At 63.5% G+C, this 42,012-nt stretch carries 28 protein-coding genes; 16 read left to right on the top strand and 12 right to left on the bottom strand.

What is annotated here, in order from left to right; all coding sequences use genetic code 11:
- The coding region (locus tag JSV08_02895; GenBank protein ID UCF81376.1) for a PKD domain-containing protein at window positions 1-4,382 on the bottom strand (4,382 nt) is incomplete at its 3' end.
- 248 nt (window positions 4,383-4,630) lie between these two features.
- On the opposite strand from JSV08_02895, the gene ilvC reads away from it, so the two are divergent.
- The 6 genes from ilvC to JSV08_02865 all read left to right on the top strand — a co-directional run bounded on the left by ilvC (window position 4,631) and on the right by JSV08_02865 (window position 11,663).
- Window positions 4,631-5,632 (top strand): ketol-acid reductoisomerase, encoded by a 1,002-nt coding sequence (gene ilvC / locus JSV08_02890; protein ID UCF81375.1) that lies wholly within the window; start codon window positions 4,631-4,633, stop codon window positions 5,630-5,632.
- 60 nt (window positions 5,633-5,692) lie between these two features.
- A complete protein-coding gene (gene ilvB, locus JSV08_02885) occupies window positions 5,693-7,381 on the top strand; it encodes a biosynthetic-type acetolactate synthase large subunit (GenBank protein ID UCF81374.1) in 1,689 nt (562 codons plus the stop codon).
- 9 nt (window positions 7,382-7,390) lie between these two features.
- Complete coding sequence (gene ilvN / locus JSV08_02880; protein ID UCF81373.1) at window positions 7,391-7,897, top strand: acetolactate synthase small subunit; 507 nt, start codon at window positions 7,391-7,393, stop codon at window positions 7,895-7,897.
- Window positions 7,898-7,931: 34 nt separating this feature from the next.
- Window positions 7,932-9,620, top strand: coding sequence for a dihydroxy-acid dehydratase (ilvD, locus tag JSV08_02875; GenBank protein UCF81372.1), 1,689 nt, complete (start codon window positions 7,932-7,934; stop codon window positions 9,618-9,620).
- 96 nt (window positions 9,621-9,716) lie between these two features.
- Entirely contained in the window at window positions 9,717-10,892 is a 1,176-nt protein-coding gene (locus JSV08_02870) for an alanine--glyoxylate aminotransferase family protein (protein ID UCF81371.1), read from the top strand.
- A 153-nt stretch (window positions 10,893-11,045) separates the two neighbouring features.
- Window positions 11,046-11,663 carry a 1-acyl-sn-glycerol-3-phosphate acyltransferase gene (locus JSV08_02865; protein ID UCF81370.1) on the top strand — a complete coding sequence of 206 codons (618 nt, stop codon included), beginning with the start codon at window positions 11,046-11,048 and terminating at the stop codon, window positions 11,661-11,663.
- Window positions 11,664-11,682: 19 nt separating this feature from the next.
- Here JSV08_02865 and uvrA read toward each other — a convergent pair whose 3' ends face one another.
- The 4 genes from uvrA to hrcA all read right to left on the bottom strand — a co-directional run bounded on the left by uvrA (window position 11,683) and on the right by hrcA (window position 18,895).
- A complete protein-coding gene (uvrA, locus tag JSV08_02860; GenBank protein ID UCF81369.1) occupies window positions 11,683-14,616 on the bottom strand; it encodes an excinuclease ABC subunit UvrA in 2,934 nt (977 codons plus the stop codon).
- Window positions 14,613-15,815 carry an anhydro-N-acetylmuramic acid kinase gene (locus JSV08_02855; protein UCF81368.1) on the bottom strand — a complete coding sequence of 401 codons (1,203 nt, stop codon included), beginning with the start codon at window positions 15,813-15,815 and terminating at the stop codon, window positions 14,613-14,615. Before JSV08_02855 ends, uvrA begins: the two co-directional genes overlap by 4 nt.
- Window positions 15,816-15,860: 45 nt before the next feature.
- Window positions 15,861-17,669, bottom strand: a complete 1,809-nt coding sequence (dnaK, locus tag JSV08_02850) for a molecular chaperone DnaK (GenBank protein UCF81367.1) — start codon at window positions 17,667-17,669, stop codon at window positions 15,861-15,863.
- Window positions 17,670-17,818: 149 nt separating this feature from the next.
- Entirely contained in the window at window positions 17,819-18,895 is a 1,077-nt protein-coding gene (gene hrcA / locus JSV08_02845; GenBank protein ID UCF81366.1) for a heat-inducible transcription repressor HrcA, read from the bottom strand.
- 184 nt (window positions 18,896-19,079) lie between these two features.
- Here hrcA and JSV08_02840 point away from each other — a divergent pair, with 184 nt between their 5' ends.
- The 3 genes from JSV08_02840 (at window position 19,080) to JSV08_02830 (ending at window position 26,121) form a co-directional block, all read left to right on the top strand.
- On the top strand, window positions 19,080-22,124 hold the full coding sequence (locus tag JSV08_02840; protein ID UCF81365.1) for a CRTAC1 family protein: 3,045 nt from the start codon (window positions 19,080-19,082) through the stop codon (window positions 22,122-22,124).
- Window positions 22,125-22,377: 253 nt separating this feature from the next.
- Window positions 22,378-25,416 (top strand): CRTAC1 family protein, encoded by a 3,039-nt coding sequence (locus JSV08_02835; GenBank protein UCF81364.1) that lies wholly within the window; start codon window positions 22,378-22,380, stop codon window positions 25,414-25,416.
- Window positions 25,417-25,446: 30 nt separating this feature from the next.
- Entirely contained in the window at window positions 25,447-26,121 is a 675-nt protein-coding gene (locus JSV08_02830; protein ID UCF81363.1) for a uracil-DNA glycosylase, read from the top strand.
- 81 nt (window positions 26,122-26,202) lie between these two features.
- Here the strand turns inward: JSV08_02830 and JSV08_02825 are convergent, their stop codons facing one another.
- The 7 genes from JSV08_02825 to JSV08_02795 form a co-directional block, all read right to left on the bottom strand.
- Complete coding sequence (locus JSV08_02825) at window positions 26,203-27,201, bottom strand: hypothetical protein (protein UCF81362.1); 999 nt, start codon at window positions 27,199-27,201, stop codon at window positions 26,203-26,205.
- A 52-nt stretch (window positions 27,202-27,253) separates the two neighbouring features.
- Window positions 27,254-27,745: a hypothetical protein gene (locus JSV08_02820; protein ID UCF81361.1), complete on the bottom strand. Its 492-nt coding sequence runs from the start codon at window positions 27,743-27,745 to the stop codon at window positions 27,254-27,256.
- 772 nt (window positions 27,746-28,517) lie between these two features.
- Window positions 28,518-29,792 carry a hypothetical protein gene (locus tag JSV08_02815; GenBank protein UCF81360.1) on the bottom strand — a complete coding sequence of 425 codons (1,275 nt, stop codon included), beginning with the start codon at window positions 29,790-29,792 and terminating at the stop codon, window positions 28,518-28,520.
- A gap of 72 nt (window positions 29,793-29,864) precedes the next feature.
- Window positions 29,865-30,389 (bottom strand): cyclic nucleotide-binding domain-containing protein, encoded by a 525-nt coding sequence (locus JSV08_02810; protein ID UCF81359.1) that lies wholly within the window; start codon window positions 30,387-30,389, stop codon window positions 29,865-29,867.
- Window positions 30,390-30,504: 115 nt separating this feature from the next.
- Complete coding sequence (locus tag JSV08_02805) at window positions 30,505-31,332, bottom strand: transporter (GenBank protein UCF81358.1); 828 nt, start codon at window positions 31,330-31,332, stop codon at window positions 30,505-30,507.
- A 13-nt stretch (window positions 31,333-31,345) separates the two neighbouring features.
- Complete coding sequence (locus JSV08_02800; protein UCF81357.1) at window positions 31,346-32,686, bottom strand: glucose-6-phosphate isomerase; 1,341 nt, start codon at window positions 32,684-32,686, stop codon at window positions 31,346-31,348.
- A gap of 4 nt (window positions 32,687-32,690) precedes the next feature.
- The gene (locus JSV08_02795) at window positions 32,691-32,984 is read right to left on the bottom strand and encodes a DUF507 family protein (GenBank protein ID UCF81356.1); all 294 of its coding nucleotides are present in this window, start codon (window positions 32,982-32,984) and stop codon (window positions 32,691-32,693) included.
- Between the two features lie 143 nt (window positions 32,985-33,127).
- Between JSV08_02795 and JSV08_02790 the strand changes: the two genes are divergently transcribed.
- From JSV08_02790 to JSV08_02760, 7 genes are all read left to right on the top strand, one after another.
- Window positions 33,128-34,693, top strand: a complete 1,566-nt coding sequence (locus tag JSV08_02790; protein UCF81825.1) for a peptide ABC transporter substrate-binding protein — start codon at window positions 33,128-33,130, stop codon at window positions 34,691-34,693.
- A 97-nt stretch (window positions 34,694-34,790) separates the two neighbouring features.
- A complete protein-coding gene (locus JSV08_02785) occupies window positions 34,791-35,708 on the top strand; it encodes an ABC transporter permease subunit (GenBank protein ID UCF81355.1) in 918 nt (305 codons plus the stop codon).
- 37 nt (window positions 35,709-35,745) lie between these two features.
- Window positions 35,746-37,497 (top strand): ABC transporter ATP-binding protein, encoded by a 1,752-nt coding sequence (locus JSV08_02780; protein ID UCF81354.1) that lies wholly within the window; start codon window positions 35,746-35,748, stop codon window positions 37,495-37,497.
- A 1-nt stretch (window position 37,498) separates the two neighbouring features.
- Window positions 37,499-39,304, top strand: a complete 1,806-nt coding sequence (locus JSV08_02775; protein UCF81353.1) for an ABC transporter ATP-binding protein — start codon at window positions 37,499-37,501, stop codon at window positions 39,302-39,304.
- A gap of 39 nt (window positions 39,305-39,343) precedes the next feature.
- Window positions 39,344-39,796 (top strand): phosphatidylglycerophosphatase A, encoded by a 453-nt coding sequence (locus JSV08_02770; protein ID UCF81352.1) that lies wholly within the window; start codon window positions 39,344-39,346, stop codon window positions 39,794-39,796.
- Window positions 39,797-40,436: 640 nt separating this feature from the next.
- The gene (locus JSV08_02765; protein UCF81351.1) at window positions 40,437-41,402 is read left to right on the top strand and encodes a bifunctional riboflavin kinase/FAD synthetase; all 966 of its coding nucleotides are present in this window, start codon (window positions 40,437-40,439) and stop codon (window positions 41,400-41,402) included.
- An 82-nt stretch (window positions 41,403-41,484) separates the two neighbouring features.
- The gene (locus JSV08_02760; GenBank protein ID UCF81350.1) at window positions 41,485-41,997 is read left to right on the top strand and encodes a hypothetical protein; all 513 of its coding nucleotides are present in this window, start codon (window positions 41,485-41,487) and stop codon (window positions 41,995-41,997) included.
- The last annotated feature ends 15 nt before the right edge of the window (window positions 41,998-42,012 follow it).

Below are 42,012 nucleotides of genomic sequence, written 5' to 3'. Positions count from 1 at the left end.
GTTACCGGCCCTCCGACACTCACCTGCACCTGGAACGACGCGGCGTTGGAGAAGGGACTCCCAACCCCGTCTTCGTACGCAAGGTCGAGCGTGAAGTCTATCACCGTCCCGCACGGCACGCTCAGATCCACCACGAACTGGAACGGCGTGAGCGACGTGCCCGTAAGCCCCACGGCGATGTCCGGGAACGCGGCCGTGTTCGTGGTAATCGTGATGCCGGGTGTAATCGTCGAGAGGGTTCCGCTCACGTTAAAGGCGTCCGCGCCGCCCGTGTTCTGCGCCGTGACGTCGAGGTCGATCGTCTCGCCCGGGTCCACCGCCCCGTTCGCGTTCCCGCAGTCGGTGAGCGAGTGGCCGCTATAAACCAATGAGGGGACAACGCATACGTTCACCTCGACCGGGTTGCTCGCCACTCCCACCGGTCCAAACGTGCAGCCCGTCGCCGAGTCGGTCACCGTCAGCGTCACCGTGTACGAGCCAGCCCCAGCGTACGTGTGCGTCGGATTCTGCAACGTCGACGTGTCCCCGTCCCCGAAGTTCCACAGGAACGTGTCGCCGCCCACGTTGTTCGCCGTAAACGTCTGCACCGCGCCCTCACACGCCGGATCCACATCCACCGTCGGCACCGCCGTCGGGTTCTCGTTCACTGTAATCATGAAGATCGTCGGGAAGGACACGCACCCGTTTGCATCCGTCGCCGTCACCGTACAGGTCGTGACGCCCACCGGCGGGCACAGTGTAATGCTCTGCGTCGTCTCTCCCGTGCACCACAGTATGTCGTACGGAGGCGTCCCGCCGGACGGAATCACCGTGAACGTCACGCAGCCGCCCTCGCAGGTCTCCGTCGGCCCAAAAATCGCGACCACGGGATTCTCGTTCACCGTCACCGCGATCGAATTCGTCGTGACCGTGTTGCCGCAGCCCGGATCGTTGTCCGTCACGTCGCAGCTGTACGTTCCGGGCGCACTCACCGTGATCGTCGCCGTCGCATCTCCCGTGCTCCACAGGTACGTGAACGGTCCGATTCCGTCGTCCGGCGTGGCCACCAGGTCCACCGAGCCACCCGTACAGAACGTCGTCGGCCCGAGCGCCGTCGCCGTCGCGCTCGTGATGCAGCACGGCACACAAAGCTGCAACGGGCCGTAGGTATCCGAACCCTGGCAGCTGTTCGCGTCCGTCACCGTCACGTCGTACGACGACACCCCGTCGCCGACCACCACGATCGTCCGCGAGGTCTCGCCAGTGCTCCAAAGATAGGTGTACGGCGGCGTTCCGCCCGACGGGTTCGCATCAAGCACCACATTGAGTGAGCAATCGCAGGCCGATTCGGAAATCGTCGCCGTCGGGCACGGGCACGAGCACGCGCTCACGTCGCACTCCGTAACGTCCGGAGCCGTTACACTCAGCGTCCCCGCCGTCAGGGTCGCGCTGCCTCCCCCGCCGCAGCCCTTTCCCGCTTCCGTCAGCTGAAGCTGATACGTGCCCGCCCCCGTGTAGAGCCCGGTCACGTCGTAGGGATTGGCGTCCGCCGCGCCCAGGGGCTTCACCACCGTCGCCGTCCCCAACGGGTCCACTAGCGCCACCTCGACGCAGTTCACCAAGTCGGTTCCCCCGGAAAGCACGTAGGAAAGTGTGGCGGACTTAGCAGCGCCGGGAATCGTGAACGCAGGCGTAAAGTCCGAGCTTATTGTTCCGTTCTTCTCCGTCAGCGGGTCCGTCGCCTGCGCCCCGGGCTCCGTCGGACCGGGAGCGAGCGCTCCCACCTGCACCGCGAACGCGGGAATCTCGCCGGGATACGCCCCCTCGTCCGAGACAATGCCGGTTACGTCGAACGTGATGTCGTTGATGCAGACAGCCCCAGTGTCCACGACGAACGAATAGGTGAATTGCGCCGTGCCACCCGCGGGGATGTTTCCATAATCGCCCGGATTGTTGCAAACGGCAGCGGCCACCGCCGAGCCCGGGTTTACCGTTAAATCCGCCTTGACGTTGTTGACGGTGCATGCCGCGGAATTAATGAGCTGCACCGTCGCCTGCCACTCCTCGCCCGGCTCCACGATAAGGTCGCCGTCGCCGCAGACCTGCGCGAGCGTCGTGGTCGGATCGAAGCCCGTATCGTAGGCTATGGGTGGTGCCGCCGGGCTGCACACCGGAGCAACGGGCGCCTCCACCGCCACGTTGTCCACGGCCCACCACCAGGAGTCGTAGTAGTTCGTCACCTGGTGGAATTCAAACTGGCAGTCCGCGGCGCCCGCGCACTGCGCCGTGGCGTCGAGCGCAATGGGTCCGGTGATGCAATTGTCGCACATCCACGGATCCCAACTACACCAAAGCCAACAATCAGCAAAATCCCTCAGCGTGACCCAGGCACCGCCCGTGAGCGAGCTCCTCACGTTCAAGTCCGAAGTCGTGGGCATCGAATAGTTGTAGTAGTCGTGGTCGAATCGGAGCGTCACCGCCGCCGCCGCCGAGGTGTCAATCACCGGCGAGATGAGCTCCTCGTTGTGAACCGTCGACCAGCCCGGGCAGGTGGTGTCGCAAATGTAGTAGTTCGTCGGGAAGAGCCCCCACTCGCAGGTCGACGGGCAGCCCGGGCCGGCGTGCGTCCAGCCGACCTTGTTGCCGTTGTTGATGACCGTCCAGTCTCCATTTACGGGAACACACGGCGGGCAGACCGACGTCGGCGGGTCCGCGCAGTCCTCGAAGTCCGTAAGGAGGAGTGTAAGCGGCGGCTGGGGCTGGCCCACCGGCACCTGGAACGACTCGGCGCTGGTGAGGGGATTTCCCAAATTGTCTTGGTAGGTAAGATCGAGCGCGAAGTCAATCAGCGTCCCGCAGGGCACGCCCGGGTCCACGACGAACCGGTACGGCGTGAGCGACGCTCCGGTCAAGCCCTCGGGGATGTCGGGGAACGCGGCGTTGTTCACGAACACCGTAACCCCCGGCGTTATGGTGGAAAGCACTCCGCTTACGTTGAAAGCGTCCGCGTTGCCGGTGTTCTCAGCCGTGACGCTGAGGGTGATCGTCTCGCCCGGGTCCGCGAAGCCGTCGACGTTCCCGCAATCGGTGAAGCTGTGGGCAGTGTATTCTAAATCAGGGATACTCGCCAAGATTTCGTGATATCCCATGTCCACCGTTCCGGCGTCCTCCACCCGGTCCGTGCGCGTCGTCGTGTCCGTCATGCCGACGGCGGCCACCGTGTCGCTTCCCGCATCCAGGCACGGCGAATCGGAGCCCTGCCCCGCAGCCGTCTGCGACAGGTAATAGTCCCCGCCGGGGCCGGTGGCAAAGAGGGGGTTGAGCCGAATGTTGCCCGGCCCCGAGAAATCGCCCAACAAACTTCCCGAGTCGCAGTAGACGGGCTGTAAAAGCCCGGCGGGCTCGCAATAATTGAAACCGACGTTGCCCCACATAATGTTGTCGCGGAACACAAGGGATGCGGAAACGTTTTCGAGGTACACGCCGCCGGATCGGTAGCCCGGTATCATCCAGACTTGATAGAAAGGAGGAACAAGGTTGTCGTTCGAGGCGATCGTGTTGTTCGCTACCAAGCCCGTAACATTCGATAGGCACATCCCCGCGCCCTCGCCACCCGGCGGATTAGGGCCCCACTCGGGGGAACAAGGAGCCGGATCGTACAGGGTTATGGTGTTGTCAACAATAAGATTGTTGACAATTTCTACGGATGAGTTGTATGCGTAAAGTCCCCCGCCATATCCCCAAGACGGCCACCCTACAATCTGAATACACACTCCAAAGCACATACCCCCGCAGGCCTCTGTCCTCCCGATGATGGCTTGATCCGTGTTGTTTCGGATGATGCAATTTCTTACGGTGATGTTCGTCGAATCCGCAATCACATTGTGGCGGCCGTTCTCAAGAATGAATCCGTCGAGGGAGACGTTGGCCGAATACCAAGCCTCAAAGGGTGAGCCGCTCGGAGGCGACACGGCCGTTGGATGAGCTGCGAGGTCCCTCGCCCCGCCCCCTGCTGGAAAGCCACCAATCAGGGAGACATCGTCAGGGCCGAACCAGAAATTCATCGTTTCTTGATAAGTCCCTTCCGCCACGTAGATTGTGTCGGCCCCCGGCGTTCCGTCGGCCGCGGTCAAGGCGTTCCCAACGGTAGCCTTCGCCGTCCCCCACGAAAGCCCGTCGTTGACATCGTTGCCGAACGCGGCGTCCACGTAGAGGTCTGCCGGGAAGGCGAGGCCGCTTGCCCAGATCCATGCAAGCATGCCGACTAGGAATAACGCCCACGAACGAGCCATCCCCTCGCGCTCCTTCATCCCGTCATCTCCCCGGCGGCACCCCGGGTGCACCTCCCCCTCCCGCTCCCGGAGCACCCATACCGCCTTACGAAAACCCTCCAGATAAGGCATCGTATTGTCTCACTTACATATTATATGCCGTTTTACCAAAATTTCAAGTAATTTAGCCGGAATTTTCCCTCGCCCCCGCCTGTCGCTAGACCCGGAGCGGTCGGCATACCCCGCCGGGGCGGCGGCGCCTTTTCCCCTCGGCTCCATCGGTATATAGGAAAAATTTGCTTTTTTCTAGAGAACGGAGTAACGTATGTAAATTATACAGAGCACAGGAAAATGAACGAACAAGGAAAGGAAAGAAGGCCATGAAGATTTACTACGACAAGGACGCGAGCCTCGCACCGCTCAAGAAGAAAAAGATCGCCGTCCTCGGATACGGGAGCCAGGGTCACGCCCATGCCCTGAATTTGCGGGACAGCGGACTCAATGTCGTGGTTGCGGAGCCGGCGCCCAGGGCCAAGAAGGCGGCCCAGAAAGAAGGCTTCAAGGTTCTGTCCACGCCGGAAGCGGCCAAACAGGCGGATTTGATCTCCATTCTTCTGCCCGACCACATTCAGGAGGAGGTCTACAAGAAGGAGATTCTGCCCAACCTGAAGAAAGGAAACGTTCTGTTGTTCGCCCACGGCTTTACCATCCACTTCGGGCAGATCAAGCCCCCGAAGGACGTGGACGTCATCATGGTCGCCCCGAAGGCGCCGGGGCACATCGAGCGGCGGCTCTTCACGGAGGGAAAAGGCATTCCCTGCCTCCTGGCCGTCGAGCGGAATTATTCCGGGAAGGCCAAACAGCTCGCCCTCGCGTACGCGAAGGGCATCGGCGGCACGCGCGCCGGTGTGATCGAGACCACCTTCCGCGACGAGACCGAGACCGACCTCTTCGGCGAGCAGTCGGTCCTGTGCGGCGGCTTGAGCGAGCTCATCCGGGCCGGGTTCGACACCCTCGTTGAGGCGGGCTACAAGCCGGAGCTCGCGTACTTCGAGTGCCTGCACGAGGTCAAGCTGATTACGGACCTCATCAACGAGGGCGGGATCACGTGGATGCGCTATTCCATCAGCGACACCGCCGAGTACGGCGACCTGACCCGCGGGCGGAGGATCATCACCGGCGAGACGCGGCGCGAGATGAAAAAGATTCTTTCCGAGATCCAGAGCGGCGACTTCGCCAAGGAATGGATTATGGAGAACCGGGTGAGCCGCCCCAAGTTCAACGCCCTGGCCAAGCGCGACCGGCAGCACCCGATCGAGAAGGTGGGCTTGAAGCTGCGCAGGATGATGCCGTGGCTCGAGGCCAAGGAACTCAAGGACTAACGAAGCGTTAGGGATAAAACACCACCTCCTTAGGGGAAGACTTTCTCGGAGAAGCGTGATATGGAACTGAGCGGCGCGCAAATCATGGCGAAGTGCCTGGAGCTCGAGGGGACAAAGCACATCTTCGGCTTTCCCGGCGGGGCCATCATGCCCTTTTACGACGCGCTGATGGATTCGAAGATCAGGCACTACCTCGTCCGGCACGAACAGGGCGCCGCCCACGCGGCCGACGGCTACGCCCGCACGTCGGATAAAGCGGGGGTCTGCGTGGCCACGTCCGGCCCCGGCGCGACCAACCTCGTCACGGGACTGGCCACGGCGCTCATGGACTGCTCGCCGGTGGTCGCCATCACCGGGCAGGTGGCCTGTCCGGTCATCGGAACGGACGCGTTTCAGGAGATCGACGTCTTCGGCATCACGCTTCCCGCGACGAAGCACGGCTATCTCGTCAAGGATGTACGCGACCTCGCGCGGGCGTTCAAGGAAGCGTTCCACATCGCCCTGTCGGGCCGCCCCGGGCCCGTGGTGATCGACGTGCCGAAGGACGTTCAAAACCAAAAGACCGAGTTCGTGTATCCCGACGAGGTGAATCTGCCGGGGTACCATCCCGAGGAAGCCGAGGAGGTGGACGAAGAGGCCGTCGCTCGGGCATGCGAGCTGGTTGAGCGGGCCGAGCGGCCCGTCCTCATCTGCGGCGGAGGCGTGGTGTATTCCAACGCGACACCGGAGCTCACCGCGTTTGTCGAGAAAATCGACTGCCCCGTCGCGGCCACGCTCCACGGCCTCTCGGCGCTCCCCACGGCCCACCCCCTTGCGCTGGGGATGCTCGGCATGCACGGAAGCGGCTACGCGAACAACGCCGTGCTGAAGGCGGACCTGATCATCAATTTCGGAAGCCGCTTCGACGACCGCATCACGGGCAATCTGAAGACCTTCGCCGAAAACGCGAAGGTCATCCACGTCGACATCGACCCGTCCGAGATCGACAAGAACGTCAGGGCGGACGTGGGCATCGTGGGCGACGCGAAAATCCTGCTCGAGAGGTTCCGCGAGTCGGTGACGGAAAAGAAGCGTCCGGAGTGGCTCGCGCGGATCGAGCGCTGGCGGAAGCAGTATCCCAAGAAGGTGCTGGACGAGAAGGACGGCGTCAATCCCATGACCATCCTCGAGTGCATCTCCGAGCGCGGAACCGACGACGTAATCGTCACGACCGACGTCGGCCAGCACCAGATGTGGTCGGCCCAACTCCTCCGCCAGGGCCGCCCCCGCTATTTCGTGACATCGGGAGGCCTCGGCACGATGGGATTCGGGCTGCCGGCCGCCGTGGGGGCGCAAGTCGCCAATCCCGACAAGCTCGTCATAGCCATCACCGGAGACGGAAGCATCCAGATGAACATCCAGGAGCTCGCGACCGTTTCCACCAATAAGATTCCGGTAAAGATTGTCTTGATGGAGAACAAATACCTCGGCATGGTGCGGCAGTGGCAGGAGCATTTCTTCGACAAGCGCTATTCCTGCACCCACCTGGAGGGGAATCCGGATTTCGTGAAGCTGGCCTCGGCCTACGGGATCGCCGGAGCGCGCGTGGAGCGCAACGCCGACGTCCCCGCGGCCATCAAGAAATGCCTGGAGCACGACGGCCCATACCTGCTTCACATGGTGATTCCCGAGGAAACCAACGTCTATCCCCTTGTCCCGAGCGGCGCCCCCTTTACCGAGGCCATCGGCCTGGAAGACGCCGTCCGCTAAGGAAACACCGTGAAAGAACCCTTCCCCAAAGAGGAGGAACGCGAGTACACCATTTCGATGCTGGTGATGAACCGGTTCGGACTCGTGTCGCGCGTCTCGGGCCTCATCTCCCGCCGCGGCTACAACATCAACTCCTTCATCGCCGAGGCCACCATGAACCCGGACATCTACCGCATGGTCATCAAGGTGAACGCGACGGAAACCGGCGTCGCCCAGCTGACGAAGCAGATTGCGAAATTGATCGACGTCATCCGTGTCTCGAATTCCCTCGGCGCGCGCTACCTCGAGCGGGAGCTGATCCTGGTCAAGCTCAAGGTGCCCGAGGGGGAGTGCGACGCCTTCGTCCGGGCCGCCAACCTTCCCCCCCGGGCCAGCGTGGTCGAGACGAAGGGTGACAGGACGCTCGTCGCGTTCCACGGAACCCCCGACGAGGTGCAGGCGCTCGTCAAGACGCTCGAGCCCTTCGGGGTGGAAGATATCGTAAAGAGCGGCGTCACCGCCATCCGGTGGGAGTGAAAAAGCCCGGCGCGGACATAAGGAAAGCGTCAAGATGAGCAAGGCGAATCTAAAAATACGATCCCGTTTGATTACGGACGGAGACAGCCGGGCGCCCAACCGCGGCATGCTCAGGGCCGTGGGGTTCCGGGACGAGGATTTTGAAAAACCCATCGTCGGCGTGGCTTCCACGTGGAGCGACATCACGCCGTGCAACATGCACATCGACCAACTGGCCGTGGAGGCCAGGAAGGGCATAAGGGAGGGCGGCGGCGCCGGGCTCACGTTCGGAACCATCACCGTAAGCGACGGCATCTCGATGGGCACGGAGGGGATGAAGTTCTCGCTGGCGTCGCGCGAGGTGATCGCGGATTCCATCGAGACCGTAAGCCAGGCCGAGCGCTTCGACGGCCTCGTGGCCATCGGCGGCTGCGACAAGAACATGCCGGGATGCCTCATGGCCATCGCGCGGTTGGGCATCCCCTCGGTATTCGTCTACGGCGGCACGATAAAGCCCGGCAACTACAAGGGAAACGACGTCGACATCGTGAGCATCTTCGAGGCAGTCGGGAGGCACAACGTCGGGAACATCTCGGAGGAGGACTTCAAGGGAATCGAATGCAGCGCATGTCCCGGGGCCGGCAGCTGCGGCGGCATGTACACGGCGAACACCATGGCCAGCGCCATCGAGGCCCTGGGGATGGGCCTTCCGGGCGGCGCGTCCGTGCCGGCGGAGGAGGAGGAGAAGAAGGGGGAATGTTTCCGCGCCGGGGAAGCCGTGATCCGCATGCTGGAGAGGAAAATCTTTCCCAATGACATCATGACGAAGGAGGCCTTCGAGAACGCCATAGCGGTCGTGATGGCCCTGGGCGGCTCCACGAACGCTATCCTGCATCTCATCGCGATGGCGGACGCGGTTTCCGTGGACCTGGGGCTCGAGGATTTCGAAAGAATTGCCGGGAAAGTGCCCCACCTGGCCGACCTCAAGCCCTCGGGGAAACACGTGATGTACGACCTGTACAAGGTGGGAGGGGTTCCGGGCGTCATGAAAATGCTCCTCGAGGCGGGGCTCCTGCATGGCGGGTGCATGACGGTCACGGGGAAAACGCTCGCGGAGAACATGAAGGGCGCGGAAGGCCTACAGCCGGACCAGAAGGTCATACGAAGCCTTAAGGACCCGCTGCGCCCCACGGGCCCGATCGTCATCCTGAGGGGAAACCTGGCTACGAAAGGGGCCGTGGCCAAGGTGTCCGGCCTGAAGGTCACGTCCATAACGGGCCCCGCCAAGGTTTTCGATTCCGAGGAGGATGCACTGAAGGCGATCCTCGGGGACAAGATAAAGAAAGGCGACGTCATGGTCATCCGCTACGAGGGCCCCAAGGGGGGCCCCGGCATGCGGGAGATGCTCGCGCCGACCTCCGCGCTCATCGGCAAGGGCCTCGGAAAGGACGTGGGGCTCATCACGGACGGGCGGTTCTCCGGGGGCACCCACGGCATGGTCGTGGGGCATGTTTCTCCCGAGGCCCAGACGGGAGGCGTCCTGGCCGTTGTTCGCGACGGCGACAGCATCACGATCGACGCGGACAAGCAACTGCTTCAGCTGAACATAAGCCCGGAAGAGACGGACAAGCGATTGAAGAGCTGGAAGGCGCCGCCTCTGAAGTACACGCGGGGGGTCCTTTACAAGTACGCGAAGCTGGTGAGCTCGGCCGACCGGGGCGCGGTGACCGACAGTTTTTCATGATAGAACGTTGATTTTTTGACACCCCCTATCTATAATGGCGCTTTCGTGCAAAACAAGGAAGGTTGAGAACCATGTCTGATTTTGTGGAGGACGAGAATGAGTGTTGGAGAGTTTAAACCGCCGTCGCGCATCCTGATGGGCGCGGGCCCGAGCAACGTGCCGAATCGCGTGCTCCGGGCCATGGCGGCTCCCACGATCGGGCACCTCGATCCCGAATACCTCCGCATCATGAGCGAGACGAGCGCGCTCCTGCGCGAGGTGTTCCGCACACGGAACGAGCTCACGCTCGTCGTCTCGGGCGCGGGAAGCGCGGGGATGGAAGCGTGCGTGTGCAGCCTTATCGAGCCCGGCGACGAGATGATCGTATGCGTGAACGGCAAGTTCGGCGCCCGGATGCAGGACATAGCCGAGCGCAACGGCGCCGTGGTCCACGCAATCGAAGCCGAGTGGGGCGAGATTTTCGATCCCGAGGTCGTCGCCAAGACCTTGAAGAAATACCCGAAGACGAAAGTTTTCGGCATCGTCCATGCCGAAACCTCCACGGGCACGCATCAGCCGGTCGAGGAAATTTCGAAACTCGTGCACGAGGCCGGCGCCCTGTTCCTCCTCGACACCGTGACGTCTCTCGGCGGCGTGGAGGTGGCCGTGGACGACTGGAAGGTCGACGCCTGCTTCAGCGGCTCGCAGAAGTGCCTCTCGTGCCCGCCGGGCCTGGCTCCCGTGACGCTCTCGCCGGCCGCGGTGGCCGCCATGGAAGCGCGCAAGACCAAGGCCCGGAACTGGTATCTCGACATCTCCATGGTGCGCGAGTACTGGGGCGAGGAGCGCGTCTATCATCACACCGCGCCCATCAACATGACGTACGCGCTGCGCGAGGCGCTGCGCATCGTTCTGGAGGAAGGGCTCGAGGCGCGGATCAAGCGGCACGAGCTGAATCACCGCGCCCTGCGCGCGGGGCTCGAGGCGATGGGGCTCCGCTACGTGACGAAGCACGCGGTTCCGGTGCTCAACCCGGTGTACGTTCCCGACGGCGCGGACGACGCGAGGGTGCGCCGCCGGCTCCTCGAGGAGTTCGGCATCGAGGTCAGCGCGGGGCTCGGCCCGTTCAAGGGGAAGGTCTGGCGGATCGGCATCATGGGGCACACGAGCCGCCGGCGTAGCGTGATGCTCTTTCTCGCGGCGCTCAAGGCGATCCTTATAGACGAGGGCGTCAAGCTTGCGGACGGCGAGGTGCTCGCGTCGGCATCTTCCGTATACGCGACCCGACCGTAACGCCTTTCCTTCCGCGGGAAGCGCCCCGGTACCGGGGATTCGCCGCGTTATCGGGATCAGCGACCCGCGCTTTCCGCACTTTCCGCACTTCCCGAACCTCCTTTTTCCGTCAGGTTTCGATAGGAAAGCTCCTATGGTGCGGTAAAATAAGCTATGCGGACCAACCTTACCTATCGCCTGGTGCGCTCCTTTGGGAGATTTCTCTTTCGAATCGCCTTTCGCCTTACGGCGGAGGGCGCCGGGCACGTTCCGGAGGAAGGCGGCCTCATCGTGGCGGCGAACCACGCCTCCTACCTCGACCCGCTCGTCTTGGGCGCCGTGTTTCCGCGCCCCGTCCGCTTCCTGATGATGCGTTCCTTTTACGAGCCGTGGTACCTGCGGTGGTTCTGCGCGCCGATGGGGGCGATCCCCATCGACACGGAGGGCGGGACACAGCTGGGGTCCATCAAGCGGGCGCTGCGGGCGCTCGAGGGGGGCGAGGTCGTCGGAATTTTTCCCGAGGGCGCGCGCAGCCGCGACGGCAGCCTCCAGCCATTCGAGCGGGGCGTCGCCGTTCTGGCGGCCAGGGCGGGCGTGCCCGTGGTGCCCGCGTTCATCGACGGCGCCCACCGCGCGATGCCCCGCGGAAGCGCCCTCATCCGCCCGAGGAAAATCCGCGTCGTCCTCGGTGAGCCCCTCGCGCCGGAGACAGGCAAGGATGGCTCCGCCGAAGCGGGGCTGCACCTGCGCGTCGAGCGGGCCGTCGCCGCCCTGGCGCGGAAAGCCGCGTAGGGCGGACGGCCCTTGATTCCTACCGGCCTTTCCGTTTCCGCTCTCGCCTTCGCGACGGGACGCCGCGCAGAGGCTTTGTCCTCGCAGGAGCGCTTCGGCGTAGCGAGGTCGGCGGAAGCACCCTCTTGAGGATTTTTCCCGTGTGCGAGGCCTTCGTGCGGGCCACCTCCTCTGGCGTCCCACTGGCCACGACGCGCCCCCCGTCGGCGCCGCCCTCGGGGCCGAGGTCCACGACGTGGTCGGCGCACTTCACCACGTCGGGATGGTGCTCGATCATGACGACGGTGTGGCCGTGGTCGCGCAGGCGGAAAATTATCTCAAGAAGATTCCGCACGTCCTCGAAGTGAAGCCCCACGGTGGGCTCGTCGAAGAGGTAGAGCGTCTTGGCCTTGGGTGCTAGGCGCGTCGGAAGGCTCTTCATCTCGCGCGCGAGGCGCAGGCGCTGCGCCTCGCCTCCCGAGAGCGTCACGGCCGGCTGCCCCAGGCGCAGGTAGCCGAGGCCCACCTCGTCCAGCGTGGCGAGGAGGGCGCGCACGCGCGGAATTTTTTCGAAGAACCGGAGCGCCTCGCGCACCGTCATGCGCAGGACGTCGGCGATGCTCGCACCCTTGAAGCGGACGTCGAGGGTTTCCTTGTTGAAACCCTCGCCCCGGCACGTCTCGCAGGGCACGAGCTGGTCGGGCATGAAGGCCATGGCGACGCGCCTTGCGCCCATGCCCTGGCAGCTCTCGCAGCGGCCGCCCTTGACGTTGAACGAGAAACGCCCCTTCGTGTAGCCGCGCATGCGGGCCGCGGGGACGGCCGCGAATAATTCCCGGATGGGCGAGAGGACGCCGCTGTAGGTCGCCGGGTTTGAGCGCGGCGTCCGCCCCAGGGGCGCCTGGTCCACGGCCAGGGCGCGGCGGAATTTCTGAAGCCCCGTGATGCGGCGGTGCGCGCCGGGCTTCTCGCGCGCGCGGTGGAGCGCCGCCGCCGCGGCGCGGTGCAGGACGTCCAGCACGAGCGTGCTCTTGCCCGAGCCCGAGACGCCCGTCACCACCGTGAAGCAGCCGACGGGAAAGCGCGCCGTGATGTTTTTTAAATTATTCGCCGAGGCCCTGTGTACCGTCAGCCAGGCGTTCCTCGAGGGGCGCTTCCGCTCGGCGGGAACGGGAATCTTCCTCCTACCGCTCAGGTACCGGCCCGTCAGCGAATCGCCCTCGGCGACCTCCCCGGGCGTACCCTCGGCGGTCACGGCGCCCCCCTCGGCGCCCGCCCCGGGCCCCAGGTCGATGACGTGGTCGGCGCTCCGGATGGTGTCCTCGTCGTGCTCGACGACCACGACGGTGTTGCCGAGGCCGCACATCTCTCTCAGCGTGGCGAGGAGGCGCTCGTTGTCGCGCGGGTGGAGGCCGATGGTCGGCTCGTCGAGGACGTACATGACGCCGCGCAGCCGGCAGCCCACCTGGGTGGCGAGCCGCACGCGCTGCGCCTCTCCTCCCGAGAGCGTCATCGTGGGGCGCGAGAGCGAAAGGTACGAAAGCCCCACGGCGCGGAGGAATTCCATCCGCTCGCAGATTTCCTTGAGCACGGGCGCCGCGATAAGGGCGCGGTTTCCTTCGAGCGAGAAATTTCGCAGCCGGCGCAGGCCTTCTCCTACGTCCATCTCCGCAAGCTCGACGATGCCGAGGCCGCCCACGCGCACGGCGCGCGCTTCGGGGCGAAGGCGGGCGCCGCCGCAGGCCTCGCAGGGAGCGCTACGCATGTAGGGGCCGATCCAGCGCATCCGCGTCTCCTCGCTCCAGTCCTCGTCGAAGAACCACGACTCGGCTTCCCGAAGAGCCCCCTCGTGGCCGTTCGTGCCCTCGAGAAGCGCTTTCCAGGCGCGCTTCGGGAGCTTCTCTATGGGCGTGTCCACGTCGGCGCCGAAGGGCCGCAGCACGGCGTTCAGCTTGCGCAGCGTGCGCGGCGCGGGCCTCTGACCGTACCACGCGAGGCCGCCCTTGCGGATCGAAAGCCTCCCGTCGCGCACCATGCGGTCGGGGTCGGCCTCGTAGCGCACGCCGAGGCCCTCGCACTTTGGGCACTGGCCGCGCGGGGAGTTGAACGAGAAGAGGCGCGGGCTCATCTCGGGCAGGTTGACGCCGCAGCGGGGGCACGCCATCTCGCGCGAGAAGATTTTGTCCTCGCCAGAGTCGAGAAGGTGCACGACGACGGCCTCGGAGGCCTGGGGGCTCTGGCGGGCGAGATTGAGGGCGAGGCGGAGCGAGTCGCGGAGGCGGCCCTCGATGCCGCCCTTCGCGACGAGGCTGTCGACGACGACCTCGATGTCGTGGATGCGCGAGCGCTTCAGCCGGATGCCGCCTCCCAGCTCGGTCATCGCGCCGTCGATGCGCGCGCGGACGAAGCCCATCTCGTACATCTGCGCGAGCTCCTTGCCGTAGATGCCCTTGCGTCCCTGCACGATGGGCGCCATGACGTGGAAGCGCGCCCCCGCGGGGAGCGTCGCGATCTGCTGGACCATTTCGTCCACGCTCTGCGACGAGACGGCGCGCCCGCACGAAGGGCAGTGGGGCGTGCCCGCGCGGGCGTAGAGGACGCGCAGGTGGTCGTAGATCTCCGTGACCGTCCCCACGGTGGAGCGCGGATTGACGACGGTGGTGCGCTGCTCGATGGCGATGGCGGGCGAGAGGCCGCGCAGCGTGTCGTAGGCGGGTTTTTTGAGCTGCTCCATGAACTGGCGGGCGTAGGTCGAGAGCGAGACGACGTAGCGGCGGTGCCCCTCGGCGTAGAGCGTATCGAAGGCGAGCGAGGATTTTCCAGAGCCCGAGACGCCCGTGACGACCACGAGGCGGTTCTTGGGGACGGCGACGCGGATTCTTTTCAGGTTGTGCTCGGCGGCGCCCTCGACGACGAGGCTCTCGGAAGACGGGGCGACCGGCGCGGGAGCCCTCCGCGGCTTTGGCGTGCTCACTGCTCCTCCTTGGTTTCGAAAAAGCCGCGCCCCGGCACGATGCTTCCCAGGACGACCGCCCGGCGGGCGCCGGTGGCCGAGGGGACGTTTCCGGCGCGGCCGGCCATGGTTTCGTTTCCGAGAAGGGCGAACGCGACCGCCTCCTTGGCGTCGGCGGGTACGCCCAACTCCTCGCTCGTCCGTACTGTCAAGTCGAGCCGCTCGCGCAGCAGGGCCATGAGGTGCGTGTTTCGGAGGCCGCCGCCCGAGACGACAAGCTCGCGGAAGCGCTCCTTGGGAAACACGAAATCCTCGAGGGCGCGGGCGATGCTCTCGACTGTAAAATGCGCCGCCGTCGCGAGCATGTCCTCGAACGGCGCGTCGGGCTCCCGCGTGAACATCCAGGAGACGAGCGACTCGCCGAATTCCTCGCGCCCCGTGCTCTTCGGGGGGGGCTGCGCAAGATAAGGGTTCTTCATAAGCTCCGCGAGTAGTTTCTTGTGGACCCGCCCGGAGGCGGCGCGGCGCCCCTCGTGGTCGTACATCTCCCGGCCGCCGCTCACGCGCTCGGCCAGAACGTCGAGCAGGGAGTTGCCGGGGCCGGTATCGAAGCCGAGGACCGCCCCGGGGGAGGCGCCCGCGGGAAGCACCGTGACGTTCGCGATGCCGCCCAGGTTGAGGCAGATGCGCCCGACGGATTCGCTTCGGAACATCAGAAAATCCGCGAAGGGCACCAGGGGCGCGCCCGTGCCGCCCGCGGCCATGTCGCGTGCGCGAAAGTCGCACACGACCGTCGCGCCCGTGCGCTCCGCCATCACCGCCGCCGAGCCGAGCTGAAGCGTCGCCGCGATGTCGTAGCCCATGGCCTGCTCCGGCGTCGGGCGGTGGCAGACGGTCTGTCCGTGGGAGGCGATGAGCGAGATGGATTCCATCGGGACGCCCGCTTTCCGGGCCGCCGCCTTGGCGGCGTCGGAAAACACCTCCCCGAGGAGGACATGCATTTTGGCCACTTCCTCGAGGCACACCGTCTCGCGCGAGACGACGCGGCTCAGCCGCTCGCGCAGCTTGCCGCTGAAGGGAAGGCCCTCGAAGGCCAGAAGGCGCCACTCGGTTTCCACTCCCGCCCCCCGCACCTCCACGAGCGCCGCGTCCACGCCGTCGTACGACGTGCCGGAGATGAGACCCACAATGTGCTTCGGCTCAGGAAGGTTCCAGTGCATGCGCCAAGAAGACCTCCGAGCGCTCGCGGGGACGGGGAGTGTTCCTCACCCCTTCATCAGCGTGGCGCTGGAAATGAGCCGCGAGGCTTCCTCGATCTCGTCGAAGAGGGCGTTGCAGTCGTTGGCCGAGCCGCTGCGCACGGCCTCGTCGGCGCGCTTGAACAACTCCTCCATCTCGCCGCGCTGCTCGCTCCCCAGGAGGTCCTTAAATTCTTCGTAGGAGCGCTTCTGCTGGTAATAAAGCGACTGGAGTCGGCCTCGAACCTGGACGAGCTCGAGGAGCTTTTGCTCCTCCTCGCGGCTTTCCTCGGCGCGCTTGAGTATGCGCTCGATCTCGCCCTCCGAGAGTCCGCTCGAGGGTTGGATGAGGATGTTTTGGGCCTTCCCCGTGGCCTTGTCCACGGCCGAGACGTTCACGATGCCGTTGGAGTCGATCGCGAACGTCACCTCGATTTCCGGCAGGCCCCGCGGCGCGGGCGGGATGTCGCGCAGGTCGAATTTGCCGAGCGAGCGGTTGGCCGAGGCCATCTTGCTCTCGCCCTGAAGCACGTGAATCTCGACCGACGTCTGGTTGTCCAGCACCGTGGTGAAGATTTTCGAGGTTTTCGTGGGCACGGTGGAGTTGCGCTCGATCATGGGCACGCAGACGCCGCCCTGGGTCTCGATGTTGAGCGAGAGTGGCGTGACGTCGAGGAGGATGATGTCCTTGACCTCGCCCTGGAGAATGCCCGCCTGGAGCGAGGCGCCGAAGGCGACCACCTCGTCCGGCGAGAGCGACGCGTTCGGCGCCCGGTTGAAAAGATTGGAGACCTTTTCATGGATCTTCGGCATGCGCGTCTGCCCGCCCACGAGGAGCACCTCGTCAATCTCCTCGGGCCGCAGCTTCGCTTCCTTCAGGGCGTCGAGGCACGGTGTCTCGGTGCGCTCGATGAGGTCCTTCGTCATCTCCTCGAGCTGCGCCCGCGTGAGTTGTTTCTGGAAGTGAAGCACGTTGCCGTCCGCCGCGGTGTGGAGGAAGGGAAGCTGGATGTCCACCTCCGTGGCGGACGAAAGGTCGCACTTCGCCTTCTCGGCCTCCTCGGTGAGCCGCTGGAGCGCCATCGGGTCCTCGCACAGGTCCACGCCGTGCTCGCTTTTAAACCCTTCGATCATCCACTCGACAATGCGCTGGTCGAAATCGTAGCCTCCGAGGAAGGTATCGCCGCTCGTCGAGAGCACCTCGAACACCCCCTCGCCCACGTGGAGCACCGTGACGTCGAACGTGCCGCCCCCGAGGTCGTATACGATGATTTTTCTGCCCTCCTTCATCTCGACGCCGTAGGCGAGGGCGGCGGCCGTGGGCTCGTTCACGAGGCGCTTCACCTCGAGGCCGGCGATGCGGCTCGCATCCTTCGTGGCCTGGCGCTGGGCGTCGTCGAAGTACGCGGGCACCGTCACGATGGCCTCGCGCACCGCCTCCCCGAGGTGATCATCGGCGTACTCCCGGAGCTTGCTCAAAATCATGGCCGAAATCTCGGGCGGGCTGTAGCGTTCCTCCCGAAGGACGACGCGGATGTCGCCGTTTTGGGCGGCTGCGATCTGGTAGGGCAGGTACGGCTTGACCTTCTGCACCTCCGGGTCGTCGAATTTCCGTCCCATCAGGCGCTTCACGGCAAAGACCGTGTTTTCGACATTAAGACGCATCTGGCGCTTCGCAAGCGTGCCGATGACGCGCTCGTTTTTGTCCGTGATGCCCACGACGCTCGGCATGACGCGCCGCCCCTCCTTCGAGGCGATCATGCGCGGCCTATCGCCGTCGAGGTAAGCGACGCACGAATTGGTCGTTCCCAAGTCAATGCCGATGATTTTTGCCATCGTTCAAAACCAATGAAAAACCTTATTAAACTCCTTTCCCGACCAAGGGAGGGATCCCGCACTTCAGTCGAGACACAATTTTCCCGCCTTTCCCGTGGTCTCCTCGCTTCAGCGCGAGGAACCCGCGGAAGGTTTTTTTGCCATAGACTCTACGCCATCGCTTTGCTCACCAGGTGGGCGACGCCGCTCACCGTCCCCAGGACCTTGGAGTATTCCATGCGCGTCGGCCCCACGATCCCGAGCGCGCCGCGCTCCCCCTGCGGCGAACAGTAGGGCACCAGCACGAGCGAGCAGCACCGGAAGGGCTCGTCGGGATTTTCGGTTCCGATAAAGACCGCCTTGCCCGGCCGGGCTATGCATGCGCCCAGGAGCTCGACGATTCGCTTCTTCTCCTCAAACGTGGCCAGAAGCGCGCGCATTTCCTCGACCTCGATTTCTCCGCCGTCGAGAAGGTTCTCCGTGCCCTCCACGTAGAGGTCGGAGCTTTCGGTTTCGTCCTCGAGGCACCTCTGCCCGAGCGCCAGGGCGCGCCGGCGAAGCGTGTCGTACCGCGCGCGGTCTTCGGCCATTTTTTCGAGGAGGCGCCCGCGCATCTGCCGCAGCGTCAGGCCGGCAAACTCCTCCTTCAGAAACCTTCCCGCGCGCTGGAGGTCCTCGGCGGAATAGGGTTCCGGCACGTCGAATGCCTTGTGGTGCACGAGGCCGCTTCCCGCAACGAAAACGGCCAGAACTCTTCGGGGGGAGATTGCAAGAAATTCCATGTGCTTGAGCGGCGCGTCGGCGACGTTCGGCGCGAGCACCATGCCCACCTGGTGCGTCAGATCCGCCAGGAGGCGCGACGCCCGCGCGAGAAGCGTTTCCCGGTTCTGTGAGTGGTGGAGCCAGTCCTCGCGGCCTTCCACGGAGATCGGCTCGACCCCGCCCCGGGCAAGGATCCGGTTCACGTAGAAGCGGTAGCCCTTGTCCGTGGGAACGCGCCCCGCCGATGTATGGGGCTTCGAAAGATAGCCTTCCTGTTCGAGGTCGCTCAGGACGTTGCGCACCGTGGCCGCACTGAGACCGTAGCGGCCGCGGCGCGCCAGACGGCGCGAGCCCACCGGGAGGCCGCTCTGGATGTAGGCTTCGACCGCGTCCCCCAGGATGCGCTCACCGCGTTCCTCGAACGTCTCACTTGAACGAATCCCGGCCGAAACCTGCTTCGCGGGACTCTGCGGGTCAATTACCATATGCTTACACTCCGTTTACCCCGAATGTCAAAATATAAAGGATTTTTGAACGCTCGTCAAGCTCCTCCCTTCCCGAGAAACGGGTTGTTCCGGAGAATTGGAAATGTAACGGGCACCCAAGAATTTTCAAAACCATCCGCGGGCGCGCGGGCGCGTTTGACACGCTGCCCATTTAAGCGGTAGTATGGCTCCGATGGCACCCAAGCGCAGGCTTTCCGCGACGCTGTGCGTCTTGTTGCTTCTTTCGGCCACGGCATGGTTCGGCTGGAGCTGCTCTAGGGAGCGGTCGCTGTCTCCCGTGCCGACCAGCCTGGAGGCCATGACAGACCTTATTTTCGACCAGATTGACTACCTTGAGAGCCGAAAGGACGTCGTCTGCTGGTCCAGCTTCTGCAAGCTTGATAACTTCATGGCCCGGAAACCGCACTCCCCGACTGCCGTGCTCGTGAAAATTCATGCCATGCAGATCCTGGCCGACCAGATCTGGGAAAAAGCTTCCCTTGAAGCCCAGGGGACGCACGTGACCCCGGAAGACCTCGCCCGCGTCGTCCAAAAGGGCGATTTTCACGACCTGCCACCCTTTCCCATCCAAGGAATGGAGGGAAAATTCGAAGAAATCGGGTTCAGCGATTTTTCGGACTACCGCACCACGAGCGAGCACTGGCGAATTCTTCTCTCCGTAATTGCGGACGCCGTCTGCGGGATGGACCTTTACGAGGAGCGTCCGGTGCTGCTGAAGCCGCTTGCCGAAGAGGCCGCCGTGGAGATCTCAGGCGTCGTCTCGTCCCTGGCGCTCGAGCTGCTGCAGGAGTCCTCGCGCATGGCCCGAGAGGACAGGAGCACTCACGTGGAGGGCTGGCACGTCCGCGAAGCGTTCAAGCGCACGGCGAAACAGCACGGTTTAGCGGTTCCCTCAACCCTGAAGCCCACGATTCGAGAGGGCGGGGCCGCGGAGACCAAACAGCTTGGAGAGCGGGAGACCGAATTTCTCCGTACCTTGACGCAGAAGATGATTCACCAGAAAATCAAATCCCTCCGGCGGTTCAACGCCGGGGCGGTCGAGGAGAACGTCACGCGATTCATCAACGCCCTTTCGATCGTTCCCGTGGACGAGCGGGGCGTCGACTACCTGGTCGAGCAGCTTCGAAAATTCTACATCGACCTTGCGGCCGACTGTCCGGGGGGGTTGATTGACGAAAAGGATTACGAGCGAATCCACCGCGGGCTTCCCTACCGCCTTCTCCTAAACGGCGACGTGCTGCTGACCTTTGGGCCCTACGGCTGGACGGAGGGCCAGCGGGGACCGAATCCATACCTCAAGGTGGACCTCAGCGAGTTCAAAACCATTACCCTAATTGAGCGTGATATGGACGCGATGCGCGACAACGCCCTTCACTGGCAGATCCTCGACGAGGTCTGGCAGCAGGGAAAGGGAAAGCCCATGACGCCCTTTGCGGCCGAGTTCATTTCCGAGGCCGTGTCCATCCTGGCCACCTACTACCTGGTGGGAGCGAGGGAGCTGGCCAGAGCCGCGGACAAATCCGTGGTCACGGACGGGGACCTTGCGGATCTCACGAAGATGAAAGACCACTTCGTGCCCCCGGAAGTCATGGAGCCGTCTTGGGGCGAGGACCGCAAGCGTGAAAAAGAGGCCCTTCTCCGAATCTATTCTCCTCCCCTCTTCACGGACGTCACGAAGGCTTCGGGAATTGATTTTCGTCACGAGTCCCACTCAAAGACCGAGGACACGCAATTGACGGGAGACGGCAAGCCCAAGTATTCGGGCGGCGGCCTCGCGGTGGGTGACGTGGACGGCGACGGCCGGATGGACGTTTACCTCGTAAGCGGCCGGGACAACAAGCTCTACAAAAATAACGGCGATGGAACGTTCCGCGACATTACGAAGAAAGCAGGCGTCGCCGATTCGTCGGAAGGCCGCGCGGCCTTGTTTGCCGACATCGACAACGACGGGGATTTGGACCTTTTTCTGGCGAATGTCTTCGGAGCGTCGCGGCTTTGGAAAAATGATGGGGATGGGCATTTTACGGATGTGGCCGAAGGATCGGGGATTAAGCCGCCTTCGGTGCCGGGGTCAGCGTTCTTTTTTGATTACGACAAGGACGGCGACCTGGACTTGTACGTGGCCGGCTACGGGCCGTGGGATCGGGGCACCATGCCGACGCTCGGCGCCCGCAACGGCTACCCGAACAAACTCTTTGAAAACAGAGGGAATTGGAAGTTCGCCGACGTGACGGAGAAGGCAGGCGTCGGGGACGTGGGCTGGGGTCACGCGGCGGCGGCGTTCGATTTCGACCGGGACGGCGACGAGGATATTTACGTTGCCAACGATTTCGGCGCGAACGTCCTGATCAAGAACCTGGGAGACGGAACGTTTCGCGACATTTCCCACGAGGCCCTTCCGTTCGACCGGGGCCACGGGATGAACGTAAGTTTCGTGGACGTGAACGCGGACGGGTTCATGGACATGTACGTCTCAAACATTGACCTCTATTCCTCGAAAGTCAAATACCGCTTTCCACGAAGCGAAACGTTTTCGAACGTCACGGACGCGATTCTTCAGGGGATTCGCTACACGGAGGACAATCGCCTGTATGTGAATGTAAAGGGGGAGTTCTTCGTGGACAAGATCAACTGGTGGTTCGAGCCCGGAGAGGAAGGCTGGTGCTGGCATGCCGGGTTCTTCGACTACGAGAACGACGGCGACTTCGATATGTACGTGGCCAACGGGTGGAGAAAAAGCATACACATGTACCGGAACAAATTCTTCCTGCTCCACAACGGCTACTACTATCACATGAGTGCGGGTTCGCCCGAATCCTTCGCGGGGACGAGCCGCAGCTTCGCGAGCTTCGACATGGACAACGACGGGGACCTCGACCTGGTCGTCAACAATTATCATGACAAGGCGATGGTCCTGCGAAACGAGCAGAAGGGCGGCAACCGCTGGCTGAAGCTCCGGCTCCGGGGCACGGCGGACAATCGAAACGGCGTGGGGGCGGAGGTCGTTGTGAAGGCCGGGGACCTGGTAATAAAAAAGCACGTCACGTGCGGGCTCGGGTTTTTGTCGCAGGAGCCGGAAATTCTGCACTTCGGCCTCGGGCGGAACGGCGAGGCGGACGAGGTCCGGGTGACGTGGCCCAACGGCACGAGCCAGGTCGTGAAGGGCGCCGCGTCCAACACCCTTGTGACCATCGCCCAGGGGACGTAGCGCGGGGCCCGCCGATTCGCTTCCCGGAGCTCCGCGGGTCAAGCTGGCTTACCATGCCTGCGCTCCGTTTACCCCGAATGTAAAATATAAAAGATTTTTTGGGCGCTCGTCGAGTTCCCGCCTTACCTGAAGAGCCGGTTGTTCCGGAGAATTGGAAACATATCGGGCGTCGAAATTAATTCTCAGCCCATCTCGCCGAGACCATTCGCGGGCGCGCGGGCGCATTTGACGCTCCCCCCTTATAAGCGGTAGCATGGCTCCGATGGCACCCAAGCGCAGGCTTTCCGCGAAGCTGGTCGTCTTGCTGCTTCTTTCGGCCACGGCATGGTTCGGCTGGAGCTGCTCAAAGGGGTCGCAGTCTCCCGTGCCGGCCAGCCTGGAGGCGATGGCGGACCTCGTCTTCACCCAGATTGACCGCCTCGAGAGCGAAAGGGACGTCGTCTGCTGGTCCAGCTTCTGCAAGCTCGACAACTTCATGGCCCAGAGGGTGCACACCCCGACCGCGGTGCTCGTAAAAATTCATGCCATGCAGGTTCTTGCCGACCGGGTTTGGGAAAAAGCCTCCCTCGGGGCCGATGGGGCGCACGTGACCCCCGAGGACCTCGCCGGCGTCGTCCGGGGCGATTTCGACCGGCCGACCGCCGACCAAATCGAGGAGGCGCAGGTGCGGCTCGAGGAATTGGGGTTCAAGGATTTTTCGGACTACCGCTCGACGAGCGAGCACTGGCGGATTATCCTCTCCGTCATTCAGGACGCGGTGTGCGGGATGGACCTCTACGAGGAGCGCCCCGTGCTGCTGAAGCCGCTCGGCGAGGAGGCCGCCGTGGAGCTCTCGGGCATCGTCTCGTCCCTCGCGCTCGAGCTGCTGCGGGAGTCCTCGCGCATAGCCCGGGAGGAGAGGAATCCCAGCGTGGAAGGCTGGCACGTCCGCGAGGCGCTCAAGCGCGTGGCGGAGCGGCACGGCCTGGAGGCCCCGCCGACCCCGGAGCCCACGCTCTGGGAGGGCGGCTTTGCGGAGACCAGACAGCTTGGAGAGCGGGAGGTCGAATTTCTCCGTGACCTGACGGAGAAGATGATTCACCAGAAGATCAAATCTCTCAAGCGGTTCAACACCGCGGCGATCGAGGAGAACATCGAGCGATTCATCAACGCACTCAAGATTGTTCCCGTGGACGACCGGGGCGTCGAGTATCTGGTAGAGGAGCTTCGAAAATTCTACATCGACCTTGCGGACGACGTCCGGGGGCCCCTGATCGACGAGAAGGACTACGAGCGAATCCAGCGCAAGCTTCCCTACCGCCTGCTCCTGAACGGCGACGTGGAGTTTACGTTCGGCCCCTACGGCCGGATCGACAGCACGCCGTATGCGGACCCGCACATAGACGTGGACCTCAGCGAGCTCAAAACGATTATCCTTATCGAGCGCGACATGGACGCCCTGCGCGACAACTCCCTTCACTGGCAGGTCCTCGCCGAGGTCTGGCAGCAGGGACAGGGGAAGCCCATGACGCCGTTTGCGGGCGAGTTCATCTCCGAGGCCGTGTCCATCCTGGCCGTCTACTACCTGGTGGGAGCGAGGGAGCTGGCCAAGGCCGGAGGAAAAACCCTGATCACGGACAAGGACCTCGCGGAGCTCACGAGGATGAGAGACTTAATCCTGGTCCCGGAAATCAGGCAGCCGCCGTGGGGCGAGAAGCGCAAGCTCGAAAAAGAGGCCCTTCTCCGGACCTATCCTCCTCCCCTCTTCACCGACGTCACGCGGGGTTCGGGAATTGATTTTCATCACAGGTCCAACACGAAGACCGAGAACACGCAGTTGTCGGGGGAGGGCAAGCCCAAGTTCGCCGGCGGCGGCCTCGCCGTGGGCGACGTGGACGGCGACGGCCGGATGGACGTTTACCTCGTGAGCGGCCGGGACAACAAGCTCTACAAGGGCCTCGGGGACGGAAAATTCCGGGACGTCACCGCGGAGGCGGGCGTCGCCGACTCGTCCGAGGGCCGCTCGGCCCTGTTCGCCGACGTGGACAACGACGGGGACCTGGACCTTTTCCTGGCTAACGCCCTCGGGGCGTCGCGGCTCTGGGAGAACGACGGGGAGGGAAAATTCACCGACGTCGAGGCGTCGGGGGTCGAGGCGGCCCCTCCCATGCCCGGGATGTCGTTCTTTTTCGATTACGACAGGGACGGCGACCTGGACCTGTTCGTGAGCGGCTACGGGCCGTGGGAGAAGAAGATCAATCCCACGCTCGGGGGCCGGAACGGATACGCGAACATGCTTTTCGAGAACAGGGGCGGCCTGAAGTTCGCCGACGTCTCGGAGAGGGCCGGCGTGGCGGACACGGGCTGGGCCCAGGCGGCGGCGGCGTTCGATTTCGACCGGGACGGCGACGAGGACTTCTACATCTCGAACGATTTCGGCGCGAACGCCCTGTACGAGAACCTGGGGGACGGGACTTTTCGAAACATCACGTCGGACGCCCTCACGTACGACCGGGGCCACAGCATGAACGTGAGCTTCGTGGACGCGAACGCGGACGGTTTTCCTGACATGTACGTCTCGAACATCGACCTCTACACCACCAGAATCAAGTACCGCTTTCCGCGGGGCGAGACCTTTTCCAACATCTCGGACGCCATCCTCCAGGGGATCCGCTACATGGAGGACTGCCGTTTCTTCATCAACAAGGGAGGAAAATTCTTCGTGGACAAGGCCAACTGGTGGTTCGAGCCGGGCGAGGACGGCTGGTGCTGGCACGGCGGGTTCTTCGACTACGAGAACGACGGCGACCCCGACATGTACCTGTGCAACGGGTGGAGGCCGGACGCGCACGTGAACCGCAACAAGCTCTTCCTGAACCAGAACGGCTATTACTATCACATGGACGCGGGCTCGCCCGAGTCCTTCATGGGGACGAGCCGCAGCTTCGCGAGCTTCGACATGGACGACGACGGCGACCTCGACATGGTCGTCAACAACTTCCACGACAGGGCGACGGTCCTCCGGAACGAGCAGAAGGGCGGCAACCGCTGGCTGAGGCTCCGGCTCCGGGGCACCGAGGACAACCGGAACGGCGTGGGCGCGGAGGTCGTCGTGCGGGCCGGGGACCTGGTAATCAGGAAGTACGTCACGTGCGGCCTGGGGTTCTTCTCGCAGGAGCCGGAGATTCTCTATTTCGGCCTCGGGCGGAACACGAGGGCGGACGAGGTCCGGGTGACGTGGCCCAACGGGACGAGCCAGGTCGTGAAGGGCGCCGCGTCCAACACCCTTCTGACCATCACGCAGGAGACGTAGCGGGGCCCGCCGGCTCTCCCCGCGGCACCCATGGACGAGCTCCGGGACTGGCTGCGGTTCTACCAGGATTTGGGGATCGGGGAAATCCGCCTGGGCGCGGGCGCGGCACGTGCGGCGGGGGCTCCGTCCCGTCCCAAGGGCGAGGTGCTGGCCGAGTGGGCGAGCTGCGTCGCGACGTGCACGAAGTGCCGCCTCCACGCCGAGGGACGCGCGCAGACGGTCTTCGCGGACGGCGGGCCCGGGGCGGAGCTGATGTTCGTGGGCGAGGGCCCGGGCGCCGAGGAGGACCGCCGGGGAATCCCCTTCGTGGGCCGGGCCGGGCAGCTGCTTACGAAAATAATCGAGGACGGGATGAAGATGCGCCGCGCCGACGTCTACATCGCAAACATCGTCAAGTGCCGCCCCCCGGGGAACCGCACCCCGCGCCCCGACGAGATCGACGCCTGCATGCCGTACCTCCACAAGCAGATAGAGATCGTGGACCCCAAGGTCGTCGTGGCCCTGGGCGCCCCCGCCGCGAACGCGCTCCTCGGGGCGTCGCTCCCCATCACCCGCATCCGCGGCCGCTTCCGCGACTTCCGCGGCCGCCTCCTGATGCCCACCTTCCACCCCGCCTACATCCTGCGCAACCCGGCCAAGAAGCGCGAGCTCTGGCAGGACGTCAAGAAGGTCATGGCGAAGCTCCGGGAAAGGGCGGGCAGATAAGAGCTTGCCCGCCAGCTTGTTAGGGCGGGACATCGATTTCAGGGGTGCTTTGGGGGGGGGTATTGAGTCAAGGAGCGGAGACTATCGGGGCATGCACTTGTCCACTGCCTTGAGAAGTTGACACCCTGAATCAATAGCCTTTTTCACGTGCCTGGAAACGATCCTAGAATTTAAAGGGAGCGCTTTCCCAACCTTTAATCTTCGTTTAGTGCGTCTAAGATAATTTTCATCTATTATTCCTGCGTTGTGCACAATCACGTGTCGAGAAGCTTCTAGATGAGATAGGCCCTTAACATCGAATATTCGTTCGAACATCTTTTTGTTATCGAAAGCGTAAACATAAGCCTTCTTGATGCCGGTTACTCCGGTAAAATCAAATTTCCCGCTCAATAAAGTGCCCATACAATTTCTAACATCAAATCCGTGTTTCGCGAGCAAATCTGTGGAAATCGTCTTGCTTGTAATGTCACCAGAAGGACTACTTTCCTTTAGAATCTTCATTGCGCGTTTAGCTAGAATATCACAATTAGAATTTAAGGCCGCAATCCAAATATCCTTAGAAAGAGCTTCAAAGATTGTCCACGATGTTACCGTTATAGCGCGCAATAGATTTATGACCGCTTGCCGCATGTCCGACATATTCAAAATATGTTCTATCTTGAACTCTACTTCTTTCTTAATCGCTTCTTTTCCCGCCGCACTTTCACTGTATTTCCTAAGTTGTCGATCCGCTTCTTGGTGGATTCGTCTGTGCTCTGATTTTGTGAGGGGCTTCCCTTTTCCTAAATTCTTTTTAATCTTAAGAATCGCCCCAGGTATAAAAGCCGTATGCCTTGTTTCGAACACTCCCGTGTATAACAAGACAACTGGGAGACCACACAGCATAATTAAGTCTTCTACGTTCCTTGCAAATACCTGAGCGTACGGCTTGATTGTTTTTGTCCGTATCTTCTGAGCACATTTCTCAACTGTATCGTGATAATTCTCGACTTCGAGAATATTTCGTTGAAATATCAACTCTGTTTTCTTTTTGTGGCGTCTTCGCGGTTTCTTTGTCATTGGCGATACCCCACCAGCCATTTCCCGATCCTCTTGTCAATCGCTTCCAACGCTTCCATCGTTTTGCGGTGCCTTACCGCGACAAAACCATTGCCGGCATACTCCTCTGCACGGCAACCACTTCCAGCGTGTCCTTTTTGAGGTAAATGTGGAAGCCACAACCTGACCCAATGCATGCTTCACCCTCTAGCTTTGGGTTCCGGTGATAGAGCACCTCATACACATCGGTATTGAATTTCAATTCTTCGACGACGAGAATCCCGTAGTTCACAAACTGAATGTAGTTCTCCCAGAACACTTCTTCCCCCAGTTCCGTGCGGCAGAACTTTTCGCAAGCCGCATGAATCTTCTCAATCTCCGCCTGTGGAAGTTTAACCTCCTCCCACGCAACATCAAGCTTGCCGCACCAATCCCCCCGTGTCGACATTGTTTCTTTGTCGACGGGAATGTGTGCGTAAGAAGTATAAATTGCCGGTTCTGAGATTTTGGCACCAGGAAGGAGTTCATCCACCGCGCTCTCAAGGTAGAACACATGATAGGCCTCAGAGTCTTCTTCAATGAGCACCCTGGAAAAAAATGTCTTCCAGGGATCTTGTTGGCCGCTTATAAGCCGCTTATAACAAGGGCGCGTTATCCGGATGAGTTGCTGCTCCGTCTGGGAGTAAGGGTGGAGGTCGATTCGAGCACGCGGGGCGCATTGCAGGCACAGAACAGCCAAGAATAGAAATATTAAGCTAATTTCTATTGTTTTTCTCATACAAAGGCATGCTACCACACCCTGTTTTGTGATTCCTGCAATGTAGCGCACCACCAAAGCACGAAACGGCCCCCGACCCGTCGGGGTTAATTTTTTCGTAGTGGTTTGGGCGGCGTAGCCGCCAGGGATCAGGGGCCAGACGTTCCACCACGCGTCATCCCGACTGAAACGGAGGGATCGGTTTTCTTGCGGCGTGACAAGACGATTCCTCGACAAAGCCTCGGAATGACACGAGGGAGGCGGGCCGGCAACCCAGACTAAGAGTCTGGGCAAGCTCCGGCAAAAGCGGCAAAAGCGGCAACTCCGGCAAAATCCTTGACAAATCGCGGAAACGGCATACATGGAGAGGATGGAGGAGTATGTCGTATGGAGTATGCAAGGATTCGGTCATCGGTCATTGGTCATTGGTCATGGGGAGGATGCACCCCCCTCCCCCCCTATATTACGAAACGAACCTACGAAGTGCGCGAAAATAAAGGATTTTTCAATTTCGGCCTAGGAACGAACCTACCATCGGTCATCGGTCATTGGTCATCGGTCATTGGTCATCGGTCATTGGTCATCGGTCATTGGTTCCTCCCTACCGGGAGGAATCCTCAACGCGCCGCACGGCCTCTTCGAAAAGCTCGTTGACGTCCGCCCTCGAAGCCCCCGTGCCCACCGCCGTCACCTTCCCCTCCCTCAGCGGCCCCACGTTGAAGGGAACGAGGACGCCGTGCTTCCGCCGGCCGTCGTAGAGGAGGTCTTTCCAGATTCTCCGGAGGTAAGAGAACCCGGCGCTGCCCTTGGGCAGGTGCAGGTTCCGCGAGCGGGCGGCGGCGACGGGCCCGTGGCGTTTTTCCAGGATGTGGACGATGTCCCACGGATACATCGCGCCCGTGACGCGGGGGTTGCACTCGGTGGCGAACATTCCCTCCCCGGTCTCGATGAAGTCGAAGCCGAAGGGGCCGATGAAATTCTCGTGGAGAAAATGCCGCGCGATCTTGAGCGAGTGGGCCTTGACGAGCGGGACGTCGAACGCGACGGGGAACTCGTTGCCGCAGTGGACGACGCCCCGGTCGAGGAGCTGGTTCGACGTCCGCAGGTGGTAAATCTTCCTCTCCCGGGTGATGAACCACGTCGAGGAGGGCGAGGAGAGAACCTTCTTACAGAAAGGCTCCACCACGTACTTTTCCCCCTTGTCGCTCTCCCGCAGCACCTTCCTTATAAGCTCCTCGTCTACCTTGGGGAAGAGGTACATGGCCGAGGCGGAGGAGCTGTGCTCCCCGCGGATGCACGCGACGCCCGTCTCGTCGAGCATGTCGGCGACGCGGGCCGCCAGCGCCTCCGCCCCCTCGTCCGCGCGGAACACCGTGCTCCGCAGCACGGGCACACCCAGCGTGCGGCACATGTCCTTGAAGTGGACCTTGCTGTTGAGCTTCCAGGCGAGCCGCGTGTCCGAGTACATGGGAATCTCGAGGTACTCGCTCGCCTTGCGCTCCGGCTCGCCCGCGAAGTAGGGGGAGAACACCGCGGGCCCGCTCCGTGTGCGAAGAAATTTTTCGATCTCCGCCTTCGCCCCCGCGCGCACTATGCGGTCCGAGACGGGCTCCCTGAGCGGCCCCGGAAGTACGCAGACGTTTCTCGTGCCGAGCCCCGCCGACTCGAGCCAGTCCAGGTAGGCGTCGTCCGCCTCCTCCCTCAGGCACACCACGTCGCCCTCGCTCGCCACGGGAATGACCCGGTCGTAAAGGCAGGCGTCGGGGATGGAGTCCAGGATGCGCTCGATGCCCGGGATGGTCATCACGTCGTGCGCGAAGACCTTCCTCTCCCCGAGAAGCTCTACGCAAGAGCCCTCAAGAAAGTTTTCGTCCATCGGGCGGCCTCCCTAGTTATGAGGCGCGGAAGCGGGGCGCGCCCGGCCCCGCATGAGACCGACAGTGCGCCGCTAGAAACTCCACTCCTTCATGAGGCGCTCGCGCAGCGCGGCGAGCTCCGGCGTCGAGCGCGCGGCCTCGCGCTGGAGGAGTGTCGAGAGGGCGTCGTTCATCTCGCACACGCGCCCGCACAGCACCTTCGCCATGTGGCGCACCACGCGGTGGGCGTGGACGTTGCCCGCCTCGAGCAGGTCGTCGAAATCGGTCTTGAGGATGCGCAGGAGCTGCGTGTCCTCGACACACTTCGCCGAGGCCGAGCGCGGCGCCTCCGAGAGAAGCGCCATCTCGCCCAGGATCTCGTTCCCGCCCAGGGACGCGACCTCGCGCTCCACGCCCGTCGAGTCGCGCTTCGTGATCGAGACCTTGCCTTCCACGACCTGGTAAAAGGAATCGCCCACCTCGCTCTCCTGGAAAATACTCTCGCCGCGCTTGAAGTGCACGGGGGTCGCAATGGAGGAAAGCGCCGCGAGCTCCCCTTCGCTCAGGGCGTTAAAAATCTTGTTGTTCGCCAGTGTTACCGTAAAGTCTTCGCTCATACGATTCTCCTTGCGTCAGGTCAACAATATAAAAGGCCGTTAGCCTCCATTCTACCCTTTCCGCGCCTCCATGTATAGCACCGTTCTCAACGGCCATCAACATCGGCGCGCGCGGCTATTTCGCTTTCCGGTGAAAGGCCCGCCCCGCCCCGACGAGGGCGCCCCAGTCCGGCGAGCGCGACGTGAGGCCCGCGAGCCCCGCCGCGAAGAAATGAAACCTGCTGCGGTAGGGGAACCACTTGAAGCCCAGCCGCGCCACGCTTCGCGGCGGCGCATGCCCCTTGCCGCTCGTGCCTGCAACCTCCATGAGCAGGGCGGTGTTTTTCGACATGATCCTGGTCAGGGAGGCTCCGTAGGTGAGCACGTCGTTTTGCCGGCGCGCCTCCGTGGGATCGCCCAGGATGGCCACGCCGAGGTTGGCGTCCAGCCCGGTTTTCTTGCCCAGCCTTTTGGAGACGACGACGCTGCCGAACACGTCCGTCTCGTCGGTGCCCAGGCCGCTTTCGTCCGAGGCGTTCGGGAGCTTTACGCCCCAGCGCAGCGCCACGGCCGGCCGCTTCTTTTTTTCCTTCAGGGCGAGCCACTTCGTCCAGAGCGTGAAATCCCCGACCTCGTGCTCGTCCTCGACCTTCTCATCGTCCTCGTCGGCGAAGCCCCAGACCTGCGCGGCGCCCTCGACCTGGAACTCGACGTTGTCCGCCGCGCCGTAGCGGAGGCTCACCACGGGCGCGCGCAGGAGGGAGCCTTCTGGAGAGACGAACGGCACGGCGTGCGTGTCGAGGTATTCGGCGTAGGCTTCCAGCACGGCCGCGCCGCGCGGAATCGTCGGCGCCCGCTCGGTCGTAAGGGGAAGCGGCGTCTCGTCGGCCGCCCGGCTTTCCTGAGCGGCCGCGGGAAGGGCGGCGGCGAGGCACAACAAGAGCGCTCCAAGGAAGCGGGCCATGGGCGCGCCCGCCCTACCGCGCATACCCCTTGCGTCCCATCAGGGCGTAGGTGCGGTGCTTTCCGGCCTCGACGCCCGGCTGGTCGAAGGGGTTCACGTTCCAGAGCGCGGCGGCGGCTACGGTCTGGAACTCGAAGAAATAGAAAAGCGCCCCGAGCGTCCGCTCCGTGAGGGCGGGGATCGAGAGCGTGAAGTTGGGGCAGCCCGCGCGCGCGAGCGCGAACGCCGTCGCCCGGGCCTCGGCGTCGAGAAGCTCCTCGAGTGATTTTCCGGAAAGGTAGCCGAAGGAGGAAAAATTTTCGAAGGCGCGCGCGAGGCGGCCCCGGTCGGAGAATTTCTCGACCCGCAGGAACGCGACGACCTTGTCGCGCGGGCCCTCCAGGTAGAGCTGGAGCTGCGAGTGCTGGTCCGTGGCGCCCCGCGCCACGACGGGCGTCTGCCCCGCGCGCACGGGCTTTCTTCTGAGGTCGCGCTCCTTGCCGAGGCTCTCGGCCCAGAGCTGCGCGTGCCACCGCGCAAGCCCCAGGAGACGGTCGGCGTAGGGCATGACGGCCAAGACGGATTTTTCCTTCTTCGTCGCAAGCGCGTGAAGAAGGAGCGCGGAAAGGAGCGCCGGGTTTTTCCGCGGTTCACCGAACCACAGGGCGTCGGCCATCCGGCGCGCCCCGGCGAGAATCTCGACCGCCCGGAGGCCCGCGAAGTGGGCCGGAAACATCCCGACGCACGTGAGCACCGAGAACCGCCCCCCGACGCCCCGCGGAAGCGTCAGCAGGGCCCAGCCCTCCCCGGCCGCAATCCGGGAAAGCTCCGAGGGCTGCGGGTCCGTCGTGACCACGACGTGCTCGGGCGGGATTTTCACTTTTCTCCGCCGCGCGTACTCCAGGACGCGCAGCAAAAGGGCGAGCGTCTCGGCGGTGCCGCCCGACTTCGTGACCACGTTGACGAGCGTCTTCCGCAGGTCCAGCCGGTCGAGCGTCGCGGCCGCCGTCTCCGGGTCGACGTTGTCGAGAACGTGGACGGGCTTTTTCCCGGGCCCCACGGCCTCGACGATGGTGCGCGTTCCCAGGGCGGAGCCCCCGATGCCCAGCACGAGCATGGACGAGAGGTGGCTCCTCGCGCGCACCGCGCGCTCTATGTCCCGGAGCGGGCGCTTGCTTTCGTAGGGAACCTCGGCGAAGGCCAGGCGCCTGCGGCGCCGCTTGAGCGCCAGCCGGCGATGGAGCGCCGCGGCCCGGCGCTTCAGGCCTTCCCACGCGCCGGCCGCGATGCCGTGCCGACCGCACGCGCTCGCAAGGGCGCGGGAAACGTCCAGGGTTATTTGCGCCTTGGTGGAGCCCGCGACGAATCGACTCACGGCGTCACTGCCACGTCTTGCGGACGGCGTGAATCTTGAACACCTCCTCCTCGTAGTACTGGCGGAAAAGGGTGCTCCACTCGGGCGTGTCCTCCTGGATGCGGCGCTTGATGGACTCGATCTTCCGGCGCACCTTCTCTTCGATGTCCGCCTCGCGCTGGGCGTCGTGCTTGAGGGTGAGCGCCACCTGTCGGTAAATCTCCTCGCGCGGCGCGTCAATACGGAGCGATTTTTCGGAATGTAGCGCCCGCGTTATCTTGTCCGAAAGATAGGACATCTTGTCCGGCGACATCTTCATCGTGCTTGCGGTTCCTATGAGAGGGGCAGTATAGCATGGTTTCTTCCTCAGGTGAGCGCCGAGGACGGCATCACATAACCGCTCCCGCGCCGTTGTTCCGCCCGCATGCTCCCTGTTATACTCGCGCCATGCACGGACGGGCGATGCGAGTCGAAGGCGCCTTGGCGCTTTGGGGGCTGCTTTCCTGCACGGCGTGCTTCAGCCCGCCGGCAGATTTCACGTTCATAAACGGCGCCGAGCCGCAGACCCTCGACCCCGCGATCGCAACCGGCGTCCCCGAGAACCGAATCATCAGCAGCCTCTTCGAGGGCCTCACGACGCGCCACCCCGAGACGCTCGAGCCGCTCCCCGGCATGGCCGAATCGTGGGACGTCTCGGACGACGGACACGTCTACACGTTCCGTATCCGGGAGGACGCCCGGTGGTCGAACGGCGAGCCGTTCACGGCGCATGATTTCGTATACTCGTGGCGGCGGGCGCTCACGCCCGAGACGGCCGCGCAGTATTCCTACCAGCTCTGGTACATCAAGAACGCCGAGAAATTCAACGCGGGCGAAATTTCGGATTTCTCCGAGGTGGGCGTCCGCGCCCTCGACGACCGCACGCTCGAGGTCACGCTCGAGAACCCCACGCCCTACTTCGTCTCGCTCACCTCGTTCTACACGCTCTTCCCAGTGCACCGGGGAACCGTCGAGCGGTGGGGCGACGAGTGGATCAAGCCGGAGCACATCGTCACGAACGGCCCCTTCCTGCTCAGGGACTGGCGACTCCGACACGAGATCTACCTCGTGAAGAACCCCCGATACTGGGACGCCGAAAACGTCGCGCTCCGGAGCGTCCGCGTCCTTCCCTCCGAGAACGCGAATACCGCCTTCAACCTTTACGAAAAGGGCACGGCCGATTGGCATGGGTCCATGCCCGCGCACCTCACGGACCTCCTGCTCGAGCGCCCGGACGTGCACGTGGCGCCCTACCTAGGCACGTATTTCGTGCGCGTGAACGTCACGCGCCCGCCGCTCGACGACCCGCGCGTGCGCCTGGCGCTTTTCCAGAGCGTCCGGCGCGAGGACATCGTCCGGTACATCACTCGAGGCGGCGAGGTGCCCGCCTACACTTTCACGCCGCCCATGCACGGCTACGAGCCGCCGGAGGCCCCGGGCTACGACCCCGAGGAGGCGCGCCGCCTCCTCGCCGAGGCGGGCTACCCGGGCGGCCGGGGGCTCCGCAAGCTCGTCTACCTCTACAACACGCTCGAAGGGCACCGCGACATCGCCGAGGTCCTCCAGCAGCAGTGGAAAGAGAACCTCGGCGTCGACATCGAGCTTCTGAACCAGGAATGGAAAGTGTATCTCAACTCGCAGCGCAACCTGGAGTACGACCTCTCGCGCTCCGGCTGGATCGGCGACTACGTGGACCCGAACACATTCCTCGACATGTTCGTCACCGGCGGCGGCAACAACGCCACGGGCTGGTCGAACGAGGAGTACGACGCCCTGATCGCCCGGGCCGCCCGGACGGACGACCATGCCGAGCGCATGCGCATCTTTCGCCGCGCCGAGCGGATCCTCGTCATGGACGGGCCGCCCGTCATTCCCCTCTATTACTACGTCGTCAGGTGGATGTACCCGCCCTACGTCCGCGGGGCGCCGCCGAATCTCCTGGGGGAACTTTTTCTGAAGAACATCTGGATTGAGAAGGAAGGCGTGTAGAGTATGGAGTATCGCGTATAGAGCATAAATCCCGCCGCCCGCCGCCCCGCGCTCAATACTCGATACGCCATACTCCATACGATATACTTTCTATACGATGCTCGTCTTTGCCACCAGACGCCTCCTGCTCCTGCCGCTCATCCTGTTCGTGACGGCCACGGCGTGCTTCTTCATCCTCCGCACGGTGCCCGGCGGCCCCTTCGACCAGGAGCGGGTGCTCCCGCCCCAGATTCAGAAGAACATCGAGGCCAAGTACAGTCTCGACAGGCCCCTCGTCGTCCAATACGGAATGTACATGCGCGACCTCGTCCACGGCGACCTCGGCCCCTCCTTCCGCTACCTCAACCGCAGCGTGAACGAGATTATCCTGCAGGCCTTTCCCGTCTCGATGACGCTCGGCATGCTCGGACTGATGTTCGCCCTGACGCTCGGCGTGGGCGCGGGCGTCCTCGCCGCCGTCAAGAAGAACACGGCCCTCGACTACGGCTCCATGACGCTCGCCATGGTGGGCGTATCCGTTCCGAACTTCGTCCTCGGGCCCGTGCTCATCATCGCGTTCGTCTACTACCTCGACTGGTTCCCCGTGGCCGGCTGGGGGCGGCTCTCGCACCTCGTCCTTCCCGCCGTAGTGACGGGCGCGCCCTACGCGGCTTACTTCGCCCGCCTCGCGCGCGGCGGCATGCTCGAGGTGCTCCAGCAGGACTACATCCGCACCGCGCGTGCCAAGGGCCTTCCCGCCCGCACCGTCATCGCCAAGCACGCGCTCAAGTCGGGCCTCATCCCCGTCGTCTCGTTCCTCGGCCCCGCGACGGCGAACCTTCTTTCCGGGAGCATCGTGGTCGAGATGATATTCGACATCCCCGGCCTCGGCACCTTTTTCACGCAGGGCGCCCTGAACCGCGATTACCTCCTCGTCATCGGCGTCGTCCTCGTTTTCGCGACGCTTCTTCTTATCTTTAACCTGCTCGTGGACCTCGCGTACGCCTGGCTCGACCCGAGGATAAGGCTGGAGTAGGAACGGCCCCCAAGGCGGACAGGGTCGCGGCACCTTTATGAAAAGCCTCCTGAGGTTTAAAGAATTCTTCCTGCGCTACCGGCGCGAATACGCGCTCGGGCTGGCCTTTCTCCTTGTGACGAACGCCCTCACGCTCATGATGCCGTGGATCCTGAAGCTCGCCATCGACAGCCTCCGCATCCCCCACCTTGAGCGCTCCGTCCTGGCCTACTTCGCCCTCATCCTGATGGGCGGGGCCGTAGTCCAGGCCATCATACGCACGCAGTCGAGGCTCTACATCCTGGGAATCTCGCGCCGCTTCGAGGTGGACGTCCAGAACGCCGTGTTCAGGCACCTCGAAACCCTCGCGCCCTCGTTCTACGCGCGGTGGAACACGGGCGACCTGATGTCGCGCCTCATCAACGACATCCGCGCGCTCCGCGGCGTGGCGGGGTTCAGCGTCCTGTATTCGGCGAACGCCGCGTTCCTCTTCACCATGGCGTTCACGTCCATGGCGTTCATCGACGTGACGCTCACGCTCTGGGCGATGGCGGCGTTTCCCCTCATCATCCTTATCATCAAGCTCACCTCGAAGCCCCTCTACGTTCGCTCAAGGAGCGCGCAGGAGAAACTGTCCCAACTGAGCGACCACCTCCAGGAGAACCTGACGGGCATACAGATCGTCAAGTCCTACGCGATGGAGGCGTTCCGGGTGCGGCGGTTCGAGGCCCTCTCGAAGGAGTACCTCAAGCGCAACATGGCGCTCGCGCGCAAGGAGGCCCTCCTCTCGCCTTCCTTCGTTGCTACCGAAGGACTCGGTATCCTGCTCGTCCTGTGGAAGGGCGGCGAGCGCCTCATCGCGGGCGCCATCACGCCCGGTGACTTCGTAGCGTTCCACGCGTACCTGGCCCTTCTCATCTGGCCGATGCAGGCGCTCGGGTGGCTCCTGAACACGCTCCAGCGCGGCGCCGCCGCCTCGGACCGTCTTCACCAGATTCTCTCCACTCAGCCGACCATCCTTGATTCGAGTCCGCCCGACGGCCCGGACCCCTCGTGGCATGCGCGCGGCGACGTCGAGGCGCGGCATCTCAACTTTTCCTACAACGGCCGCCCCGCCCTCGCGGACGTTTCTTTCCTGATGCGGGGAGGCTCGACGCTCGGCGTCGTCGGGAAGGTGGGCTCGGGAAAGTCCACGCTGGCCAAGGCCCTGCCGCGCCTGATCGAGGTGCCGCCCGGCGCGGTCTTCATCGGCGGGCGCGACGTCACGGAGCTTCCCCTCGGCGAGCTCCGCAGGCGCATCGGCTACGTGCCGCAGGAAGCGTTTCTTTTCTCCATGACGGTGCGCGAGAACGTCGCCTTCGGGCGCGCCTCGGCGGGCATGGACGAGGTGCGCCGCTCGTGCCGCACGGCGCGCTTCGACGGCGAGGTCGCGGCCTTCCCCGCGGGCTACGAGACGCTCGTCGGCGAGCGCGGCATCACGCTCTCCGGCGGCCAGCGCCAGCGCGGGGCGCTCGCTCGCGCCCTCCTCATCGAGCCGGACATCCTGATTCTCGACGACGCGTTCTCCAGCGTGGACAGCGAGACGGAAAGCTCCATCTTGAAAGAGCTTCGCGCCCTCCGCCGGGACGGGACGACGCTCATCATCTCGCAGCGCATCTCCACGGTGCGGCACGCCGACCTGATCATCGTGCTGGACGAGGGGCGCGTCCTCGAGCAGGGAAACCACGCGGAGCTTCTCCGCCGGGGCGGCCTCTACGCGCGCCTCCACGAGCAGCAGCGCCTCAAGGAAGAGTTGGAGAAGGTGACCTGAAATGGATTCCTCCGAGAAGCACGACGGAACGCGGGCCCCGGAGCGCGGATACGACGTCCGCCTGGCGCGCCGCCTCTGGCCGTTCGTGCGCCCGCACCTCGGCTGGTTCGTCCTTTCGCTCGCACTCGTGCCGACGGTCGCGCTGGTGAGCATCGCCCAGCCCCTCGTCATCATGCAGGCCATCGACCACGCCATCGCCGCGCGCTCCCTTTCGTCGCTCCACCGCTACGTCGCCATGTTTTTCGGCCTTATCGTTCTTTACTTTTTTCTCGAGCAGGCGCAGATCCTGGTCATGGAGTACACGGGCCAGCGCGTGACGCTCGCACTGCGGACGGCCCTTTTCCGCCACCTTCAGAAACTTTCCATGTCCTACTTCACGCGCACTCCCGTGGGGCGCATCCTGACGCGGGTCACGAACGACATCGAGAACCTGAGCGACATGTTCTCCTCGGGGCTGGTGAGAGTGGTGGCCGCCGCGTTCATGCTCGTCGGCATCGTCGCGGCCATGTTCTGGCTCAACTGGCGGCTCGCGCTCGCGGCCCTGGCGGTGGTTCCGCCGCTTCTTTTCATCGCGGCCCGCTTCCGCCACCAGCTGCGCAAGATTTACCGCACCCTCCGGACGCTCGTGGCGCATGTGAACTCCTACCTCCAGGAGCAGCTGACCGGTATGGGCATCGTCCAGGCGTTCGCGCGCGAGGAGAAAAGCTACGAGGAATTCACCGCCCGGAACACGGCGTACCGCGATGTGCACCTGCGGTCCGTCTTTTTCGAGTCGTGGTTCTCGGCTATCGTCGAGGCCGCAACCTCGGTGGCGCTCGCGCTCCTTCTCTGGCACGGCGGCCTCCAGCTCCTCGACGGGGTCCTCACGCTCGGCGTGCTGGTGGCCTTCATCGAATACATTCACAAGTTCTTCGAGCCCATCCAGGATATTACAGAGGAATACGCCGACATGCAGAACGCCCTGGCTTCGAGCGAGAAGGTTTTCGACATACTCGACCTCGAGGAAAGATTGCCCGAGGACCGCAGCCCGCTCCGCGAGCACGCGTTCCGGGGCGAGGTGGAATTCCGAAACGTCTCCTTCGCATACGCGCCCGGGGAGCCGGTGCTCAAAGAGGTTTCGTTCCGCGTCGCCCCGGGCGAGAAGGTTGCCGTCGTGGGCCACACGGGCGCTGGGAAGACCACGCTGATGAAGCTCCTCAACCGCCTCTACGACGCGACGGAGGGCGCCGTGCTCGTCGACGGCCTGGACGTGCGCGGCTTCGACCTCGCGCTCCTCAGGCGGAACATCGGCGTCGCGCCGCAGGACGTCTTCCTCTTCGCCGGCTCGGTGCGCGAGAACATCGCGCTCGGAAAAGATTTTTCGGAAGAAAGGGTGCGCCGGGCCGCCGAGGCCGTGGGGGCGGACCGCTTCATCGGGCGCCTCCCGCGGGGCTACGGCGCGAACGTGGGGGAGCAGGGCGTAAACCTCTCGGCGGGCGAGCGGCAGCTCCTCGCCTTCGCGCGCGTCCTTGCGCACGAGCCGGCCGTTCTCGTTCTGGACGAGGCCACGTCGAGCATCGATTCCGAGACCGAGGCCCTCATCCAGGCGGCCGTCCCCAAGCTGCTCCGCCGCCGCACCTCCCTGGTCATCGCCCACCGCCTTGCGACCATCCGCGCGGTCGACCGCATCCTCGTGCTCCACCAGGGAGCGCTGCGCGAGGAGGGGAGCCACGAGGCCCTGATGCGCCGCCGCGGCATCTACTGGCGGCTCTACCGGATGCAGTTCGGCGAGCGGGAAGCGCCTCGGGAGACCCCTGCGCTTGCTTAAGAAACTTCCCCTCCTGTGTAATGGAGAGAAATTCCCGCCATGAACCGCACGGCCGCCCTTCTCGCCACGTTCTTCGGCGTCGGCTACACGCCGAAGCTTCCCGGCACCGCAGCCTCGCTCGCGGCGTTCGCGTGCTGGGCGGGGCTCTCCGCGCTCCTGCCCGCGTGGGCCGTGGCCCTGTTCCTGGCCCACGTGGCGCCGTTTCTTTTCTCCGCGACGCACGTATACCTCAAGACCAAAAGCGAGCGCGACCCGGGAGAAATCGTGGCCGACGAGGTGCTGGGGAGCGGCGTCGCCGTTCTTTTTCTTCCGCTCTCGTGGACGGCTTTCGTCATGGCGTTCGTCCTCTTCCGCCTTCTCGACGTCCTGAAGCCGCCTCCGATCCGCTCCCTCGAGCGCGCGGGGGGCGCCTGGGGCGTCGTGCTCGACGACCTGGCGGCGGGGATTCTCGCGAACCTGCTCACGCGCGCCGCGCTCCACTGGATTTTCTGAGGGAGCGAAAAATGTTTGACATATGCTTGCCGACCCGTGCCCCCCGACCCTTGATCGGGGCAAGCCCGTCAAGGTCGATAGGACGGGCAAGCTTCGTGACTTGTCCGCCTCCCTGGCCGGGCAGGCCGGCGGATTCGTTCCTAGGCTCAAGTTAAAAAATCCTTTATCCATAAGCAGTTAGCGGCTCTTTCCGGGTCTCACAAAAAATCCTTTATTCATGCGCACTTGGTAGGTTCGTTCCTAGGTCGAATTAAAAAATCCTTTGTTCATGCGCACTTCGTAGGTTCGTTTCGTAATTTAGGGGGGGCGGGGGGTGTCCCCCTTCCTTCGCCCGCGGCTCCCCGCATGACCGAATGACAAATGACTCATTTTTCATTTTGCTTTCCGCATTTGACATCAGACATTGGGCATTATTCATACTTCTCCATGTATGCCGTTTCCGCGATTTGTCAAGCATTTTGCCGTTCTTGCCGGATTTGCCGCTTTTGCCGCATGTGCCGCTTTTGTCCCGACTACCGTCGGAGCTTGCCCAGACTCTTATTTGACGCGCTAGGCACTCCCTCCGCATAATGGAATTCTCCCTTGCCCGCGCTACGCCGACGGGCTTCGCCGGGGCAAGCACGTGCAAGGGCGGTACGCCATGGAAATTTTCCGCGACATCGACCAGGTGCAGGGCCTCAAGGAGCCGGTGCTCGTCGCCATCGGCAACTTCGACGGCGTCCACTGCGGCCACCAGCGCGTCCTCGGGGCGCTGGTCGAGCGGGCGCGCGAGCGCGGGGGCACGTCCCTCGCCCTGACGTTCTATCCCCATCCCATGCATGTGCTCGCCCTCGACCGGCTCCAGAAGATGATAAACACCCCGGAGCAGAGACTGGAGCTTCTGGAGGCCCAGGGCCTCGACGCCGTCGTGCTCGTCCCTTTCACGAAGGAATTTTCCAAAAAGAGCCCGCTGGAATTCATAGACGGCGTTCTCGGCGCCATGCCGGTCGGGGAGGTCCACGTGGGCGGGGACTTCCGCTTTGGCCGCCGCACCGAGGGCGACGTGGCCCTCCTGCGTAAGGAGGGGAAGAAGCGGGGCTTCGAGGTGGTGTGCGCCCCCGACCTGCAGCACGAGGGCGGGAAGCTTGGAAGCAGCGCCATCCGCCGCCTCCTGGGCAAGGGCAGCGTCGAGGAGGCCGCGCGCCTTCTCGGAAGGAACTACTTCATCGACGGCAGGATAATCGAGGGCGATAAGCGCGGCATGCGCATCGGCGTCCCCACGGCCAACCTGCGCTCCTACAACGAGATTATCCCGAGCCCCGGCGTCTACGCGACGCGCATCCGCGTGGGCGGCGTCCAGCACCCGGGCGTGACGAACGTCGGGTTCCGGCCGACGTTCCACCTCCACGGCGGCCTCACCATCGAGACGCACATCCTGCCCCGCGAGCCCCACGCGCCGTTCCAGCGCAACATCGTGGGCGAGCGCGTGCGCATCGAGTTCGTCGCGATGCTGCGCGAGGAGCGGAAATTTTCCTCCACCGAGGAATTGCGCAGGGAGATCCTCGAGCGCGACATCCCGCAGGCGATGGAAGCGTTGAAGGGACTGGAAAAAAGCTTAAAAGAATAAGCCTAAAAGTTGGGATTTCCGCTATTCCTGTCGTAGAATAGGAAGAACGCGGCGAATCACCGTCTCGGCAAAGGAGAACATCATGAAAAAGATTGCGCTGCTGATTGTCTGCCTCGGCTTCATTCCCGCCGTTTTCTGGGCCGCGCAAGATCCCGCTTCCTCCAAAGAGGAGAAAGAGGAAGTTAAACCGTCTGTTCCCGACCTCCTCAAGCGCGAGCAGGAGGGCGAACCCCTCACCACCGAAATGCACTTTATCCTGGGCCTGGACGCTTATGACAGGGGCGATATGGAAGAGGCCGCAAGGCGGTTCGGCATTTCAGCTTCGAAGGGAAAAGGTTCTGAGGCCTATAACAAGTGGGGTCTTGCGCTTTCCGATTTGGCCGAGATGAAAGGAGACGAGGCGCTCTTCCGGGAGTCCTTCGACAAGTTCGCCGAGGCCGTCCGCCTCGAGCCCGATGACCACGAAGCCTACTACAACTGGGGTGTTGCGCTTGTGAATCTGGCCATGATGAAGGAAGACGAAGTGCTCCTCCGGGAGTCCTTCACCAAGTTCGCCGAGGACGTCCGCCTCAATCCCGATTACCACCACGCATAAGACAACTGGGGCCCT

Source organism: Acidobacteriota bacterium, assembly GCA_020349885.1.
Classification (GTDB): Bacteria; Acidobacteriota.
The sequence above is the reverse complement of the archived record's forward strand: the minus strand, read 5'-3'. Positions and strand labels throughout refer to the sequence as shown.

Bases quoted from the DNA above. Each gene is read 5' to 3' on its own strand.
- ilvC (UCF81375.1), top strand. From the start codon at position 4,631: ATGAAGATTTACTACGACAAGGACGCGAGCCTCGCACCGCTCAAGAAG.
- ilvB (UCF81374.1), top strand. From the start codon at position 5,693: ATGGAACTGAGCGGCGCGCAAATCATGGCGAAGTGCCTGGAGCTCGAG.
- ilvD (UCF81372.1), top strand. From the start codon at position 7,932: ATGAGCAAGGCGAATCTAAAAATACGATCCCGTTTGATTACGGACGGA.
- JSV08_02870 (UCF81371.1), top strand. From the start codon at position 9,717: ATGAGTGTTGGAGAGTTTAAACCGCCGTCGCGCATCCTGATGGGCGCG.
- JSV08_02865 (UCF81370.1), top strand. From the start codon at position 11,046: ATGCGGACCAACCTTACCTATCGCCTGGTGCGCTCCTTTGGGAGATTT.
- JSV08_02855 (UCF81368.1), bottom strand. From the start codon at position 15,815: ATGCACTGGAACCTTCCTGAGCCGAAGCACATTGTGGGTCTCATCTCC.
- dnaK (UCF81367.1), bottom strand. From the start codon at position 17,669: ATGGCAAAAATCATCGGCATTGACTTGGGAACGACCAATTCGTGCGTC.
- hrcA (UCF81366.1), bottom strand. From the start codon at position 18,895: ATGGTAATTGACCCGCAGAGTCCCGCGAAGCAGGTTTCGGCCGGGATT.
- JSV08_02840 (UCF81365.1), top strand. From the start codon at position 19,080: ATGGCTCCGATGGCACCCAAGCGCAGGCTTTCCGCGACGCTGTGCGTC.
- JSV08_02835 (UCF81364.1), top strand. From the start codon at position 22,378: ATGGCTCCGATGGCACCCAAGCGCAGGCTTTCCGCGAAGCTGGTCGTC.
- JSV08_02830 (UCF81363.1), top strand. From the start codon at position 25,447: ATGGACGAGCTCCGGGACTGGCTGCGGTTCTACCAGGATTTGGGGATC.
- JSV08_02825 (UCF81362.1), bottom strand. From the start codon at position 27,201: ATGGCTGGTGGGGTATCGCCAATGACAAAGAAACCGCGAAGACGCCAC.
- JSV08_02815 (UCF81360.1), bottom strand. From the start codon at position 29,792: ATGGACGAAAACTTTCTTGAGGGCTCTTGCGTAGAGCTTCTCGGGGAG.
- JSV08_02810 (UCF81359.1), bottom strand. From the start codon at position 30,389: ATGAGCGAAGACTTTACGGTAACACTGGCGAACAACAAGATTTTTAAC.
- JSV08_02805 (UCF81358.1), bottom strand. From the start codon at position 31,332: ATGGCCCGCTTCCTTGGAGCGCTCTTGTTGTGCCTCGCCGCCGCCCTT.
- JSV08_02795 (UCF81356.1), bottom strand. From the start codon at position 32,984: ATGAAGATGTCGCCGGACAAGATGTCCTATCTTTCGGACAAGATAACG.
- JSV08_02790 (UCF81825.1), top strand. From the start codon at position 33,128: ATGCGAGTCGAAGGCGCCTTGGCGCTTTGGGGGCTGCTTTCCTGCACG.
- JSV08_02785 (UCF81355.1), top strand. From the start codon at position 34,791: ATGCTCGTCTTTGCCACCAGACGCCTCCTGCTCCTGCCGCTCATCCTG.
- JSV08_02780 (UCF81354.1), top strand. From the start codon at position 35,746: ATGAAAAGCCTCCTGAGGTTTAAAGAATTCTTCCTGCGCTACCGGCGC.
- JSV08_02775 (UCF81353.1), top strand. From the start codon at position 37,499: ATGGATTCCTCCGAGAAGCACGACGGAACGCGGGCCCCGGAGCGCGGA.
- JSV08_02770 (UCF81352.1), top strand. From the start codon at position 39,344: ATGAACCGCACGGCCGCCCTTCTCGCCACGTTCTTCGGCGTCGGCTAC.
- JSV08_02765 (UCF81351.1), top strand. From the start codon at position 40,437: ATGGAAATTTTCCGCGACATCGACCAGGTGCAGGGCCTCAAGGAGCCG.
- JSV08_02760 (UCF81350.1), top strand. From the start codon at position 41,485: ATGAAAAAGATTGCGCTGCTGATTGTCTGCCTCGGCTTCATTCCCGCC.